The following is a 54079-nucleotide window of genomic DNA, read 5'->3' as shown; positions in this document are numbered from 1 at the left end:
CCGTCCTGCTGCGCCAGCACCCGCTTGGTGGCGGCGACGTCGTCGGCGAGGGAGGTCAGCGGGTTCTGCACCGCGGTGACGTGATAGCCCTTGGCCTGCAGGGCGGCGACCACGCCGGCCCAGCCGGAGCCGTCGGCAAAGGCGCCGTGCACCAGGACGATGTTCTTGACGCCGGCAGGCGCCGCCTCGGCGGCCTGGGCCATGCCGAGCGACAGGGCGGCGACGGCCGCCAGGGCCAGGGCCTTCGCGGAAACGCTCATGGGGGAAACTCCGGGCGCTTGGGGTGGGGCCGGCCGCATCGCCGGCCCTGTCGCGGGATCAGGCGATGGTGAGGCGGACATTCAGGGTGCCGCTCGTGGCGTGCGAATAGGGGCAGACGACATGGGCGCGGGCGACCAGGTCCTCGGCAACGGCGCGCTCCAACCCCGGCAGGGCGATGGTCAGGCCGACATCCAGGCCGAAGCCCTGGCCGTCGTCGCGCGGGCCGACGCCGACATCGGCGGTCACGGTGCTCTCCGGCGCGATCTTCACCTTGGCCTGGCCGGCGACGAATTTCAGCGCGCTCAGGAAGCAGGCGGAATAGCCGGCGGCGAACAGCTGCTCGGGGTTGGTGGCGTCGCCGCCCTGGCCGCCCAGCTCCTTCGGCGTGGTCAGGGCGACGGACAGCTTGCCGTCCTCGCTGGTGGCGCGGCCGTCGCGGCCGCCGGTCGCAGTGGCCTTGGTGCGATAGAGAATGCTCATGATCGGTCTCGCCTTTTTTGGGAGCGGCGCGGCGCCGCTTGCGAGAAATTAGATAGCGCACAATTAAATTGCTCGCTATGCAAATGACACGAGAGCGGCAATGCAAAATTGAATGGTGCACAATTCAATTGTCTGGGGTATCGAGTCGGATTGCCCACCATCCCCAGCCGGGGAGATCCCGCGATGCCCGACGCCCTGGAAGCCCCGTACCGCCTGTCCGACCAACTGTGCTTCGCCGTCTATTCCACGGCGCACGCCTTCAACCGCGTGTACAAGCCGCTGCTGGACCGGATAGGCCTGACCTATCCGCAGTATCTGGCGATGCTGGTGCTGTGGGAGCGGGACGGCCTCGCCGTGAAGTCGATCGGCGACCAGCTGTTCCTCGATTCCGGCACGCTGACGCCGCTCCTGAAGCGGCTCGAATCGGCAGGGCTGGTCGAGCGCCGCCGCAGCCGCGACGACGAGCGGGTGGTGCATATCCACCTGACCCCGGCCGGCCGGGCGATGCAGGCTGAGGTGGCGACGGTGTTCGAAGGCATTGGCTGCGCCTCCGGCCTGACGCCGGAGTCGGCAGGCGCGCTGCAGCGGGCGCTGCAGGCGGTGCGCGACCAGCTGCAGGCCAGCGCCGCCGCCTGACGGCGGCGGGCCCGCCCGTCAGCTCAATCCTTGCTGTGGTCGGTCGACGGGTCCAGCAGCCGGTGCAGATGCACCACGAAATAGCGCTTCTGGGCGTCGTCCACCGTGGCCGCGGCCTTGGCCCGCCAGGCGGCATAGGCTTCGGCGTAGTTCGGGAACACGCCGACGATGTCGACCTTCGACAGGTCGGAGAATTCGACGCTCCGCGGGTCCTTGAGGTCGCCGCCGAGGACGAGGTGTAGAAGCTGCTTGGGCTGGTCGGTCATGGGGTTCACTTCGTGCCGAACATGCGGTCCCCGGCATCGCCGAGGCCCGGGAGGATATAGGCGTTGCCGTCGAGGCCGCGGTCCAGCGCTGCGGTGTAGATGCGCACGTCGGGGTGCCTGGCGTGCAGGGTGCGCACGCCCTCCGGCACCGCCACCAGCGCCATGAAGCGGATCAGCTCGTCCGGCACGCCGTGGCGGTTCAGCACGTCGACGGCGTGGACCGCGGAATTGCCGGTGGCCAGCATCGGGTCGACCGCGATGAAGATGCGGCCCTGCGGCTCCGGCAGCTTCACCAGGTATTCGACCGGCATCTTGGTGTCGTGGTCGCGATACAGGCCGATATGGCCCTGGCGGGCGGAGGGGATCAGCTCGATCAGCCCTTCGGTCATGCCCAGCCCGGCGCGCAGGATCGACACCAGCGCCACCTTCTTGCCCAGCAGCACCGGGGCGTCCATGGCCTCCAGCGGCGTCTCGATCCGCTCGGTCGTCATCGGCAGGTCGCGGGTGATCTCATAGCCCATCAGCAGCGAGATCTCGCGCAGCAGGCGGCGGAATCCGTTGGTCGACCGCCCCTTGTCGCGCATGTGCGACAGCTTGTGCTGGATCAGCGGGTGGTCGAGGATGAAGAGGTTGGGGAATTCGGGCAGCGTCTTCATCGGGCCTCGGGCGCGGCGGTCTCGGCCCCGACCATACAGGGCGGGGCCGACGGTTCCAAGGCCGGGTTGCTTATGACCGCTCCAGCGTGAAGCCTTCGTCCAGCCAGCCGGTCAGGCCGCCGATCATGATCTTCACCGGCCGGCCCAGCTCGGCCAGCCGGATCGCGGCGCGGTCGGCGCCGTTGCAATGCGGTCCGGCGCAATAGACCACGAACATCGTGTCCATCGGCCATTCGGCCATGCGCTCGGCGGTGATCGTCCGGTGCGGCAGGTTGATCGCGCCGGGGACGTGGCCGGCGGCATAGGCCTTCGGCCCGCGCGCCTCGGCCAGCACGAAGCCGGGGGCGCCGGAGGCCAGAGCCTCATGCACGTCGGAGCAGTCGGTCTCGAAGGCCAGCCGGGCGCGGAAATGGGCCAGCGTCTCGGCGGCGGGGGCAGCGGGTATGGCGGTGACGGCGTTGCTCATGATCGGTCTCCGTGGGACGCAGGCGGCACTGTGCCTGGGTCGGGCGGGCCAAGCCATTGGCACGGATGACAGGGATCGGGCAGATCTTGCCAAACCGCCGCGCGTCAGGGCCGGAAGAAGCGGTGGCCGCCGATGGTCAGCAGATAGGCCTCGGGCGTGGCCCAGGCCGGGGCGCCGACGCGGGCGGGCGCATAGAAATGGGTGGCGCCGCGAGTGGGGTCGGTGAAGATGCCGGCCATCATGTGCAGCGCCACCGACCAGGCGATGCGGAACCGGGCCGCGTCGCGGATGGTCAGGTCGCCGGTGGTCCAGGGGAACTGGCCGCGGTCGGCGATGACGCTGCAGATGGTCTTGGGATAGGCCGGGACGCGCAACCGGTTCAGCACCACCTGCGCCACCGCCAGCTGGCCCAGCCGGGTCTCGCCCTGGGCCTCGAAATACACCGCATAGGCTAGGCAGCGGGCCTGGCGCAGCACCTGCGGCCGCTGTCGCGCATCCGTCAGCCGCAGCCGGCTGACGATCAGGCGGCGGATCTGTGCCGGGCTGGTGCGGGCCTGGGCCGAGGGCTGAACGGTGGGTGTCGGCCCGGCCGCGGCCGGGGCGTCCGGGCGGCTCGGGATCAGGCTGCCGACCGGGTCGCCGGGCGGCATGAGCCAGCCCTCACCCAGCTCCTGGGCGCGCAACCCCGGCGCCAGGCACAGCACCAGCAGCGCCGCCAGCAGCGGCGTGAGCAGGGCCGGCCGGCGCATCAGGGCGGCGGGGGCGGGAACAGCGGCAGCTCGACCGAGCCGTCGGGGCCGGTCAGGGTCACCGATCCGGGCGCGATCCGGTCGACATGCCAGCCGGACAGGTCGTCGCCCGGCCGGGCGGTCATGATCTCGCCGGTGTCGTCGCGGCGCAGCAGCGCCACGCTCTGATCGCCGGCCAGGATCACGCCCTGCACCGTCACCGCCGGGGGTGGCTCGGCCATCGGCGGCGGTGGCGGCGGCGCCTCGGCTTCCGGCGGCGGGGGCTGCGGGCCGCGGCGGCTGGGGTTGAACAGCGGCCGCTCCACGGTCTCGGTCAGGGCCGACAGCTCCGGCGCCAGCAGGGGCGGCGGCTCGGCAGCCGGCGTCGCGGGCGGCAGCGCCGCCTGGGCGTTGCCGGAGCGCACGACGGCCGGCACCGCGGCCGGGTCGTCCGGCTCCAGCAGGTAGGACACGCCGATCGCCAGGGGGCCCAGCACGAGCAGCAGGCGGGTCAGGGGATGCCAGGCCATGTCAGCTGCCCTCCGGCCGGCGCATCACGCCATAGACATCGACCGAGACCGTCAGCTCCGGGTCTTCCTCGCCCTCGGTCGATTCGGTGCGGATGGTGAAGGCGGGGATGAAAAGCGGCGGCGCCCCGGCCTCGAAGGCCTGCAGGATGTTGCGCAACGCCTCGATCCGGGCGCCGAAGCTGGCGCGCAGCCCGACCCGGCTGTAGCCGCCGGGATCCTCCACCGCCGGCAGCACGGTCATGCTGTCGACCCGGCCGCCCTGGGCCACGACGACGCCCGAGACCAGCTGCTGCAGCGAGGCGCTGGCGATCGCCGGGCTGGCGCCCTGCAGCGCCGGCGTCTCCCCGCCCGCGGCCGCGACCAGGGCGGCCTTGCGCTCCTCCAGACGGTCGCGGGTCAGCGCCAGCCGGGCCAGCAGCGCCAGCTCCTGGCGCAGCCCGGCGGCGGTGTCGTCGGCGTCGCGGATGGCGACCGCCCCGGCGGCAAAGCCGGCGCCGATCCCGACCAACAGCAGCAGCAGCAGGCCGATGGCGATCAGGCGGTGGGCCGTGGGGCTCAGGTCGATATTCATGGTCGCTGCGCTCCCGGCACCAGCGCCGCACTGACGGCGAAGCGGTCCTGGCTGCGCTGCGGGTCGCGCACGCTCGGCGCTGCGAAGGCGACGGATTGCAGCTGCGGCAGCGCCGACAGCACCGAGATCAGCCCGGCGGAATCATCGGCGAAGCCGCCCAGCCGCAGGGTGCCCTGGTCCAGCGACAGCTCGGTCAGCCAGGCGCCGTCGGGCAGGGCGCGGCTGACGGTCTCGATCAGGGTCGAGACATAGGGCGTGGCGCGGCGCTGGGCGCCGAGATAGGAGCCGGCCTCCTCCAGCGCCCGGATCTCGGCCTGCAGGGCGCTGGCCGGCGCCGTCGCCGCACGGGCCGTGGCCACCTGGTCGCGCAGACCCGACACCACCGACCAATGCGCTGCGACGGTCCAGACCAGCCACGCGGCCGCGACCGCGGCCGGGGCGCCGAGGCCGAGCCCGCCGAGCCAGGCCAGTCGGCGCAGCGCCCGGCGGCGCTCGGCATCGATGTCGTGGCGCAGGTCGGGTCCCGGCGGCGCCAGCGGATCCTCGCCGGCCAGGTCGACCACATCCGGGGTCCAGCCGGCGGCGCGGGCCGCCTGCACCGCGGCATCGATCTGCTCGCGCGGCATCGCCGTCAGCTCGATGGCGATGGTGGCGGCGTCGCCGGTCGGGGGCAGCCGGCGGGCGGCGAAGGCGGCGGTGCCGGGCGGCCAGGGGGTCAGCCGGTCGATCTCAAAGCGCAGCACCCGGCCCAAAGCCGCCTCGGCCTCGCGCGGCAGCGCGATGCGGCGGCGCAGCCCGACCTCGGCCGGGAAGCGCAGCACCACCTCGGCGCCGCGCCGCTGCTGGCCGCCGGCCGGAGCATGGCCCAGCGGCACCTCGCGCAGCACGCGACGGCCGCGGCTCTCGATCAGCCGGGCGCCGTCCTCCCGCCAGAGCAGGATCAGCCGGCGCCGGCGCAGGATCGGTCGGAACAGCCAGCGGTCGGGCACCAGCCCGGCCAGCTCGCGCCCCCACCATCGCAGAAACACCGCCGTTCGACGGACCATGCCGGCGATCATGCCGGGCCCTCCCCCACATGCCGGCCGAAGCCGGCCTCCCGCCAGTCCAGGATACGATAGAAGCTCTGGCCGTCGGCGGCGACCCAGATCACCGCTTCGACCCGTCCGCGCGCACCGCGGGCGGTCGCGGCCTCGACGCTGACGCTGTAGACCGGGCCGGCCCCGGCGCGCAGTTTTTCGCCGAGATCCTGCGGCAGCAGCGTGGCCAGCCGCTCCAGCGTCGGCGCCGGGCGCTGCTGCCGGGCCCGGACCACCGCCTCGGCCTGGGCGCGGGTGACGCCGGGCAGGGCCTGCAGCACCAGCGGGTCGGCGGAGAACGGATCAATCCCGGCGGCCGGCGACAGGACTGTGACCAGCGGCATCAGCGCATCGGCCAGGGATCGATTGATGCCGGGGACCGTGCGCAGCTCCTCGGCCGACTGGAACGGGCGGGCCAGCGTGGCCGGGTCGTCCGGGTCCGGCGCCGTGGCGGGCCGGGTGGGCTCGGGCTGGCGTGTGGGCTGGCCGGGCTGGTCCGCACCGGGCGGGTGCCGCCCCTGGTCGCCGCCGCGCCGGCGCAGGATCGCCTTGGCCAGCCGCGGCGCTTGCTCCGACGTGCCCAGCACCACCGCGATCAGCCGCTGCAGCATCTCCTCGTCGGCCCGGTTCAGGTCGACCCGGCCGGCCTCGTCGCGGATGCGCACGACGATGCGGTCGTCGCCGAGCTCGGCGGGGTAGGGGGTGCCGTCGGCACGCCAGCCGCGGTCGTCATCGGCGGTGCCCAGCCCCAGCACCGCCAGCTCGACGCCGCCGCGCAGCAGCGCCCGCAGACGGATCTCCTCGGCGCCGTTGGCGGCGACGCGGGCCTCGGTCCGGCTGCTCAGGCTGAAGCCGATGGTCAGCATCGCCAGCATCACCAGCGTCCACAGCACCACCACCAGAGCGATGCCGCGCTCGCCATGGCGCGGGGCGCGGGGCGCGGCGGGGCGGGGGTCAGCCGGCCTTGGCATCGCGCTGCACCGACAGGCTGCAGAAATCGTCCGCGCCCGTGGCGGGCGGGGCGGCGGTGGCGTCGCCGGGGGACTCGGCCGCGGCCTGCGTGCCCTCCTGCGGCTGCGGCGGGGGCTGCTGCCGTCGCGGCGGCTGGCCAGCCTGCGGCCCCGACGGCGCGTTCTGTCCCGCTGGCTGCTGCGAGTCCGGACCGTTCGTCGCCGTGATGGTGCGGACGCAGGCGGCCTCGAGAGCGACCGGCAGCGGCACCACGATGTCGGGCCACACCGCCAGCCCCTCGGCGTCGCGGCTGCGCAGCCGGATCAGCTGCGGCGGCGCCTCGAGGTCCGGCCAGGGCGAGACCCAGCGCGGCCGCTGCTCGCCGGACACCGTGCCGAAATAGTCGAAGCGGTACGCGACGCGGCCGCGCGACAGGATCAGGTCGTCGGTCGCCTTGGCATCGGCAAAGCCGTCGAGCCGCGGGTCGAAGCGGGCGCGGGAATAGCGCAGGGTCGACTCGCCGGGCTGCACATCGACGTAGAAGAACGCGATGGCCAGGCCGGGTTCGCTCGGGAAGCCCGGATCGGCCACCACCAGCCCGACCCGGTCGGGATCGCCCCAGAAGGTGGCTGCGGGCTTGGCGCCGGGCTGGGCCTGCCAGGTCAGGCGCCGGGCCGCCGCCGCCTCGCGCCGCAGCGTCGACTGCACCAGGGCGATGGTCTCGGACGCCTCGGCCGCCCGGGCGCCGCGGTCCCAGCCGGCGGTGACGAAGCGCAGGCCGCCGGTCAGCAGCACCATCACCAGCGCCAGCACCACCATGGCGATGATGGTCTCGAGCAGGGTGAAGCCTCGCTGGTCTGGGGCGCTCATTGCACGGCCACCAGCGCCAGGGTGGTCATCTCGAACCGCGGGCCCGAGGCGGTGGGCTCGACGGCGATGCGCAGCCGGGCCAGCCGGGCCTGGCGGGCGCCCACAGTCACGGTCTGGCGCGGCGCCTGGTCCCAGCCGTCGGCGACGATCCGCCAGCGATAGCCGTCTTCGGTCTCGCCGGACACCGTGGCGCCCATGCGCAGCGGCGTCGGCAGCGTGTCCAGCTGTGCCGCCAGCCCCTCGGCGACGATGGCGGCGCGCTGCAGCCCGTCGGCGCGGGCCAGGCCGGTCAGCCCCGTGCCGAAGATCCGGAAGATCACGGTCAGGATCAGCCCCAGGATGGTCAGGGCGACCACCACCTCGATCAGGGTGAAGCCGCGCTCACGCCCCCGTGATTCAGCTTTCATCGCCGGCCTCCACGATCCGCACCCGGCCGGTCAGCCAGTTGACCTCGACCCGGTAGGCGCGGCCCTGGCCGGCCAGGCGGATGGTGCCGCCGGTCGACCTTCCGTCCGGCAGGAAGCGGATGCCCGGCCGGCCGTCGCGGTCGGCGGCGATCCCGGCGCTGGTGACGTCGATCGCGATGCCGTCGGCGATGCGGTGGCGCAGCGGCGCCGCGACCGGGCCGAAGCTGCGGCCGACGGGGTCGATCACCACGCCCTGCGGCCCGTCGCGCAGGATGGCGTCGCTGCGTGCCTGCCGCAGCTCCGACGCCAGGGTCGCCACGGTGCGCTTCAGCTGGGCCTGGCCGGAGCCGCGCGCCAGCATCGGCGGCACCAGCGCTGCCACGACGCCGAGGATGACCAGGACCACCAGCAGCTCCAGCAGGGTGAAGCCGCGGTCGGTCCGGGGCCCGGCCCGATCACCAGCTGGTGATGTCGGCGTCATCGCCGCTGCCGCCCTCCCGCTTGTCGGCGCCCAGGGAATACAGGTCGAAGGCGCCGTGCTGCCCTGGCGCCCGGTAGTTGTAGGCGGTGCCCCAGGGGTCATCCGGCAGCGCGTTGCTGCGCAGATACGGCCCGTTCCAGCCGCGCACCCCGCCGGGGTTGGCCATCAGCGCCTTCAGCCCCTGGGCGGTGGTCGGATAGCCGCCGACATCGATGGCGTAGAGGTCGAGGGCGGATTTGAAGTTCTCGATCTGCAGCCGCGCCGAATCCGCCCGGGCGCCGCCGAGATAGGACAGGATCCGCGGCCCCACCAGCCCGGCCAGCAGGCCGAGGATGACAAGCACGACCAAGAGCTCGATCAGGGTGAAGCCGGCCTGGCGGCGGCGACGGATGGCGGCGGGCGTGTGGTTCGGAATCTCGGGCATGGTCTCTCAGAAGGCGAGGTCGTTGATGCTGATGACGGCCAGCAGGATGGACATGACGATGCCGCCCACCGCCAGGCCGAGGACGATGATCAGGGCCGGCTCGACCAGCGTGACCAGCCGCTTGATCGCGGCCTCCAGCTTGCGCTCATAGGCCTCGGCGATGTGCGCCGAGGTCATGTCGATCCGGCCGGTCTCCTCGCCGACGCGCAGCATCTGCACCGCGAGTGGCGGAAACAGGCCGATCTCGGCCAGCGGGTCGGCCAGGCCCCGGCCTTGTCGCACGCCGGTGATGACGGTCTCCATCGCGGCGCTGACGGCGGTGTTCGAGACCACGTCGCGCGACAGGGCGATGGCCGAGGGCAGGTCGACGCCGTTGCCGACCAGGGTCGACAGGGTGCGGCAGAACCGGGCGGTCGCCAGGATGCGGATCAGGGGGCCGATCAGCGGCAGGCGCAGGGCCGCGCGGTCCCAGGTCAGGCGCGGGCCGGGCTGGGCCAGGATGCGCCGCGTCACGATCACCGCGGCGACGATGCCGAGGCCGACCATCCAGCCATAGTCCTGGCAGAAGCGGCCGATGGCGATGACGATCGCGGTCGGCGTCGGCAGCGCCGCCCCGGCATCCTTGAAGATGGTCTCGAACTGCGGCACCACGAAGGTCAGCAGCAGGAACACCGACGACAGCGAGACCACGATCAGGATGGCCGGGTACAGCATGGCCGAGACCACCATCTCCCGGGTCTTCTCGCCGCGCTCGCGCAGCTCGGCCAGCCGCTCCAGCACCACGTCGAGCGTGCCGGAGCTCTCGCCGGCCCGGATCATGTTGACGTAGAGCCGCGGAAACACCGGGCCCTGCTCCTCCAGCGCGGCGCTCAGGCTGGTTCCGGCGCGCACCCGCGCCAGCACCTGGGCGGACAAAGCGGGGACCGGGCCGACGCCCTGGGACAGCGTCACCAGCGCCTGCTCCAGCGGCTGGCCGGCGGACACCAGGATCGCCAGCTCGCGCGTCATCTGGGTGATCTCGCCGGGCTTCGGCCCCCGGCGCCGGTGGAGTCCGCTGCCGACAGCCGCGCCGCCGCTGCGGCCGGCCTGAGCCCGCACCGGCGCCATGCTCAGCGGCAGGATACCGGTCGCCTCCAGCCTCGCCGTCAGGCTGGCCTCGTCCGCCGCCTCCGCCCGGCCCTCGACCACCGCGCCGCTGCCGTCGATCGCCTTGTACGCGAAGACCGGCATGTCACCACTCCTCGGTGACGCGGTGGACCTCGTCCAGCGTGGTCAGCCCGGCCAGGCATTTGTGCAGCCCGTCCTCATACATCGTGACCATGCCGGCCCGGCGCGCCGCCTGGGTCAGGGCGGCGGTGGAGATGCGGTCGCGCAGCAGGTCGCGGATCTCGTCGTCCGGGACGAAATACTCGAAGATGCCCATCCGGCTGGTGTAGCCGAGGTCGTCGCAGGCCGGGCAGCCGACAGCCTCGTATAGCTGCGGCGTTCCGGTTGTCAGCGGCCGGGCGGCGGCGGCGCGCTCGACCAGCCCGGCCGGGGTGTCGACCGGGCGGCGGCATTCCGGGCACAGCCGGCGCACCAGGCGCTGGCCGATCACCCCGGCGATGGTCGAGGTCAGGAGATAGCCGTCGACATGCATGTCGAGCAGCCGGTTGATCGACCCGGTGGCGCTGTTGGTGTGCAGCGTCGACAGCACCAGATGGCCGGTCAGGGCGGCGTGCACCGCGATGTTCGCGGTCTCGCCGTCGCGGATCTCCCCGACCATGATCACGTCCGGGTCGTGCCGCATGCAGGACCGCAGCACCCGGGCGAAATCAAGCCCGATCTGGGGGCGGACGTTGATCTGGTTGACACCCTTGATCTGGTATTCGACCGGATCCTCGACGGTCAGGATCTTCCGGCTCGGCTGATTGAGGATCCGCAGCGCGCCGTACAGGGTGGTGGTCTTGCCGCTGCCGGTCGGGCCGGTGACCAGCAGGATGCCGTGCGGCCGGGCCAGCTGCTTCAGCAGCGTCGCCTCGACCTCCGGCGCGAAGCCGATCGCCGACAGCTCGATGTCCATGCCGGCGGTGTCGAGCAGGCGGATGACGACGTTCTCGCCATGCAGGGTCGGCACGGTGGCGACGCGCATGTCCATGCTGCGGCCGCCGACTGTGAAGCGGGCGCGCCCGTCCTGCGGCAGCCGGCGCTCGGCGATGTCCAGCTTGGACAGGATCTTGATCCGGCTGATCAGGGCCGGGGCCAGCCGCACCGGCGGCGCCTTCATCTCGCGCAACAGGCCATGGATGCGGTAGCGGACCTTCACCTCGTCGCGGTAGCACTCGACATGGATGTCCGAGGCGTGCATCCGGATCGCGTCGCTGAAGATCTGGTTGACCAGGCGGATGACCGGCGCCTCCTGCGCCAGGTCGCGCAAATGCTGCACGTCCGGGTCGCCCGCCGTCTCCTCGGTCTCGCCGCCGATGTCGTCGACGATCCGCTCGACCGCCGACCGGCCGCTGTCGAAATAGCGAGCGAAGGCGTCGTCCAGGTCCTCGGTGGCGGCGACGCAGGGGCGGACCGGCCGGCGCATCGCCAGTTCCACCGCCTGGCGGGCATAGGCATCGCCCGGATCGGCCATGGCCAGGACCACGCCATCCTCGGCCTCGGCCAGCGGCAGCACCCTGCTCTCGCGCAGGAAGCGCGACGACAGCCGGCCGTCGAACAACGGCGAAGGCGGGAAGGCGTCGGGGCCGACCAGCGGCACGCCATGCTGCAGCGACAGGGCCAGCGCCTGGTCGCGGCCGGACACCAGCCCCAGCTTGGACAGCAGCGCCGGCACGCCGTCGCCCGAATTCTCCTGCAAGCGCGACACACGCGCCCGGTCCTCGGGGCCCAGCTTTCCGAGCTCGACGAGAATATCCAGGAGCGGTTTCACATTGCCCTTCCGGTGCCGGTCCCCCAACGCGACCCGCCGCGCATCCCATCATCGCCGGGCGGCGGACGGCCGGCAATCTCGGCCGTCATGAAACTGCGGTCAAACAAAATGTTTTTGTTTTATCAATGGGTTGATTATCTGGTTTCAATAAAACTTAACACGAATGCAACAAATTTGCTTCGAATCGAGCCCAATTGCTCTTCGCTCTTGTCGAGCCGGGGCCGGTCGGTTATGGCTCGGCGTCGCAGCCGGGGGATGGCTTTAGTGGGTTTCAGGGCGTTTTCCTTCAGAATCCTTGGGATTCCGCTGCTGCTCGCGCTGGTGTCGTGCGGCCAGCAGAAGCCGGACCAGGCCCCCTCGATGTTCGACGACCTGGCCAATCGGTCCCTGGCCGCGCCCGGCGACACTCGTTCCCGTTCCAACGTCGTCTCCTCGACCGGCCGGACCCAGGCGGTGCGCCAGGCCCAGGTCTATCCCGGCATCGACGCGGTGCCGGGCGAGCCGGCGGCGATGGGCGCGCCGATCCAGGCGCAGCCCGGCGGCTACCAGGTCAACTTCAACAATGCCGACCTGGCCCAGGTGGTGCAGGCGGTGCTGGGCGACCTGCTGCACCAGCCCTACACCATCGATCCGCGGGTCACCGGCACGGTGACGCTGTCGACCCAGGGGCCGATCAAGCCGGACGACCTGGTCGCGATGCTGGAGACAGTGCTGCGCGCCACCGGCGCGGCGCTGGTGCAGGACGGCCGGGCCGGCTACCGCATCGTGCCGCTGGGCGAGGCGGTGTCCGGCCGCACCGTGCTGCAGCTCGGCTCCGACCCGAAGCCGTTGCCGGCCGGTTACGGCATCACCATCATCCCGCTGCGCAACGTCTCTGCCGAGACCATCGGCCCGCTGATCGCGCCGGCGACCAATCCGGAGCTGGTGCGGGTCGACCCGACCCGCAACCTGGTGCTGATCTCCGGCACCAGCGCCGACCGGGCGGCGCTGGGCGCCACCGTCCAGTCCTTCGACGTCGACTGGCTGCGCGGCATGTCGTCAGGGATCTTCCCGCTGCAGCAGGCGCAGCCCGAGGCGGTGATCAAGGAGCTCAGCGCCGTGTTCGGCGGCGCGCCGGACCGCGGCCCGCTCAAGGGCCTGATCAATTTCATGCCGGTCGAGCGGCTGAACGCGGTGCTGGTGGTGTCATCCCGCGTCGACAAGCTCAATGAGGCCGGGCGCTGGATCCGGCGGCTGGACCAGGGCGATTCCGATGACGAGCGGGTCTACGTCTACATGGTGCAGAACGGCACCGCGGCGAACATGGCGCGGGTGCTGGGCCAGGCCTTCGGCAAGGTCGACGAGGCCGGCGCCTCGCCCTTCGACGACGAGCTCGGCTCGGATGTCGCCCGCGGCCTCGGCCAGTCCAGCAGCAGCAGCAATGGCGGCACCGACCAGGCCAACGCCGCCGGCACGCAGGGCAGCACCAATCAGCCCGCATCGGGGCAGCCGGGCACGGGCACCAATTCGCAATTCGCGCCGATCGACTTCAACGCCCAGCAGAAGGAAGGCGACGCCTCGATCCTCGGCCTCGCCGGCGCCCAGGCCGGCAAGGCCGCAGTGTTCAAGCTCGACAAGCTGGGCGAGGTGCGGGTAGTGCCCGACCGGGACAAGAACGCGTTGCTGATCCGCGCCCGTCCGGCGGCGTTCCGGCTGATCGAATCGGCGCTGCGCGCGATCGACGCCAGCCCGCTGCAGGTGGTGATCGAGGCGACGATCGCCGAGGTGACGCTGAACGACCAGCTGCAATACGGCGTCCAGTACTATCTCGAAACCGGCTTCGGCTCCGCCGGCTTCACCACCCGGGCTGCCGGCAGCTCGCCGGCCGGATCACTTGCCACCCCAGTGCCGCAGGCCGGCTCCGGCCTCAATCTGGTGGTCTCCACCGGCGGTGCCCGGGTCGTCCTGAACGCGCTGTCCTCGATCACCAATGTCCGGGTGGTCTCGGCCCCGACCCTGTCGGTGCTGAACAACCAGACCGCGCGGCTGCAGGTCGGCAACCAGGTGCCGGTGCGGACGCAGCAGAGCCAGTCGACCGACAACACCGATTCGCCGGTGATCAGCAACATCGAATACAAGGATACCGGCGTGATCCTGAAGGTGACGCCGCGGATCAACTCCAACAACGACGTCAGCATGGACGTGCAGCAGGAGGTGTCGAGCATCGTCAACGACGCCGCCTCCACCCAGGCCGACGCGCTGGCGCCGACGATCTCGACCCGCCGCATCGGGTCAATCGTCTCGGTCGCCAACGGCCAGACCGTGGTGCTGGGCGGGCTGATCCAGGAGAACCAGCAGAACGGGCGCGGCGGCGTGCCGGTGCTGCAGGACATCCCGCTGCTCGGCAACCTGTTCTCCTCCACCAGCAGTAGCCGCGACCGGACCGAGCTGGTCGTGTTCATCACCCCGCGGGTGATCCGCAACGCCGCCGACGCCCAGGCGATCGCAGAGGAGCTGCGCTCGCGCATGGAGGCGCTGCGGCCGCGCACGGCGGGCGGCCGGCCGCGTCCGCTGTGATCGCCGCGGCGTGACCCCGGTCCAGATCGGGCTGGTCGCCGTCTCGCCGATCATCGGCAGCTTCCTGGCCGCCGCGGCGCATCGCCTGCCGGACGACGTCCGCGGCCTGCTGGTCGGCCGCTCCCGCTGCGACCATTGCCTCCAGCCGCTGGCGCTGCGCGACCTGGTGCCGGTGCTCAGCTGGGTCGCCCTGCGCGGCCGCTGCCGCAGCTGCGGCGGCACCATCGATCCGGCGCATCTGGTGATCGAGCTGGCGGCGATCGGCATCGCGCTCGCAGCGCTGGCCGGTGATGCGGTGCTGATGCCCGGCACCTGCCTGCTCGGCTGGGCGCTGCTGCTGCTCGGCGCCATCGACCGCCGCATCGGGCTGCTGCCGGACATGCTGACCCTGCCGCTGGTCGTGGCCGGGCTCCTGGCAGGGCTGTTCGAGCCGGGCGCCCCGCTGGCGGACCGGGCGATCGGCGCCGCCGTCGGCTATCTCCTGTTCGCCGGCCTCGCTTTCGCCTATCGCCGGCTGCGCGGCCGCGACGGGCTCGGTCTCGGCGACGCCAAGCTGCTGGCGGCCGGCGGCGCCTGGCTCGGCTGGCAGGCCTTGCCCTGGGTGATCCTGGTCGGCGCCGGCGCGGCGCTGGTGGTCACCCTGATCGCCGCCCGCGGAGAGGTCTCGCGCCACACCGCCATCGCCTTCGGCCCCTGGCTCGCTTTCGGCATCTGGCTGATGCGGCTGATCGGGCCCCTCTAGGGGCGGATGTCGATCGCGTCCTCCAGCTTGGCGATCTCGAAATCGGAGATCAGCACGTCGATCCGCGCGGTCCAGCGGCCGGACACCGGGATGATCAGCCCGTCGACCCGCCAGCTGCCGTCGCCGGCCTTGGCAGCCTTGCGCCGGATCGGCTCGATCCCGGCACCGGGGTTGGACAGCACCAGCGTCACCTCCTTGGCGTCCAGCGGCCCGAAATCGCCGGTCATCACCACGATCGAGGCCGCGACCGGGCCGGCCCGGCCGGGGGTCACGGTCAGGTCGGCCATCGCCGGCGCGGTGTGGATATGGATCGCAGCCGGTCGGGCCTCGGCCTCCGCCAGAGCGCGCGGTGGCGGGGTGAAGCGCCAGGTCGCGGCCGCGGCGAAGATCGCCAGCACCAGCGCCGTCTCGACCGCGACCGAGCGGGTCAGGCGCCGGACGGCCCGGCCGTCGCCGGCTTCGGCCGGGGCGGTCAGGCGCCAGCGGTTCAGCGCGGCCAGGGCGAACAGCACCAGCAGCAGCGCCAGCTTGACCAGGAAGACGCAGCCATAGGCGGTGGTCCACAAGGCCGAGACATGATCGAGCTGGACCACGGCCAGCAGGATGCCGGCCGCCGCCAGCGGCAGGATCGCGATGGGGATCAGGGCGGAGAAGCGGCGCAGCGCCGCTGTCGCATCCGGCCCGCCGGCGCGCAGATGCAGCCCCAGCGGCAGCAGCGCCCCGGCCCAGAGGGCGATGCCGACGGCGTGCAGGAAAACGGCCGGCCGGGTCACGAGCTGCGGCGCGGCGGCGCTGGCATGGCCGCTGGCGGCCAGCGCCGTCCCGGTCGCGGCCAGGGCCAGCAGTGCTGTCGCCGCCGAGGCCGCGCCGCGCCGCTGCGCCAGCGCCGCCAGACCGAGCACGAGCGCAAGCACCGCCAGGGCGGCGGTGGCGCCGTAGCTGGTGCCCCAGCCGGTGGCCCAGGCGACAGGGCGGCCGAGCCCCGCCAGCGGCAGGCCCAGCGCGTCCAGCCCCTGCAGCCCGAGCGACAGCGGCGCTGCCGCCAGCCCCAGCAGCATCAGGGTGGCGGCAATATGGGCGGCGCCGCGTGGCAGGGGCGCGACCCAGGCGCGGAACGCCATGGCGCCAATGCCGAGAAACAGCGCGGCATAGAGGGCGATCCGGGCCAGCCAGATCGCGGCCTGCACCGGCCGGTCCGCCATGTCCGTGGCCTGTTGTGGCGGCCCGGCGCCGGGCGTGCCGATCGAGAACACCACCGAGCCGCCGACCGGATGGCCGTCCTCCGACACCACGCGCCAGCTCAGCACATGGGTGCCGGGGCCAAGGCCGGGCGGCGCCGCGATCACCAGCGTCGCGTCCTCCAACCGGGCATCGCCCAGCGTCACCACGGCGCCGTTCGGCCTGATCAGCCGCAGCACCAGGGGCGACACCGGCTCGCTGAAGCTCAGGCGGAAGCCGTCCGGCGCCGCCGCCAGCACCGCATTCTCCGCCGGCTCGGCCTGCACCAGCGACGCATGCGCCAGCGCCGCCTGCGGGGAGAGGAGGGCGAGCAGCAGAAGCAGGCAGGCGGCGTAGCGCTCCCATTGCCTCCTCCGCGGGGCGGGAGAGGTCGGGCTCGCGTAGCGAGACCGGGTGAGGGCTGGCACAGGTGGTGGGAAAGAGCCCTCACCCGGAGCCGCTGGCGCGGCTCCGGCCTCTCCCGCAAGCGGGAGAGGCAACGCGGTGGTCAGGCGAGCCCCAGTCTCCGCAGACGCAGTACTGGTCACTTCTTCGGCAGCAGCTTGATGCCCGGCGCCGGGGTCTCGTAGTCGTCGGCATCCTTGCCTTCGGCCGGGATCTCGATCCAGCGGTCGGTCCCCGCCTCGCAGTCCTGGACCACCGGGAAGTACAGATGCGCACCCGGCTTCAGCCCGGCGGTCAGGTAGCCGCGGAAGACGAATTCGTCATAGAACTCGTCCGGCAGCCTGCCGCCGCTCCATACGACCTCTGTCACGCCCTCGCTGGTCGGCGTGCCGTAGTAGTCGTAGGACGCGGCGTATTTGCCCTTCACCGTCTCCAGCGTCCAGCCGGGCTTCGGCATCGGCTTGACCGCGATCACCCCCTCGGGGATCTGGACGCGGATCTTCACGGTGGGCGAGCCCTCGCAGCCGTGCGGCACGCGCAGCACCGCCTTGTAGGTGCCGCCGACCGCCGCCTCCTGGGTCTCCAGCGTGACATGGGCGAAGGCCGGACCGGTCGCGGCCAGCAGGGCCACGACGGGCAGGAAAGTTTTCAGCATCACTATCTCCGGGTCGCCGGCTCGGCCGGCAATGGTTGAACGGGAAAAGGATTAGGTGCCGCTGATCAGGCGGCGTAATGCGGCCAGCCGTTCGGGCTCGGGCGTGCCGTAGGCGATGGTATCAGTGAAGCGGCCCTCGCCGTCCATCAGATACACCATGGCCGAATGGTCCATGGTGTAGTCGCCGTCGGCGGTCGGCACCTTGCGCCAATACACCCGGTAGGATTTGGCCACAGCCGCGATCTCGTCCGGGCTGCCGGTCAGCCCGGTGATGCGGCGATCGAAGGACTGCAAATATTCCTGCAGCATCTCCGGCCGGTCGCGCTCCGGGTCGACGGTGACGAACAGCACGCGCAGCCGGTCGGCGTCGGGGCCCAGCGCCGCCAGCGCCTGCGACATCTCCCACAGCGTGGTCGGGCAGACCTCGGGGCAGTGGGTGAAGCCGAAGAACACGGCGAAGGGCCGGCCCCTCAGGTCGGCGTCGCTCAGCGTCGCCCCGGCCTGGTCGGTCAGCCGGAACGGGCCGCCGGGCAGCGTGCCGGACACCACCGGCCGGGTCGACGGGTCCTTGGAATAGACCAGCAGGAAGCCGGCGCCTCCCACCAGGATGGCGGCGACGGCCAGCAGCACTGGCACCAGGATGCGGGCGCGCATCTCAATGCCCCGCCCCGGTCGAGCCGATGGCCTGGACGTCGAAGGTGACGGCGATGGTGCCGGCCTTCTCGAAGGTCATGGTGCCGGCGAAGCTCTCGCCCGCCTTCAGCGGCCGCTTCAGCTCCAGCAGCATCAGGTGATAGCCGTTCGGCGCCAGCGCGGCGGTGCCGTTGGCCGGCACGGGCACGCCGCCCTCGACCGGCCGCATGGTCATGATGCCGTCCTTGACGCCCATCTGGTGGATCTCGACCCGGCCGGCGACCTCGGCGGTGACCGAAACCAGCCGGTCCGGCTCGGACCCGTCATTGCGGATCTCGGCATAGCCGCCGCCGACCTTCGCCGCCGGCGGCGTGGCCCGGGCCCAGGGATGGACCACCTCGATCGGGCCGGATTTGAACTCGTGCGCGGCCGCCGGGCCGAAAGCCGGCAGGGCCAGGGCGGCGGCGACGATGGCGGGACGCAGTCGTGCCATCAGGGACATGGATTTCGCTCCAGGCTGGGCCGGGCGGCGCGTCTCCGGCGCCGGTGTCCGGCCGTGAACCGACAGGGGCCCGCCGACGGCAGGGCCCGGCTGGATCACGCCTGGGCGGGCGGGGCCCTCGGATTGGCCGGCGAGCGCTGCGGCGCCGTCGCCACCGGGGTCAGGGGCAGGAGCGCGGGCTCGGTCGGGCCGGCCAGATGCGGCACCAGCAGCACCGCGACGAAGGCCGGCACCGGGGCGCCGCCGAACATGGCGCAGCCGGTGGTGCAGCAATCGGGCAGATGCGGATGGTCGGCCGCCGGATCCTGCCGGACGGGACCGGCATCATCGGCGCGGCAGAGGGCAGAGAGCGGATCGAGCGTCGCGGCGCTGGCGCCGATGGCGAGGCCGCCGAGGATGGCCTGGACGAACAGCAGATAGGCCGCGCCGAGCGCGACCCATGATGCCCGTCTCCGTGCCGACCTCATGCGCACGTGCCGATCCCCCTTCGTCCCGGCCGGAATATCACGGCCGCGGCCGGGCGCAAACCCGGCCGGTCTGCGACATGGTGCCCGCGATCAGCTCTTGAAGCCACGGGCCAGCGCATCGGCGTTGCGCGCCAGCAGGCCGAGATCGGTGCCGACCGCGACGAAGCGGTAGCCCCACTCGATGTAGCGCCGGGCCTCGGCCTCGACCGAGGTCAGGATCCCGGCCGGCTTGCCGATCGCGGTCAGGCGCCGCACCGCGTCCTGGATCGCGGCCTGCACCTCCGGATGCTGCGAGTTGCCGATATGGCCCAGCGAGGCCGACAGGTCGGACGGGCCGATGAACACGCCGTCGACGCCGTCGACCGACGCGATCTCCTCGATCCGCGCCAGCGCCTCGCCGGTCTCGACCTGCAGCAGCACGCAGATCTCGGCATCGGCCTTCTTCAGATAGTCCGTCACCCGGCCGTAATGGCTGCCGCGGCCGCTGGTGGTGATGCCGCGGATGCCGGCCGGCGGGTAGCGGCAGGCGGCCACGGCGCGCCGCGCCTCCTCGGCATTCTGGACGAAGGGGATCAGCAGCGCCTGGGCGCCGATGTCGAGGATGCGCTTGATCAGCACCGGGTCGTTCCAGGCCGGCCGCACGATGCCCGTGGCCGTGCCGCGCGAAGCGGCCTGCAACTGGCCCAGCAGGTCCGGCAGCTCGTTCGGCGAATGCTCGGTGTCGAACAGGATCCAGTCGAAGCCGCTGTCGCCGATGATCTCGGCGACGATGTTGCTGCACAGGCTGCTCCACAGCCCGATCTGGGTCTGCCCGGCGGCCAGCGCCGCCTTGAACCGGTTGCGGTCGAGTTCCATCCATCGTCCCTTCGCTCAGGCTGCCCGCCGCGCCTCGCAGCGGCGCATCGCCGTGATGTCTCCCCGGAACTCCGCCCGGCCCTGCGCTGCCAGCCGGCGCAGCCGCCAGAAGCAGAAGGCGTCGGTGGCGAAGAAGCCGGTGATGGTGCCCATCGGCCGGCCGATCGCGCGGGCGGCCGGCTGCCAGTCGGGGCCGAGCGCCGCCAGGATCTCCTGGTCGTGCGCGTCGATCGGGTGGGTGGTGATGGTGCCGTCCCGGTGATGGCGCAGGCCGCCGCCGTCGGCGCGCAGCCGCTCCCACTCCGCGGCCAGCCCGGCCCGCCGCTCGGGCGCCACCGGCCGGGCCGTGACGGCGGCGATGGTCTCGGGCGGCAGCATGGCCACCGCCGTCATGTCGCGGCGCGCGGCTTCGGGCAGCAGGGTCGGGCCGACCGCCACCTCCCCGACCGGGGTGGCCGCATCGCGCAGCGCCCACAGCGCCTGGCGCAGCATCAGCTGCTCGGCGGCGCCAGTGCCGTGCCAGATCACCATCCTCTCCGCCGCGTCCGGCAGGCGCCGCAGCGCCGCCGACTCGGCCGCCAGCTGCTCGACGAACGTCCCGCCGGTCTCGATCGCCATACGATCCTCGGCCGGGAACACGGCGTGCCAGAAGGCAGCGCGGGCGTCGGGCCGGCCGCTGTCGACATCGCCCAGCGGCCCGACCGCCAGGTCGTCGCGCAGCACCAGCACCGCCGACCCGGGCAGGCCGGCACGGATCACCCCGGCGGCGCTGTCGCCGCAGCACAGATGCAGCACGGGACCAGTCATCGCGACTCCTTCCGGATCGCGACTATAGCAACCCGATCGCGGCGGCACAGTGCGGCGCTACGACGTGACCGACTCGGCCTCGCCCGAGGGTTGCGCCGCGGGCGGCCGGGGCAGCAGCGTGGCGCCCAGCACCGCCGCCAGCGCTGCGAAGCAGGCCCCGGCCAGGAAGGCCGTCTGGTAGCCGCCGACCAACGCCACCGGCTGGTCCGCGCCGGCGGCCAGCAGCCCGCCGGTGCGCGACGCCGCCAGGCTGGCCAGGATCGCCAGGCCCAGCGCCCCGCCCATCATGAAGGCGGTGTTGACCATGCCGGAGGCGAGGCCGGATTCGGTCGGCCCCACCTCGCTCATCGCCGCCAGCAGCACCGGGTTCAGCGCCATGCCGCAGCCGAGGCCCAGCAGCAGCATTCCCGGCAGCACATGCAGGGTGAAGCGGCCCTCCACCGGGGCCCAGGCGAACAGCGCCAGCCCGGCTGCCGCCAGCAGCAGCCCGACCACGATCGGCAGGCGGATGCCGAAGCGCATCACCAGCTTCGCCGACAGGCCGAGCGAAAAGGCCGCCATGATCAGGTTGGCCGGCAGGAAAGCCAGGCCGACCTCCATCGGGCCATAGCCCAGCACCTGCTGCATGTAGAGGGCGGACAGGAAGAACCAGGCGAACATGGCCGCAGCCCACAGCACCCCGACGACATTGGCGACGGCCAAGCTGCGCAGCCGGAACAGGCCGAGCGGCATCAAGGGCGCCGCCACCCGGGTCTCGATTGCAACAAACGTCGCCAGCAGCACAACGGCGCCGCCGAGCAGGCCGAGCGTGCGGGTTGAGGCCCAGCCGGCCTCGTTGCCGTTGACGATGGCGTAGACGGCCAACATCAGCGCCGCGGTCACGGTGATCGCCCCGGCGACGTCGAGCCGCCGGTCCGCCGCCTCGTTGCGGGTGGCCGGCAGCAGGGGCAGCGACAGGGCGAAGACCGCGATGCCGATCGGCAGGTTGATCAGGAAAATCCAGTGCCAGCTCAGCGCCCCGGTCAGCAGGCCGCCCAGCAGAACCCCGACGCTGCCGCCGCCGGCGGCGACGAAGCCGTAGACGCCCATCGCCTTGGCCCGGTCCGCCGGCTCGGTGAACAGATCCATGATCAGCGACAGGGCCACGGCGGAGACGACGGCGCCGCCCAGCCCCTGGATCGCCCGGGCGGCGACCAGGACGGCCTGGCTGCCGGACAGGCCGCAGGCGAGGGACGCCAGGGTGAAGACGGCGAGGCCGATCAGGAACAACCGGCGGTGGCCGAACAGGTCGCCCAGCCTGCCGCCCAGCAGCAGGAAGCCACCGAAGGTCAGCATGTAGCCGTTCACCACCCAGGCGAGGGTCGAGTCGTTGAAGCCGAGATCGGTCTTGATGGACGGCAGCGCCACGTTCACGACGGTCGAATCCAGCACGATCATCAGCACGCCGAGGCACAGCACGGTCAGCGCCAGCCAGCGCCCGTTCTGGGGCGCGGCCGCACGAGATTCGGCAGGGCGGTCCGTCATGGCGTTCTCCCTTTCGCAGCGTCGGGCGGCCGGCGGATCGACCCGCGGGCGCAGCCCTCGACGCCGGGGCCGCCGGGTCGGCGGCCTCGTTTCTTAACTTAAAAGTTGAGTATCACGCCGCAGCCCGACGGGGCAAGCCAGCCCGGCGTCAGATCAGGCCCTCGTGCTGCAGCGCCAGCTGCACCGCCGGTCTTGCCTCCACCCGGTCGGAATAGGCCGGCAGCGGGTCCGGCCGCGGCAGCTTGAGGTCCCTGGCCCAGCGCAGCATGACGTAGAGATAGGCGTCGGCGACGCTCATCTCCCGGCCGAACAGGTAGTCGCCGTCCAGCCGTTCCGCGAGATAGGCAAGGCGCTGCGCCACGACCTCGTCGACGGCCTGCTTCTCCTGGTCGCCGGTCGGGAAGATCGACCGGATCAGCAGCTTGTGCAGCTCGGCGCCGATGAAGCTCAGCATCTCGACCAGTCGGATCCGGCCCAGCGCGCCGCCCGGCGCCAGACGCGGTGCCCGGTCGGCCACCCAGCTCAGGATTGCGGCGTTCTCGGTCAGCACCGTGCCGTCGTCCAGCACCAGAGCGGGGACGTAGCCCTTCGGGTTGACCTGGGTGAAGTCGTCGCCCGATTCGGTCCGCCGGTCGGGATGTCGACGCGGATGCGCTCGAACTCCAGCCCGGCCTCGTGCAGAGCGATATGGTCGGCCAGGCTGCAGGCGCCGGGGGCAAGGTACAGTTTCATGCGGGCCTCCTCAATGAGCGGCCCGGCGCCGCAGGAAGGCGTCGAGCTTGTCCAGGATCTCGCGCCAGCCGCCCTCGCGGATCTCCGGCTGGTCGCCGCCGTCGAGGAAGGCGGCCTGCTCGGTGAAGATCAGCTTGGTGCCGCCGCCGTCAGGCTGCAGCTCGACCGTGCTCAGCGAGGCCGAGATCCGGGTCTCGCCGCGGTCGATCGTGTAGCTGAACACGATGCGGCGGTCCGGCACGATGTCGGCATAGCGGGTCTCGTTGCGGTAGACCGGGTCGCCGGCCGGGCCGAAGCGGCTGGTCTCGATGCCGCCGATGCGGAAGTCGAATCGCGGCTCGGCCAGTTCCCAACCCTCGCCGGGCGCGCCCCAGATCAGCCGGGCGGCAGGGTTGGCCCAGGCCGCGAACACCCGGGCCGGCGGGGCGTCGTAGCGGCGCCGGATGGTGAAGCTGCCGTGCTCCACGGACCGTTCGCTCATGGCGCTTCCTCCTGGCGCGGCCTTGTTGCTTAAGTGATGGCTTCAGTATCATGGGGATGGGGTCGAGGCAAGGCGACTGCTGGCGGTTTTGACCTCGACCCCAGCGGCGCGGTAGAAGCAGCCCCTTCCGGTTCCTCATCACAACACGTCCGGTCGTTCGATGATCTCAATCAGCCAGCGCATTGCCGACGAGCTCTCCGTGCGCGAGGCCCAGGTCGCGGCCACGGTCGAGCTGCTCGACGGCGGCGCGACCGTTCCCTTCGTCGCCCGCTACCGCAAGGAGGCGACGGGCGGGCTGGACGACGCCCAGCTGCGCACGCTGGACGAGCGGCTGCGCTATCTGCGCGAGTTGGAGGAGCGGCGGAAGACGATCCTCGACAGCATCGCCGAGCAGGGCAAGCTGGACGACGCCCTGCGCGCCCAGATCGAGGCGGCCGAGACCAAGGCCCGGCTCGAGGACATCTACCTGCCCTACAAGCCGAAGCGCCGGACCAAGGCGATGATCGCCCGCGAGGCCGGGCTGGAGCCCTTGGCCGACGCGCTGCTGGCCCAGCCGGAGCGAGCCCCCGAGGAGGCCGCCGCCGCCTTCGTCGACGCCGAGAAGGGCGTGGCCGATGTGGCCGCGGCGCTGGACGGCGCCCGCTCGATCCTGGTCGAGCGCTTCGGCGAGGATGCCGACCTGATCGGCAGCCTGCGCGAGGAGGCATGGACCCGCGGCCGGCTGCTGTCCAAGATGCGTGAGGGCAAGGAGCAGGCGGGCGCCAAGTTCTCCGACTATTTCGACTATGCCGAGAAGCTGACCAAGCTGCCCTCGCACCGCATCCTGGCCCTGTTCCGGGGCGAGAAAGAGGAGGTGCTGTCGCTGACGCTGGAGCCGGAGGAGGCGCCGGCCGACTCGGCGGACCGCAAGGCCCCCGGCCTGTACGAGCAGCGCATCGCCAACCGCTTCGGCATCGTCGCCCAGGGCCGGCCGGGCGATGCCTGGCTGGCCGAGACGGTGCGCTGGGCCTGGCGCACCAAGATCCTGGTGCATCTCGACATCGACCTCCGGCTGCGCCTGTGGCAGGCGGCGGAGGAGGAGGCGGTGAAGGTCTTCGCCGGCAACCTGCGCGACCTGCTGCTGGCGGCGCCGGCCGGCACCCGCGCCACCATGGGCCTCGATCCCGGCTTCCGCACCGGGGTGAAGGTCGCCGTGGTCGACGCCACCGGCAAGGTCGTGGCCACCACCGCGATCTTCCCGCATGAGCCGCAGAAGCGCTGGGACGACTCGATCGCCACCCTGGCCGCCCTGGCCCAGGCGCACGGCGTCGACCTGGTCGCCATCGGCAACGGCACGGCGTCGCGCGAGACCGACAAGCTGGCCGCCGAGCTGATGAAGCAGCACCCCGATCTGAAGCTGACCAAGGCGGTGGTGTCGGAGGCAGGGGCCTCGGTCTACTCCGCCTCGGCCTTCGCCTCGCAGGAGCTGCCGGAGCTTGACGTGTCGCTGCGCGGCGCGGTGTCGATCGCCCGCCGGCTGCAGGACCCGCTGGCTGAGCTGGTGAAGATCGACCCGAAATCGATCGGCGTCGGCCAGTACCAGCATGACCTCAGCGAGAGCAAGCTGTCGCGCTCGCTCGACGCCGTGGTCGAGGATTGCGTGAACGCGGTCGGCGTCGACCTCAACACCGCCTCGGCGCCGCTGCTGGCCCGGGTCTCGGGCGTCGGCGAGGGGCTGGCCCAGAACATCGTGCAGCACCGCGACGCCAACGGCCCGTTCCGGATCCGCGCGGCGCTGAAGGACGTGCCGCGGCTGGGGCCTAAGGCGTTCGAGCAATGCGCCGGCTTTCTGCGCATCCCGAACGGCGACGACCCGCTCGACGCCTCGGGCGTGCACCCCGAGGCCTATCCGGTGGTGCGCCGGATCATCGAGGCCACCGGCGGCGAGATCAAGGCGCTGATCGGCAACAGCTCCACCCTGCGCGGGCTGGAGCCGGAGCGCTTCACCGACGACAGCTTCGGCGTGCCGACGGTGACCGACATCCTGCGCGAGCTGGAGAAGCCGGGCCGCGACCCGCGCCCGGCCTTCAAAACCGCGACCTTCAAGGAAGGCGTGGAGAAGCTGAGCGACCTGCAGCCCGGCATGGTGCTGGAGGGCGTGGTCACCAACGTCGCAGCCTTCGGCGCCTTCGTCGATATCGGCGTGCACCAGGACGGGCTGGTGCATATCTCGGCCATGTCCAAGACCTTCGTGAAGGACCCGCGCACGGTGGCCAAGCCGGGCGACGTGGTGAAGGTCAAGGTGCTGGAGGTCGACCCGCAGCGGAAGCGCATCGGCCTGACCATGCGGCTCGACGATGACGGCCAGGCGCGGCCGCCGCGCCGCGAGGGCGGCGCCCCCCGCGGCCGGCCCGAGGGTCGGCGGGACGAGCGGCCGCGACATCAGCAGCAAGGCCGGCCCGGGCAGCCGGGACAGGGCGGCCAGGGTCGTGGGAGCCAGAGTCACGGGGGGCAGAGTCGCGATGGCCAGGGCCATGGCGGGCAGGGCCAGCCGCGCCATGGCCGTCCCGGCCAGGACTCCGGCTCGCAGCGTCCGGCCCAAGGAAAGCCGCAGCCCGAGCCGCAGAAGACGCGCACGCCGGCGCCGGAGCCGGATGGCGCCATGGCCGAAGCCCTGCGCCGCGCCGGGCTGGTGGGCAGCAAGCGGAGCTAACCGCTGATTGTGTAGGTTGGGTTCGCGGCACGCGAACCCAACATCCTTCCGGCCGTACCATGTTGGGTTCGCCTCGGCGAACCCACGCTACGATGGCTAGCCCTGCCAGCGACGGAACAGAACGCTGGCGTTGACGCCGCCGAAGCCGAAGCCGTTCGACAGGGCGTGCCCGATCTGGCCGCGCCGGGCCTCCAACGCCACCAGGTCGATGCCGGCGGCGTCCGGGTCCGGGTTCTCCAGGTTCAGCGTCGGCGGCATGACCTGGTCGCGCAGCGCCAGCACGGTGAAGATCGCCTCCAGCCCGCCGGCGGCGCCCAGCAGGTGGCCGGTGGCGGATTTGGTGGCGCTCACCGCCACCGTCCCGCCGGTGCCGAACAGCGCCTTGATCGCCGCCATCTCACCCTTGTCGCCGACCGGGGTCGAGGTGGCGTGGGCGTTCAGATGCTGCACCTCGCCGGGCTCGATGTCGCCCTGGGCGAGCGCGATCTCCATCGCCCGGCGGGCGCCGTCGCCATCCTCCGGCCCCGCGGTCATATGATAGGCGTCGGCGGTGGTGCCGTAGCCGATCAGCTCGGCGATCGGCCGGGCGCCGCGGGCCAGCGCATGGTCCAGCGCCTCGATCACCATCAGCCCGGCGCCCTCGCCCATGACGAAGCCGTCGCGGGCCTGGTCGAAGGGGCGGGAGGCGCGCTCCGGCGTGTCGGTGAAGCCGGTCGACAGGGCCCGGGCGGCGGCGAAGCCGCCCAGGCTGACCCGGTCGATGCAGGCCTCGGTGCCGCCGCACAGCGCCACGTCGACCTCGCCGGCGCGGATCATGCGGGCGGCGTCGCCGATGCCCTGCACCCCGGCGGCGCAGGCGGTCACCGGCGCGCCCAGCGGACCCTTGAAGCCATGGCGGATCGAGACCTGGCCGGCGGCGAGGTTGACCAGGAAGGCCGGCACGGTGAAGGGCGACAGCCGCCGCGCGCCCTTCTGGTCGACCGTCCGCACCGTCTCGACGATATAGGGGAAGCCGCCGACGCCCGACGCGATCACGGTGGCGGTGCGCTGCCGCGCCCGGTCGTCGGTGGGCCGCCAGCCGGACTGGGCCACCGCCTCCTCCGCCGCCGCCATGGCGAACTGGATGAAGCGGTCCATCTTCTTCTGGTCCTTCGGCGGCACCGCCGCGTCGGGGTCGAAGCCGGCCTCGGGATCCTCGGCGATGGACGGCACCACGCCGGCGACCTTGGCGGCGAGGTCCGGCACCATCTCCTCGGGCAGGCGGCGCAGGCCGGACCGGCCTTGCAGCAGCCGGCGCCAGCTGGCCTCGACGCCGTTGGCGAGGGGCGACACCGCGCCCATTCCGGTGACGACTATGCGGCGCATCTCAAGGTCTCCTCAGGCGGGGACGTTGCCGTCGCGGCTGTTCCGGCGATCCAGGATCCCGGCAAGCCGGTCCCGATAGGCGGGCCGGGCATCGGGGCCCAGGCGGAACTCCGCCGTCTCCGGCGTGATCGGCGCCCCGCTGCGCCGGTCGATCAGAACCGGGTCCATCGGCTGGCCATCGGCGCGGCCGGCGACCTGCACCAGCACCTTGCCGCCGGTGGCGTGCCGGCCACCCCAGGTGCCCAGCGCCGCCAGCACCGGGAACACGTCGCGGCCGGCCGCGGTCAGCCGGTATTCATGGCGCAGCGGCCGCTGCGAATAGGCCTGACGCTCCAGCAGGCCGGCCTCGGTGAGGCGCTTCAGCCGCCGGGTCAGCATGTTCGGGGCGATGCCCAGGCTCTGCTGGAAATCGTCGAAGCGGGTCAGGCCGATGAAGGCGTCGCGCAGAATCAGCAGGCTCCACCACTCTCCCAGCGCGTCGAGGGAGCGGGCGATCGGGCAATCCATGCCGGCGAAGCTGGTGCGCTGCATGGCCGAAGAGATAGCGAAGTCCCTTGCATCATGCAAGCGATGCCGGGCGAAGCCGGCACTCCGTCAGGGCGCCGGGAAGCGCCCCAGCGCGCCCAGCAGCGCCTTGTTGAACTGGTCCGGCGACTGGATCTGCGGCGCGTGGCCTTCGCCGGGGAAGCGGATCAGGTTGGCGCCGGGGATGCGTTTCGCGGCGGCGCGGCCCAGCTCGGCATAGTTGCCCAGGCGCTGCGCCACCTCGGGCGGGGCCAGGGCCTTGCCGATCGCAGTGGTGTCGCGCTCGCCGATCATCAGCACGGTCGGGGCGCGGATGTGCTCCAGCTCGTAGACCACCGGCTGGTTGAACACCATGTCCGAGGTCAGCGCCTGGTCCCAGGCCACCTGCCGGCCGCCCTCGCCCTGGTACATGCCGGCCAGCATCTGCACCCAGCGATCATATTCCGGCTTCCATTCGCCGGCGTAGTAGGTGGCCTGCTGATAGGCCTTGATGCTGTCGGCATTGGTCTTCAGCTCGCCCTCGAACCACTGGTCGACGGTCTGCTGCGGCACGCCCGCGGCCCTCCAATCCTCCAGCCCGAGCGGATTGACCAGCACCAGGCCGGACAGCTCGCCGGGGTAGGCGAGGGCATAGCGGATCGCCAGCGCGCCGCCCATGGAATGGCCCATGATCACCGGGCCGCTGACGCCCAGCTTGTGGAGCAGCTCCTGGGTGTTGGCCGCCAGCTGGTGCAGCCCGAACTGATAGGCCTGCGGCTTGCTGGATTTGCAGAAGCCGATCAGGTCGGGCGCGACCACACGGTAGCCGGCCTGCAGCAGCGGCCGCATCACCCCTTCCCAGGTGGCGGCGCAGAAGTTCTTGCCGTGCAGCAGCACCACGGTGCGGCCGTTCGGCTTCTCCGGCTGCACGTCCATATAGGCCATGGACAGGTCCTGGCCCTGCGACTTGAAGTCGAAGCGTTGGACCGGGAACGGATAGTCGAAATCCGCCAGCATCGGGTCGGCGAAGGCAGCCGGGGCGGCGGCGAGGGCGGCGAGCAAGGCGGCGGCCAGGGTCAGGCGTCGGATCATCTGTCTCCTCGGGGCGCGGCCGGGTCAGTCGCGTGCCGGCCCGGTATAGAAGGCCGGCCATCGGCGGCGAGCATGGTCGCCATCGGCGGCGAAAACGTGGCAGCTGTCCAGCAGCACCGGCCGCGTCTTCGGGTCGGCCTCCCCGGCGCGCTCGCGCGACAGGATCGGGAACACCGTCTGGAACGCGGTGGTCGCCATCGGGCCTAGCAGCTCGACCAGATGGGTGCAGCCCTTGGCACCGCCCACCCGCTCCTTCACCGCGCGGGTGAAGCCGGGGCCGATGCGCAGGCCGACCAGCGCCTGGAAAGCCGGCGCGATCTCCGGGCACAGGGCGTAGGGGCCGTGCTCGGTCGCCGCCTCGACCGCGACGATGGCCAGGCCGTCGTCGACAGTCAGCCGAAGCCGCATCTGGTGCAGCGGTTCGCCCGGCGCGATGGCGCCGCGGAACTCGTTGCGGAACTCGTAGTGCTTGACGTCAACCAGATGCCCCTCGATGTCCCACAGCCCGTCGGCGCGGCGGAAGCCGTCGCAGGTGACGCGGCGGGTGTGGATCGGCTCGCGCGCGGCGGGGGCGGAGAGGGGCATGCTCAGCCTTCCTCGGGCTCGATCTCGGCCGGCGGTGTCAGGCGCACCGCGGTGATCTGGTTGCGCTGCCGCCGCAGGATCTCGAAGCGGAAGCCGTGGAAGGTGAAGGCCTGGCCGACATCCGGCAGGTGCCGCGCCTCATGCAGCACCAGCCCGGCGATGGTCGAGGCCTCGTCATCCGGCAGCCGCCATTCGAATCGGCGGTTCAGGTCACGGATGGTGACTGTGCCGTCGATCAGGAAGCTGCCATTGGCCTGGGGGCGGACGCCGGCCACCGGCAAATCGTGCTCGTCGACGATGTCGCCGACGATTTCCTCCAGGATGTCCTCCAGCGTCACCACGCCCTTCAGGTCGCCGTACTCGTCGACCACGATGGCGAAATGCTCGCGCCGGGTGCGGAAGGCGTGCAGCTGGTCCAGGAGACTGGTGGTGTCCGGGATGAACCAGGGCCTGGCCGCGATGCGGCGGATGTCCAGCCGGTTCGGGTCGCCGCCGGCGGCCTGCAGCGCCCGCAGCACGTCCTTGGCGTGCAGCACGCCGATGATGTTTTCCAGGCCGCCCTGGCACAGCGGCATGCGGGTGTGCGGGCTGTTCAGCATCGCCGCCACCACCTCGCGTGGGGTCAGCTCGATATCGATCGCCTCGACGCTGCGGCGATGGGTCATGATCTCGGAGACATAGACGTCGCCGAGGTCGAGGATCGAGCGCAGCATCTGCCGCTCCTGCGCCACCTCGGCCTCGCTGCCGCGATGCAGCTCGATGGCGCCGCGCAGCTCGTCGACATAATCGGCCAGCCCGACCCGGCTTGGATCGGCCCCGAACAGCCGCAGCACGCCGCGCACCAGCCAGTTCACCAGCCGCACCACCGGGCTCAGCAGCCGCACCACGGTCCTGACCGCGGGGGCGATGCCCAGCGCTGCGCGGTCGGCATGGTTGATGGCGTAGGTCTTGGGCAGCACCTCGCTGAAGATCAGGATCAGCGCCGTCATCACCACCGTGGCCACAGGCACCGCCGGGGCGCCGAGCACCGAGACCAGGAGGCTGGTCGCCAGCGACGACGCGAGGATGTTGACCAGGGTGTTGCCCAGCAGCAGGGCGCCGATCAGCCGCTCCTTCTGCTCGCGCAGCCGGTTGACGATGCCGGCCCGCTTCAGCCCGTGCGTCTCCAGCTGGTGCATCCGCGCCCGGCTGGCCGCGGTCAGCGCTGTCTCCGAGCCCGAGAAGAAGGCCGAGGCCACGAGCAGGACGACGATCCCGGCGAGGTGAAGCAGCAGGACAAGATCGTCGGACATCGGGGGATCAGGCGGCGATGGCGTCGGCGAGCACCGCGGCGACCGGGTCGGCCGGCACCTCGCTGGTGACGAAGGCCTGGCCGATGCCGCGCACCAGGATGAAGGTCATGCGCCCGTCCCGGACCTTCTTGTCGCGGGTCATGTGGTGCAGCAGGGCGCCGACCGACCAGGCGCGATCGCGGGCCGGGCGGGTCGGCAGGCCGACCGCCTCCAGGTGGCGGGCCAGGCGGTCGCGGTCCGGGGCCGGGCACAGGCCCAGCCGGACCGACAGGTCGAAGGCCATGACCATGCCGATCGCGACAGCCTCGCCATGCAGCAGCGCGTCGCCATAGCCGGTCTCGGCCTCCAGCGCATGGCCGAAGGTGTGGCCGAGGTTGAGCAGGGCGCGCCGCGCCGCCTCGCGCTCGTCCTCGCCGACGATCTCGGCCTTCATCTCACAGCTGCGCCTGACCGCCCGGATCATGGCGTCGCCGTCGCCGGCCAGAAGCTTCGGGCCGTTATCCTCCAGCCAGGCGAAGAAGGCGGCATCGCCGAGCGCGCCGTATTTCGCCACCTCGGCATAGCCGGAGCGCAGCTCCCGCGCCGGCAGGGTGGTCAGCAAAGCGGTGTCGGCCAGCACCAGCAGCGGCTGGTGGAAGGCGCCGATCAGGTTCTTGCCGTGCTTGCTGTTGACGCCGGTCTTGCCGCCGACCGAGCTGTCGACCTGGGCCAGCAGCGTGGTCGGGATCTGCACGAAGTCGAGGCCGCGCAGCGCGGTCGCCGCGGCGAAGCCGGCCAGGTCTCCGACCACGCCGCCGCCCAGCGCCACCAGCAGCGTCCGCCGTTCGATGCCCAGCACCAGGATCCGGTCCAGCAGGTCGGCCAGCACCGTCATCGACTTGGTCGCCTCGCCCGGCGGCACGGTCAAGGTCTCGGCCGCGATCCCGGCTGCGGCCAGAGAGGCCTCCAGCGTCGCGCCGTGCAGCCCGGCCACCCGGGCATCGGCGATCACGATCACCCGCTTGCCGCGGCCCAGCGCGGCGATGCGCTGCCCGGCCTCGGCCAGGACGCCGGGGCCGATGACGATGTCGTAGCTGCGCGGGCCCAGCCCGACGCGGATGGTTTCGCGTGTCATCTCAGGGATTCAATCCGTGTGCCCCGTGGGCGCGTTGCCCAGGGTTGTTTCGGTCGCGGCCGCCTCGGCCGCCAGATGGGCCTCGATCGCGGCCAGCACGCGATCGACCGTCTCCTCGACCGGGCCGTCGCGGCTCTCCACCGTCATGTCGGCCAGGGCGTAGATCGGGTGGCGCCGCTCCATCAGCCCCTCCAGCACCGCCTTCGGGTCGCCCTGCCGCAGCAGCGGCCGGTTGCTGCGCTTGGCGGTGCGCGCCGCCAGCACCGACAGCTCCGCCTTCAGCCATACCGACAGGCCGTGCTCGGCGACGACTTCCCGGGTCTGCGGGTCCATGAAGGCGCCGCCGCCGGTCGACAGCACCTGCACCGGGTCATGCATCAGCCGGGCGATCACCCGCCGCTCCAGGTCGCGAAAGGCGGGCTCTCCGTAGCGCTGGAAGATGTCCGGGATGGTGCAGCCGGCCGCGGCCTCGATCTCGTGGTCGGCGTCGATGAAGCCGAGCCCCAACCGCGCGGCCACGCGCTTGCCCACCGCGGTCTTGCCGGCGCCCATCAGGCCGACCAGAACCAGGGTGCGGGGCAAAGGGCGGTGCAGCGTGGTGATCATCGATCCTCTTCCGGGCCCGGCGCGGGCGTCTTGGCACCGGCTGCGGTTTGCGGCCGCGGTGCCGACGGCCTAAGATAGGGTTGCGCCGGGTCCGCCGCATCTGCTTTCTCCAGCCCTGGCCCGCGCATCGGCCTGAATTCACACCTGTCAGGGGTCCGTCTTGTCCCGTCGTCGTTCGAAGTCGCGCTATTCGCAGGGTTCCGGTGGCGGCGGGGGCGGCGGCCTCGGCCGTGTGCTGGCGATCGCCGTGCTGCTGGTCATCGTCGGCGGCGGCGTCGCGCTCGCGGTGATCGATTTCCGGCCGCCGACCCAGACGGTCGAGAAGGTGATCCCGAACGACAAGTTCAAATAACACCTTGGCCGAGGCCGCTGCCCCGAAGCGCCGGCGCGGCCGTCCGCCTGCCGCGCGGCTGCTGCCGCCACCCTCGGTCGAGGCCTTCCTCGACATGCTGGTGGCCGAGCGCGGTGCTGCCGCCAACACCCGCGAGGCCTATGGCCGTGATCTGCTCGACCTGGGCCGCTTCCTCGAGGGCCGCGGCGGCGCCGTCGACCGGGCGGTGACCGAGGATCTGCGCGCCTATCTCGGCGACTTGGCGCGGCGCGAAGGTGCCAAGGGCGGCCGCACTGCCGCGCGCACCGCGGCCCGCCGCCTGTCGGCGATGCGGCAGTTCTACCGCTTCCTGGTGTCGGAGGGCCGGCGGCAGGACGATCCTTCCGCCGCGCTCGATTCCCCGGCGCTCGGCCGGCCGCTGCCGAAGCTGCTGTCCGAGATCGAGGTCGAGGGCCTGATCGGCGCGGTCTCGGGCCTGTTCGCCGATCCGGAGCGGCTGGCCGAGGGGCTGCGCCTGCTGGCTCTGCTCGAGATCCTCTATGGTGGCGGCCTGCGGGTGTCCGAGCTGGTCGGGTTGCCGCTCTCGGCCCTGGCGCGGGACGGGCGGGCGCTGATCGTCCGCGGCAAGGGCGACAAGGAGCGGCTCGTGCCGCTGTCGGAGCCCGCGCGGGACGCCATCGCCGCCTACCTGCCGCATCGCGGCGTGTTCTTCGTCAAGGGCCGCGACCGCGGCTTCCTGTTCCCCTCGCGCATCGCGCGCGGCGGGTGCCTGACCCGGCAGCGATTCGGCCAGCTGCTGAAGGACCTCGCGGTCGAGGCCGGGATCGAGCCCAGCCGGGTCAGCCCGCATGTGCTGCGCCATGCCTTCGCCACCCATCTGCTGTCGCATGGCGCCGACCTGCGCTCGGTGCAGACCATGCTCGGCCACGCCGACATCGCCACGACCCAGATCTACACCCATGTGCTGGGCGACCGGCTGCAGAGCCTGGTGGCCTCGGCCCACCCCTTGGCGAAGATGAAACGGCCGTAGGGTTGGGTCCGCGACGCGAACCCGACGATTCACGTCTCAGCGAAGGTCCACAGCCGATTCGCCAGGAAGCCCCAGACCAGCACGACCAGCGTGGTCACGGCCTGGGCCGGCAGATAGGGGGCGCCGAGCCGGCCGACCAGCAGCGCCATCAGCAGGCCGGTCCAGGCGAAGCCGCCGGCGGCGACCAGGGCGAATCGCCAGCCCGCCTCGCGATGCGGCCGGCCACCTGTGAAGGTCAGCCGCCGGTTGAGCGCGTAGGAGACGAGGCCGCCGGCGACGTAGCCGGCCAGCGTCGCCGTCAGCGGCGCCGCGCCGCCCGATTCGACCAAGCCGACCAGAACGGCATAGTGCATGGCGGTCGCCACCAGCCCAGCCGCCGCATAGAGGGCGAACTGGCGATGCATCGCGGGAAACGGCAGGGCCTGCATGCGGCCTGTTTGACAGGACGGCCACCCGGCGTCACATGTCATCGCCGTAAACATGAGCAGAGGATCTTAAGCATTTGCATTGACAGCAAGGCCCGGTTGCGGTTTCGCTGTCACCGCTGATTTCATCTGGAACGGAACGACGTGATTCTCCTGCCCCCGACGCTGCGACGACGACGCCTGCAGCCCGCCCTTCGCGGCGCGGCGGCCTGAGGCGTTCCGGGGTGCCTGCGACACCATGATGCGGGCAGGACGGAAGCCGGTCGGCGCGCGAACCGACGCTCTCCGTTCCAAGGATCCTTCTCCAGTGTATCTCCTGAAGACCGAACGGCCGCGGGATGCGGCCGAAGTCGACGCCCTGCTCGACCTCGCCTTCGGCCCGAACCGGCAGACCAAGGTCTCCTACCGCTATCGCCAGGGCATCGCGCCGGTGCGCGGCCTGTGCTTCGTGGTGCGCGAGGACGGCCGGCCCAGCGGCACGATCCTCGGCTCGATCCGCTACTGGCCGATGCTGGTCGAGCCGGACCTGCCGACGCTGCTGCTCGGGCCGCTGGCAGTGCGGCCGGAGCTGCGCGGCGCCGGCGTCGGGGCGGCGCTGATGCGCGGCAGCATGAAGCGGGCGGCCGATATGGGGCACCGGCTGGTGCTGCTGGTCGGCGACCTCGCCTATTACGCCCGCTTCGGCTTCCAGCCGGCGGCCCCGCTGGGCTTCGCCATGCCGGACGAGCAGCCGCACCGGCTGCTGGCGGCGGAGCTGCGGCTCGGCGCTTTGGAGGATTGCCCCGGCGGCACCCTGCTGCGGGCGGATTCCGTGGCCAGCCCTGCGCAGATTTCGGTCTCAATGCGCGCGGCCCTGTGTTAGACAGCCCCCCGATCCCGAGGGCCAGTCTCAACGCGGTATGAAGACCTTTCTCGAATTCGAAAAGCCGATCGCCGAGATCGAAGGCAAGATCGAGGAGCTTCGGCACATCACCGACGCCGGCGAGCTCAACATCGCCGACGAGGTCTCCCGGCTTCAGACCAAGGTCGACAAGCTGCTGCGGGACACCTATCGCGGGCTGACGCCGGCGCAGAAGGTGCAGGTCGCGCGGCATCCGAATCGGCCGCACGCGCTCGACTACATCCAGGCCCTGATCTCCGAGTTCCAGCCTTTGGCCGGCGACCGCGCCTTTGCCGAGGACCGCGCCATCATCGGCGGCCTCGGCCGGTTCCAGGACCGGTCGGTGGTGGTGATCGGGCAGGAGAAGGGCAACGACACCGAAAGCCGCATCCGGCACAATTTCGGCATGGCCAAGCCCGAGGGCTACCGCAAGGCGCAGCGCCTGCTCGACCTGGCCGACCGCTTCCACCTGCCGGTGATCACCTTCGTCGACACCGCCGGCGCCTATCCCGGCGTGGCGTCGGAGGAGCGCGGCGTGGCCGAGGCGATCGCCAAGTCGATCGAATCCTGTCTCAGGGTGCGGGTGCCGCTGGTCTCGGTGGTGATCGGCGAGGGCGGCTCGGGCGGCGCCATCGGCATCGCCGTGGCCGACCGCGTGCTGATGCTCGAGCACTCGATCTATTCGGTGATCTCGCCGGAAGGCTGCGCCTCGATCCTGTGGCGCAGCAGCGCGCAGAGCCAGGAGGCCGCGGCGGCCTTGAAGCTGACGGCGCAGGATCTGAAGCAGCTCGGTGTCATCGACGGCGTGGTCGAGGAGCCGGTCGGCGGCGCCCACCGCTTCCCGCAGCAGGCCTTCGACTCCGTCGGCGATGCGATCGGGACGGCGCTGGCCGGGCTGGTCGACCTTGATGGCAAGACCCTGCGCAGCAAGCGGCGCGAGAAGTTTTTGGCGATCGGCCAGAACCTGGGCTGAGCGAGCCCCTTCAAGCACATAACCGTCATGGCGAGCCCCGAAGGGGCGTGGCCATCCCAGCGGCTCGATCTCTGGATGGCCACGGCGCTGCGCGCCTCGCCATGACGGTTTCAGGTAAAAGGTAGGTCAAGCCTACCAGATCGACCCCGCGGCCCGGGCCGGGGCCTGCTCCTCGCCGGCCTCGATCCGTTCCAGGAAATGGCCGAGCAGCCGCTCGTACAGCGCGTCGCCCAGGCAGGCATCCTCCAGCCCGACATCGATGTTCGGGTTGTCGTTGACCTCGATCACCACCGGGCCCTGCGCCGTCTCCTTCAGGTCGACGCCGTAGAGGCCGGTGCCGATCAGGGCGGCGGCGGCCAGCGCGGCCGACAGCACCACGGGCGGAACGGCGTCGAGCGGCACCGGCTCGGTCGCACCCTCCTCGCTGCCTCCGTCCTGGCCGTGGCGGAAGATCTGCCAGTGGCCGCGCACCATGCGGTAGCGGCAGGCGAAAAGCGGCTGGCCCGCCAGCACGCCGATCCGCCAGTCGAAGTCGGTGTAGAGATATTCCTGCGCCAGGATCAGGCGCGAGCGGCGCAGCAGCCGGCGCCCCGCCACCGGCAGCTCGGCCGGGCTGTCGACCCGCACCACGCCGCGCGAGCAGGCGCCGTCCGGCACCTTCAGCACCAAGGGGAAGCCCAGCGCCTCGCCGGCGGCCGCCAGCGTGTCGGCCCGCACCGCCAGGGTGCGCGGCTGCGCCACGCCTTCGGCCTTCAGCCGTTCGTGCAGGAACACCTTGTTGCAGCAGCGCAGGATCGACACCGGGTCGTCGATCACCGGCAGGCCCAGCCGGGCCGCGGTCTCGGCGAAGATGTAGCTGGGCGCCTGCAGCGCCGTGGTCTCGCGGATGAACAGCGCGTCGAACCCGCCCAGCCGCGGCAGGTCGCGATGGCCGAGGCACTCGGTCTCGATGCCCATCGACGACGCCACGTCGCGCAGCCGCACGATGGTGCCGGGCTTGGACGGCGGCAGCGGGTCGTCCGGATTCACCAGCACCGCCAGTCGGTGGGCGCGGCGAAATGGGCGCGGCGTCGGCGGGGGGGCGGCCAGCCGCTCCAGCGCGGCGCGTAGCAGGCGCTGCTGGCGCGGGTCCAGCCCGGCCAGCGGCTCCGCCACCGCCTGCAGCAGCTGCAGCCGGACCGTATCGATCTGCAGGGTCATCAGCGGCAGGCCGAACGCCTCATAGGCTGCCTCGGCGACCTCCTGCAGATGCGGCTTGTTGCAGCGGCCCAGCGCCACGAACAGGCGCCGCGGCAGGACCAGGCGCCCGCTGTGGCGGCGCAGCGCGGCCAGGGCGCGGTCCACCGGCGCGTGCCGGTTGCGCACCAGCCTTTCGTCGGCCTGGTCGGCGAGGTCCGCCGCGGTCGGGATTGCGGCGTAGCCGCGCGCCTCGGCGATCAGCGAGACGTAATAGCCGAAGGAGAGGGGGCGCTGGTCGCGGCACAGATTGACCACGATGGTGCCGGGGTCGGCATCGGGTTCCGGCAGGTGCCGCCCGTCCAGCAGGTCGTCGGGGGCGACGACGCGGCATTGGCGAGGCAGGTCGTCGGCCAGCCCGCCGGGCTCGTCGGCGACGATCAATGTGATGGCCATGGGTCCATGCGTGATGTGGCAATGGCCCTCAGCGTCCCGCCGATCCGGATAAAGGTGCCATTCGGATTTGGCGGCGCGTCACCCCGCCGCGAACACCCGCTGCGTGAACCTCTCGGCGAGGCGGCCGAGTTCGGGGCCTAGCACGCGGTCCTCCGCGACCGGCGGCACCACGTCCCGAACCTCTTCAACCAGGGCGCGCAGCGCCGGCGGGGCCGCACGGCTGGTGACGTGCAGCGCCTGGGACGCGATCACCGCCAGCATCGCCAGCGCCGCGTCCAGGCAGCGGCCGGCGTGCTCGTCCTTGGCCCAGGCCAGGAAGGCCGGGGCGGCGACGTCGTCCTGGCCGGCGCCCGCCGCCTCGGTGCCCGGCAGGAAGGTGCGCTGCGCCGCCGCCTTGGCCTGCTCGAGATATCCGGTCACCGCCATCGGCACATAGCCCAGGCTGCCATGGCCGTCGCTGTCGCTGGGGTCGCGGCCGACCATCAACAGGTCGGGCAGATGCGACACCCGACCGGCCAGGAGCTTCGAGCTGTGGCGGTCGCACAACAGGCAGAGATCGGCCCAGATCGCCGCCAGGTCGTCCAGCGCCGGCGCCGCCATGGCGTTGTGGTAGCCGCCGGTGCTGATGCAGCGGCCGTCGGGATGGCCCGGGCCGGCCTCGTCCGGCGGGATGTAGACCGGGTTGTCCGACGCCGCGGCCAGCGACACCGTGGCCCCGCGTTCCGCCGCCGCCAAAGCGCGGTACGCCTGGCCCAGCAGCCGCGGCACGATGCGGTAGCTGACCGGCGCCTGATAGCCGCGCCGACCGTCGCCGGCGCCGTCCAGCAGCGCGCGCAGGCCGCGCAGCGCCGCGGCGTCGTGTTCGTCGCCCCACAGCGTGTCCAGCGCCGGATCGTAATGCTCCAGCGGTGCCCGGAAGGCCTCGATCGACAAAGCGAAGACGGATTCGGCCAGCCGGATCCGGTTGCGCGCCGCCAGGGCCGAATCGGCCAGCAGCGCCGCGGCGCAGGGCGACCCGTTGATCAGCGAGCCCCGCTCCTTGACCTCCAGATCGAAGCGGGCGCTGAGCGCGGCGAACAGCGGGTACAGCGCCAGGATCTCCCCGGCCCCACCCTGGCCGGCGGCCGGCACCGAAGGCAGCGGCCCGCCGTCCAGCATGGCGGCGACGGCCAGAGCGATCCGCGGCGTGGTGGCGGCGTGGCCCTCCAGGAAATTCGCCAGCCGCGCCAGGACGATGCCGCGCACCATCCGCTCCGGCAGCGGGTCGCCGAAGGCGGTGGCGGCGGCGAAGGCCTTGATCCGGGCATGGCGGTCGCGCTCCTCGGGCCGCAGGCGTCGGTCGGCCAGCTCGCCCATAGCCGTGGTCACGCCGTAGATGACCAGGTCCGGGTCGGTGTCGATCAGCCGCAGAAAGGCGGCGCGGCATTCGGCGATCCGGGCCAGTGCGGCCTCGGTGATGCGCACGCCCTCGCCCTGCCAAGCGACGCGATGCACCGCGTCGAGGGTGATGTCGGCTCTCCTGGTCAGGGCCACTGTCATCGGCATCCGCTCCCGCTCCGGGGCGTGTGACGCCCTCGGCGGCAGCTTGGCAAAAGCAAAGGCCGGCGGCGATGGGATTCGCCGCCGGCCTTGGCCGAACCGATCCGCTGTGCTGCGGGGCCTACACCACCGAGCCGTGGCAGTGCTTGAACTTCTTGCCCGAACCGCAGGGGCAGGGGGCGTTGCGCGGGGTGTGGACCCAGTCGGGGTTCAGCGCCAGGGCCGCGCTGGCCGCCGCCACCGCGCCGGCGGCGGTCGCAAACTCCGGCTCCGGCGGCGCGCCCAGCGCCGGGTCGAAGCGGCTTTCGTGCATCTCGCGCTGCATCGCCGCGCGCTGCTGCGCCTCGACATCCTCCGGCCGGTTGACGCGCAGCTCGACCTGGGCCAGCACCTGGGTGACGGTCTCGCGCAGCCCCGCCAGCATCTGCTCGAACAGGTTGAACGCCTCGGCCTGGTACTCGCGCAGCGGGTCGCGCTGGGCATAGGCCCGCAGGTTGATGCCCTGGCGCAGATGGTCGAGCGTCAGCAGGTGGTCCTTCCAGCTCTGGTCCAGGATCTGCAGCAGCAGGCTCTTCTCGGCCATCTGCATGATCTCGGGGCCGTAGGCCTCGACCTTCGCCGCCATCTTGGCATCGGCCGCCTGCTGGATCCGCTCCTCGATCTCGCGGTCGGCGATGCCCTCTTCCTTGCCCCACTCCTTGACCGGCAGATCCAGCTGGAAGATGCGCAGCACCTCCTCGTGCAGCCCGTCGATGTTCCACTTCTCGGCGTAGCTGTTCTCGGGGATGGCGCGGGCGACGATGCCGGCGACCACCTCCTGCCGCATGTCGGCGACCATGGCGCCGACCTCCTCGGCCTGCATGATCTCGCGCCGCTGCTCGTAGATCACCTTGCGCTGGTCGTTCATCACGTTGTCGAAGCGCAGGAGGTTCTTGCGGATGTCGAAGTTGCGCGCCTCGACCTTCTCCTGCGCCTTCTCCAGCGCCCGGTTGATCCAGGGGTGGATGATCGCCTCGCCCTCCTTCAGGCCGAAGCGGCGCAGGATGCCGTCCAGGCGCTCGGAGGCGAAGATGCGCATCAGGTCGTCTTCCAGCGACAGGAAGAACTTCGACCCGCCGGGGTCGCCCTGGCGGCCGGAGCGGCCGCGCAGCTGGTTGTCGATGCGCCGGCTCTCGTGCCGCTCGGTGCCGACGACGTAGAGGCCGCCAGCGGCCAGCACGATCTCCTTGTTCTTCGCCACCTCGGCTCGGATCTCGGCCTCGCGCTGTTCGCGCGCCGCCGGGTCGTCGATGCCGGCCAGCTCGAGCTCGACCCGCATCTCGACATTGCCGCCAAGCTGGATGTCGGTGCCGCGGCCGGCCATGTTGGTGGCGATGGTCACGGCGCCGGGCCGGCCGGCCTGGGCGACGATATAGGCTTCCTGCTCGTGGAAGCGGGCGTTCAGCACGTTGTGCGGGATCTTTTCGCGCTGCAGCAGCGCCGCCAGCGTCTCCGACTTCTCGATCGACACGGTGCCGACCAGCACCGGCTGCTGCCGTGCGTTGCACTCGCGGATCAGGGTGACGATGGCGTCGTATTTCTCGCGGACGGTGCGGTAGACCTCGTCGTCCTCGTCCTTGCGGATGACCGGGACGTTGGTCGGGATCTCGACCACCTCGAGGCTGTAGATCTCGCCGAACTCGGCGGCCTCGGTCTGTGCCGTGCCGGTCATGCCGGCCAGTTTCGGATAGAGGCGGAAATAGTTCTGGAAGGTGATCGAGGCGAGGGTCTGGTTCTCGCGCTGGATCTCGACCCGCTCCTTGGCCTCGATTGCTTGATGCAGGCCCTCGGAGTAGCGCCGGCCCTCCATCATGCGGCCGGTGAATTCATCGATGATGACAACTTTGTCATCCTTGACGATGTAATCCCGGTCCAGCTGGAACATCACGTGGGCGCGTAATGCTTGGTTGACGTGGTGGACCTGGTTGACGTTCTGGATGTCGTAGAGGTTGTCGCCCTGCAGCAGGCCGGCCTCGATCAGGAGGCGCTCGATCTTCTCCTGGCCGGCCTCGGTCAGGGCGACGGTCTTCTGCTTCTCGTCGTGCTCGTAGTCCTCGACCGCGACCAGGCTGGGGATCAGCCGGTCGACCCGCATGTACATCTCCGACGAATCCTGCGCCGGGCCGGAGATGATCAAGGGCGTCCGCGCCTCGTCGATCAGGATCGAATCGACCTCGTCGACGATGGCGAAGTTGAACGGCCGCTGGACCATGTCCTCCAGCCGGAACTTCATGTTGTCGCGCAGATAGTCGAAGCCGAACTCGTTGTTGGTGCCGTAGGTGATGTCGGCGCCATAGGCCTGGCGGCGCTCGTCGTCGGTCAGGCCGTGGACGATGCAGCCGACGGTGAGGCCGAGGAAGCCGTAGATCCGCCCCATCCAGCCGCTGTCGCGCTGGGCCAGATAGTCGTTGACGGTGACGACATGCACGCCCTTGCCGCCGAGGGCGTTGAGATAGACCGCCAGGGTGGCGACCAGGGTCTTGCCTTCGCCGGTCTTCATCTCGGCGATCTTGCCCTGGTGCAGCACCAGGCCGCCGACCAGCTGGACGTCGTAATGGCGCTGGCCGAGCACCCGCCTGGCGGCCTCGCGCACCGTGGCGAAGGCCTCCGGCAGCAGGGCGTCCAGCGACTCGCCCTTGTCCAGCCGGGCGCGGAACTCCTGGGTCTTGGCCTGAAGCTGGTCGTCGCTGAGCGCCTGGAACTGGGGCTCCAGGGAGTTGGTCGTGACCACCGGGCCGGTGATCAGCGTCTTGACGAAGCGGTCGTTGGACGAACCGAACAGCTTTCGGGCGAGCGCACCGAACATCGAAACCTCGACTTGGGCAGGGAGAGCACGCGGACGCACTCCCCCAGGAATTTGGGGCCGCGCCACGCCGCTTTCAACGCGCAGCCGCAGCGGAGTTCCAGCGCCGCGGTCGAAAGCGCCCGGGCCTACGGGCGCGGCACCATAGCCGAAGGTCCCCGCCCTGCCAATGGCCCGCCAAACGACGAAGGGGACGGGACGGCAAGGGTGTTGTCGACAACGACCGGGCTAGGCATCGGCAAGCCTTTCGATGGTGTCCCAGACGGCCTCGGCGACGGGCCGCTGGGCCTCCAGCCGCTCCCAGAGAGCCTCGCGGCGCGGTCTCGACAGCTCCTTCCAATCCGGTGGTCCGAGAAGGACCGCCTGAATCGCCCCCAGCTTCTGGGCGGGCGTGGCGAACGGCGCCAGATGGCGGATGAGCGGCGCCAGGCTCGCGGAGAACCGCACGAAGGCGGACAGGAGCAGCGCCTTCAGGACGAACAGGTCGCGATCGGGACGCCTCGCGTCGAGCGGCGCGAACCCCGCCGCCGTCAGCTTATCGAGGCCCGGCTCGAGCCACTTCTGGCTCCGCGCGAGCACGAGCTCCTGGATGTGCGGCCAGACGACCGCGTCGCGGAACCTGTCGGCGAGTGCTCGCCTGAAAGATTTGTCGATGTCCTTGAACGCGGACTTGCCGGGCACGCCGGATTGCAGATAGCCGATGTTGCGGTCGTCGTCCTTGGAGCGGCCGATCAGCCGAACCTGGCTTGCCCCGCTGCCGACGGTCAGCACGGCATCGCCGCCGTCCTCGCCGGTGGTCCAGTCCAGTGCGGAGAAACAGGTGCCGAACAGCGCGGGGTCGATCGACTCGAAGCGGCGAAGAACGTCGAACACCGCGCCGCCCTGCGCATTGAACTGGATCGGGCCGAGGCTGATGCCGGCGCCCAGGTCATAGGCATTGATGCTCTCGAGCCAGCCCTCGCGCCCGCTGATGACACGCAGATAGCAGTCCGGTTCGACGATCGGATAGCGGAACACCGGCAGCGTCGCGCCATGCGTTTGCGCCCCGCGGAACTTCTTGCCGGGCTGGTCGACCCCGGTCGCGGGGATGGCCAATTCGCCGAGCCAGGCAAGCAGCAGCCTGAGGGCCGGGGCGGACAGGTCCTTGAGCCGGTCGAAGCTCGGCGCCAGCGTTGCCGGCCAGTCCGCCTTCTTCGTCGATTTCAGCTTGCCGATCCAGGTCTTCCGCTGGCTGGTCCGGTCGACTTCCGCCAAGGCATAGAACTCGGCAAGGCGCGGGATCTCGACCCAGCGCGCGCCGGCAACCGGTTCGGCGGCCGCATAGACATGCCGCCCCGCCGCGTCGGCAAGAACGAGCACGGCGGGCCCCAATCCATTGTCCGGGCGAAAGTCGATGACGGAGCCCAGAACGGCGCCGATGGCTTCCCGGATGGCGGAGCCGCGCGCCGGGCCGGCGCCGAGGACATCGCAGCGCATAACGGTCGACGTGCCCGCGGCGATCGCTGCGGCAAGGGCGGCATCGAGGTCGGGAAATTCGGTGGTCGCGTCATCCGCGGTCAATCGTAGCGGCGGCGCCAACTGCAACTCGCCTATCGTCCAGTCAGCCATAAGGCGTCTCCGGCTCTGAAATACTGAGTCAATAGTCCCGCGCCGGTGAAAACCGCTCAGCGCCGACACGATACTTGGTGATTCCAACGCCTATAGGCGCGAGTGACCTGAATATCTTGTTAAAGCGAGCATCAAATTCGACGACATTAAAGCATATCTCGGCAAACGAGTCAGCAGGGGGGCGGAGATTTTTTCTTCGATCCTGCCGGACGTGCCATGCCGGCCGCGCCCGCGAACGCCCCGGCTATGGTGCGACCGGCACTTGGTGCACGCAGAACGAGCCTTGTCTCTCCCGCCGGGCGGGAGAGACAAGGCGAAGCATCCGAAATCCTGCCGCCCCTGCCGATCGTGCCGGAGCGGTCCGGCGTCAGGCCATCGCGCCTAGCTTGCCGGATCGGCGGCGATCCCGCTGCCCTTCAGCACGACCGGGCGGGTGGTCTCGCCGGTGATGCCGAAATCGCTGTCGTTGATCATCATGAGCGACCCGTCGCCGGTCAGGGCCAGCCCCTCGATCTTGACCGGCACCTCCGGGTGGTCGGCGCTGTCGAAGCGCAGAATCTTGGTTACCGGCACGATCTTCGCCGCCGCCAGGTCCTTGCTCTGCTCCAGGCTGGGCGCGGTCTTCAGCTCGTCCCAGGCGGTGCCGTGGACGTCGGTGGCGCCGGCCAGCGACACCTCATACAGCTTGGTGGTGCCGTCGGTCCGCTCCAGCACCAGGAAGCGGTCGGGGCCGAGGCCCATCATCTCGCTGATGCGCGGGCTGTTCTGCTTGTCCGACGGGTCCAGCCGGAAGCTCTGCGGATCGTCGAGCGTGTAGACATATTCGCCGGTGACCGCGAGCGTCGCCGGGTCGAGGGTCCAGAGCCGGGCGTTCTTCGAGGCCTTGTAGGCGTCGGCGTCCGGGTTGGCGAGCGGGTTCTGGATGATGGTGGCCAGGCGCTTGTTGTCCGGGGTGATGGCCAGCGATTCCAGGCCGCGGTTGAGGAAGCGCTTGGCCAGCACCGCCGGCAGGCCGCCATCGACCGGATAATGCGCGGCCTTGAAGTCGCCCTCGGTGCCCTGCGGCACGATCCGGCGCAGGATCTTGCCGTCGGCCGCGACATGCAGCAGCGACGGGCCGTTCTCCTCCGACACCCAGAAGCTGCCATCGGCCATCGGCACCACCGACTCGGCGTCGACCGCATCCGGGTTCTGCTCGAGCTTTTTGCCCGCGAGGTCGATCGGCTGCTCGGTCGAGGCGTGGGTCAGCGGGTTCAACAGGCCGTTGACCGGCTTGCCGTCGCCGTCGCGCAGCGGCAGCACGGTGTCGACGGTGAAGCTGCCGCCATCCTGCAGCGTGATCCGGTAGATCGAGGGCGAGTAGTCCGGCTGCGGGTAGATGCGGGCGTTCTTGAGGTCGCCGCAGATGGTCTTGCCGTCGACCCCGAACACGTCTTTCACGTCGCCGCAGGTGAAGTTGGCGCCGCGGTCGGAGATGGTCCAGAAGGTCATCGCCGGGTCGGTCGCACGGCGGCCGGCGCCGCTGCCGATGCCGACATTCAGCTCCCGGGTCTTGCCGCCGGGCACCGAGATGCTGCCGAGCGTCAGCTTCGGGTCGGTGCTGGTGTAGCTGGTGATGGTCTCGGCGGCCTGCGCGGCGGCCGGGATCATCGCGACCGAGAGCAGCAGAGCTGCGGGAACGGGACGGAACGGCATGAACCCCTCCTTGGGGACCGTCTGTAAACGCTACTGGCGTGGCCGCCTGACGGCGGTTTCTGCGCTTCCGGTGCTCACGGACTCAAACGTCCGCTGCGCGCCGGTTCTCGAAACCACCGCCATTCGACTCACGCCAGCGCATTTCCAAACGGTCCCTTAATTCTTTGTCACCTCGAACCGGCGGGGTCGGGATGACGGCGCCGGGAAGCCGCCCGTCTTCTAGGATTTGCCGCGTTTCGGCCCGGTGACGGCGGCGTGAAGCTTTGATGACAGCGACTCCCGGTCCGCTTGTGCCCCGTTTCCGCCTGTGCTTTACCTGTCCGCCACGTCGCGCAGATGGCGCCGCCGCGATCCCATGACCGGATGCCGGCCCTTATCCGGCCGAGGCGCCACTCGTCCCACAGGATCTGAAAGGACGCGTTTGATGTCTTCCCTCGCCCTCCGCCTGCTTGCCGGCGCGGCAGCCCTGACGCTCCTGGCCGGTCCGGTCCTGGCCCAGGATGCGGCCAAGCCTGCCGAGGCGCCGGCCACCGCCGCTCCCGCTCCGGCCGCCGACCAGGCCGGCAAGCCCGACGATCCGGTCGCGGCCACGGTCAACGGCCAGCCGATCCTGCGCTCCGAGGTGCTGGAGGCGATCAACAGCCTGCCGCAGCAGTACCGCCAGATGCCGGTCGAGATGCTGGTGCCGCTGATGGCCGAGCAGGTGGCGACCGCCCGCCTGGTGGCGCAGAAGGGCGTCGATGCCGGGCTGCAGAACGACCCCGAGGTCAAGGCGCGGCTGGAGACGGCCCAGCGCCGCATCATCCAGGACGTCTGGCTGCAGCGCCAGATCAAGGCCAAGGTCACCGACCAGGCGATCCAGGACGCCTATAAGAAGTACCTGGCCGACAACCCGGCGCAGGACCAGGTCAAGGCCCGCCACATCCTGGTGGACAGCGAGGACAAGGCCAAGGACCTGATCAAGAAGCTGGAGGGCGGCGCCAAGTTCGAGGAGCTGGCCAACACCAACACCACCGACCCGTCGGGCAAGGATTCGGGCGGCGACCTGGGCTGGTTCTCGAAGGACCAGATGGTGCCGGAATTCGCCGACGCCGCCTTCAAGCTGGAGAGGGGCAAGTACACGACCACGCCGGTGAAGAGCCAGTTCGGCTGGCACGTCATCCTGGTCGAGGACAAGCGCACCCTGCCGCAGCCGACGCTGGACGAGGTCAAGCCGCAGCTCGAGGAGCAGCTGTCGCAGGCGCTGGTGCCGCAGATCATCGCCGAGGTGAAGCAGGGCGCCCAGATCGTGGTGATGGGCCAGGACGGCAAGCCGCTGCCCCCGCCCAGCACCGACGCTCCGGCCGCCGACCCGGCCGCGCCGGCCGCGCCGGCGAAGTAACCGGCGCGAGCCGAGACGGGGGGAGGGGACCATGGCCGGAGCATTGCCGCGTTCGCCGCTCGCGCCAGAGCGGCTGCCGGATCTGGCGCCGATCGCCGGCGTGCGGCTGGCCGCCGCCGCCTGCGGGCTGAAGAAGACGGGGGCGCCGGACGTGCTGTTCGTCGCCCTCGACCCCGGCACCAGTGCGGCGGGCGTCTACACCCGCTCGCGCTGCCCCTCCGCCCCGGTGGATTGGTGCCGCCGGGCCTTGCCGAAGGGCTCGGCCCGGGCGGTGGTGGTGAATGCCGGCAACGCCAACGCCTTCACCGGCCAGGCCGGCGTCGCCACGGTGGCGGCCACGGTGGTGGCGGCGGCGAAGCAGGTCGGCTGCGACTGGGAGGAGGTGTTCGTCGCCTCCACCGGCGTGATCGGCCAGCCGCTGCCGGAGGACCGTATCGCCCGCCACCTGCCGGACCTGGCCCAGGCGCTGGGCGAGGATTGGGCCGCGGCGGCGGAGGCGATCCGCACCACCGACACCTTCGCCAAGGGCGCCACCCGCACCGCGACGATCGGCGGCACCGCGGTCACCCTCACCGGCATCGCCAAGGGCTCGGGCATGATCGCGCCGGACATGGCGACGATGCTGTCCTTCGTGTTCACCGATGCCACGATCCCGGCGCCGCTGCTGCAGAAGGCCCTGGCCGCGGCGGTCGAGCAGTCGTTCAACGCCATCACGGTGGACGGCGACACCTCGACCAGCGATACGCTGATGCTGTTCGCCACCGGCCAGGCCGGCAACCCGGTGCCGGGCGGCAACGGCGACCTGGCCGATTTCCAGCGGGCGCTGAACGACCTGACCGCCGACCTGGCGCGCCAGGTGGCGTGCGACGGCGAGGGCGCGCAGAAGCTGATCACCATCGCCGTGAAGGGCGCGATCTCCGACCGCTCGGCCCGGCGCATCGGCCTGGCCATCGCCAATTCGCCGCTGTTGAAGACCGCGGTGGCGGGCGAGGACGCGAATTGGGGCCGCATCGTCATGGCGGTCGGCAAGTCGGGCGAGCCGGCGGACCGCGACAAGCTCGGCATCGCCATCGGCGGCGTCCAGGTGGCGCGCGACGGCATGGTGGTGGCCGGCTATGACGAGGCGCCGGTGGCGGCGCATATGAAGACCCGGTCGATCGGGATCGAGGTCGACATCGGCATCGGCCGCGGCCACGCCACGGTCTGGACCTGCGACCTCACGCACGGCTATATCTCGATCAATGCGGACTACAGAAGCTAGCCCTGGGTGAATTGGGGCTGGCGCGGACAAACCGAGGTCGGCCAGTGCATCGGGGCAGGATGTCGAGCGTTTTCACTTTGCCTCTCCCGTTTACGGGAGAGGTCGGGCTCGCGCAGCGAGACCGGGTGAGGGCGGGCTTGGGCCGTGACGCACTCCCCACATTCCTTCATCGTCATTCCCGCGAAAGCGGGAATCTCTTTCCGGCCAAGGCGCTACGAGATCCCCGCTTCCGCGGGGATGACGGGTTGGGGAATTGTGGCAAGGTCTCGCGATCCTCGGGTCAAGCCCGGGGAAGGAAGGCCGCACCGTCCCGCAGCCGCGAGCCCGCGGCGTCATGACCGACCTGCCGGAGGCGCTGGAGACCGAGCGGCTGCGGCTGCGCCGTCACCGCCCCTCCGATGCCGGGGAGATCACCCATCTGCTGGACGATTGGGAGGTGGTGCGCTGGCTGTCGGACGTGCCGTTCCCCTATGGCTTCGCCGATGCCGAGGACTGGATCCGGACCGCGGAGAAGCGCTGGATCGCCGGGCGGGACTACCAGTTCGTGGTGGCGCTGGCCGACAGCGGCGCCGTGATCGGCCATATGGGGCTGTCGATCGCGACCAACGGCCGGGTCGGCAGCTTCGGCTACTGGTTCGGCCGGCGCTACTGGGGCCAGGGCTATGCCACCGAGGCGGCGCAGGCGATGATCGCCTTCGGCTTCCTCGACCTGCGGCTGGAGCGGATCCAGGCGGCCTACCACCCCGACAACGCGCCGTCGGGCCATGTCCTGGTCAAGGCCGGGCTGATGACCGACGGCATCAAGACCATCGAGTTCAAGGCGCTGGGGCAGGCGGTGCCCTGCCCGCTCTTCGCCCTCAGCCGCCAGGATTATCTGAAGATCTATGCCGCCTGAACTCTCCGCTGTCCCCGCCCTGCCGATGGTGCTGGTGGTCGCCGTCGCCCTGGTCGATGCCGATGGCCGCGTGCTGATCGCGCAGCGGCCCGAGGGCAAGTCGATGGCCGGCCTCTGGGAGTTCCCGGGCGGCAAGGTCGACCCGGGCGAGACGCCGGAGGCGGCGCTGATCCGCGAGCTGCGCGAGGAGCTGGCGATCGACACGGAGGAGAGCTGCCTGGCCCCCTTCACCTTCGCCAGCCACCGCTACGAGCGCTTCCACCTGCTGATGCCGCTGTACCTCTGCCGCCGTTGGCAGGGCACGCCGCGGCCGCTGGAGGGCCAGGCGCTGGCCTGGGTGGCGCCGAACCGGTTGCGGGATTATCCGATGCCGCCGGCGGACAAGCCGCTGGTGGCGATGTTAAGGGATGTGCTTTAGCCTATCCTTTGCGCCGCATCCAATTCGTGCATCGCCACCGCAATTACAGCGGGAGGATCTACATGAGACCAGATCAAATTGAGGCAATAACCCTCAAGCTTGGGCGGAGCGCCCATCATATATCTGCGTTGCAGAAACTGATACTGGAGTATAAAGACAGGAAGCCGATGGTTGTTGAGTATGTTGAATGGAATGGTCATTATGGCGTGAAGTTCGTAATGCGCCCACCAATTCCGTATGATTTTGTCCTCACAGCCGCCGACGCTCTAGGAAATCTTCGGGCGGTATTGGACTATTCGTCTCATCTGATTTTTGATCCAAATGGCAATTACTCCGAAGATATGGCCTTTCCAATTTCAAAATCCAAAACAAAATTTGAAGAAACTTTAAAAACGAAAAAGTATTTCCGCGATGCCCAGAGGAACGCGCTTGATATACTGACGAATGACGTTAGGCCATACCCGGGCGGGAATGACATTCTATGCTGGCTAAACCAAGTTAATAATATGGAAAAGCACAGATTTCCGTCACCAATGATCCAATCATCTCTCTTAAAAATAGGGGCCATAACGAATTTCCGGATAAGCAAAACGGTTCGCAATATCGGAATCACTGCAGGCACGAAGATAGATATAGAGATTGGTCCCGGAGCAAGGCTCGTTGATTACGAATTAGATTTCGACATAGCCTTCGGGGTGGAATCGCCAAGGCCATATGATGCCACACCGATGGTCTATGCGCTAAACGAAATACTGGCGGAGACACAATCGACCATCAAAAAATTTGGCTTGATTATTTGAATTTCTCGTGCCGGAATTGCGGTGACAGCGCACTTTTAGCGAGCTTCCGTCCCCGTCGGGCAGGAGCGAGAGGCCGGCCGCTCTCGCGTTCGAGCCGGTCCAGGAAGTCGCGGCCGCCGAGCGGCCGGCCGATCTGCTCGGCCCGGCGCAATCGCGTCGACGCCGCGTCGTCCTCGCCGGCGGCGAGGATCGCGGCGAAATCGGGATAGCGCGACAGCACCGGCTCGCGGCCGGCAGGCCGTCCGCAGGGATCCGGCCCAGATTGACCGGCGCGCTGGACCAAGGCCAATCCGCCACCCGCCGGACCAGCTGGACCCGCGCGGGGTTGAGCGCGACGTGGCGCAGCGCCTCGAGGCACGCTCGCCCGCCGGCCGCCGCTCAGCCCCGTCAATTGGCCCGCTGCGATACCGGGTCAAGGAAGCAGCGCGCTCCAGCTGAGCCCCGTGGCTTCGGCGATCGTCGAGCCGGGCAGTCCTGCCACGAAGACAATGAACAGGCCGGCGATCACCGCGAACCAGAGCAGCCGGCGACGGGAGAGAACGAGTCCGACCGTAAAGACGGCGCTGATCGCGGCCACAGCCGTGCCGGAGATGATGTAGTTGAGAGGAGATCTGTAAGGCCAGCCGCCGCCTTCCCAACCCCACGGATAGCCCTCCATATGCCCAGATGCGACTTGGAGGACATCGGCGAACAGGACCGCTGTCACCAGCGCAGACAGGGCGACGACGGCCCAGGCCATCAATACGCCGATCTTCGCCAGGATCGCTTTAGCCGTAGATGACATCGACCGTCACGCTCTGGCCGTACGCCCGAAGGCGTCCGGCGAAGTCATCCATGTTGCCGGTCAGGTCGATGCAGCCCGCCGACCCCGGATACCAGCCACCGTGAATGGTAAACCCGTCCCGTCCGAATGTGTTGACGTTGCGGAGAGGCCTGAGCCACAGCCGATAGTTGCCCCAACTCATCTCATTCCCCCGCCATTGGCCCCGCCCGAGGTTCCCTGCGACCCAATCCACGGTGCTCTGGCCAAGACGACGGTCCTGGAATTCCGAAAAGTCGCCGAGATAGGTTCCGGCCGGGATCGGCCCGGTGTCCGCCACGTTCTGCTCTCTTGGGGACTGGTGGCCTTCCCGACCAGATACCGCGGCCCACTCCCGCTCGATCGAGCCGCCGTTGATCCACTTCAGCGATTTTCCGTCGAACCGCAGCCAAACACGGCGCCGCATCCGCACGCGAAGTTCGCTGCCCCAGAGATCGAAATGGCTGTTCGCCGGCGTTTGACCGCCGCCGACTGCCGGAAGGGCCAGGCCGGACACGGCCGCGGCATCGAAGCCCGGGGCGAGGACGCGGATGCTGTAGCGGGCGCAGACGTTCGGCCGGAGCCGGAAACGAGGCAACCCTGCCTCGGAGAAGCCTGTGATCGGAAGTGCGGAGCGAGCCGAATGATCCAACAGCATGGATGGTGCCCGCAGCGGACGACCCGGCCACCCCGACCATTCGCCCACAGTGCTCTCGACCTCAGCCAGTACCGAGACGCGGATCGGACCGATAGACGGTCGCGCCTCCATGCTGGGAGCGATCCTGATTTCGTCTTCGACCATGTCGGACTTGCCCCTCCGCGTAGTGCCTTGTTTCCCGCCGGACCTCCCCGGTCAGGACTGTATTCCACCTGTACAATACGGTGACACTGCAATTTTAGCGGGCTTTCGCCCTCGTTTGGCCGGCGCGAGGGTGCGGCTGCTCTGGCGTTTGAGCCGGTCCGGGAAGTCGCAGCCGCCGAGCGGCCGGCCGATCTGCTCGGCCCGGCGAAGCCGCGTCGACGTCGCTTCGTCCTCGCCGGCGGCGAGGATCGCGGCGAATCGGGAGTCCGTGACAGCGCGTGCTCCAAGGCGGTCAGGCCGTCTGCCCCGCATGAAGCCGTGGGCTGGTCTCCGAGCGTCAGCTTGACTTGTCATGCGATTGAAGTACATTTCTGGTCACACAGGAGGATCGACATGGCGGCAAGTGCGCTGATCCAGACCCGCATCGACCCCGCCTTGAGGGACAAGGCGTCGCTGGTGCTCGCGCAGATGGGGCTGACCGTGTCCGATGCGGTGCGGATGCTGCTCACCCGGGTCGCGAATGAGGGGGCCCTGCCGGCCGGGCTGGCCGTCGACCCGGCGACCCATGACGCGTGGGTCCGCGCAAAGGTGCAGGAGGCGCTCGACGATCCGCGGCCGGACGTCCCGCACGAGGAGGTCGAAGCCAGGTTCGCTGCGCGGCGGGCTCAGACCCGGCGCAAGCTGGCCGCCGGCAAGTCTTGAGACTGTCCTGGCGCCCGGCCGCCGAGGCGGATCGTCTCGCCATCTACGACCACATCGAAGCCGACAATCCGCAAGCAGCCGAACTCGTCGACGAGCGGATACTGGCTCGCGTCCTGACGCTGCTCCAATTGCCACAGAGCGGACGGCCGGGGCGCGTCGAGGGCACCCGTGAGTTGACCATCAGGCGCACGCCCTATTTCGTGATCTACCGGATCGAGGACGACACGGTGAGGATCCTGCGTATCCTGCACAGTGCGCGGGAGTGGTCGGCGGACGTGGTCGACGAGCGCTAGTGTTTGACGGCCGATTCTACGAACGCTTGATCCCATCGGCCTCGACAGGGGCCGGAGACGCTGGATGGCCACGCCCCTGCGGGGCTCGCCATGACGGGCCGGGATCTGGAAACCACGGCCGCGATTCTGCGCCGGAACGAGGACGAGACATGCTGATCAACGCCGCCCTGATGGGGCTCGGCAGCGTCAACCGGAACCTGCTCACGATCCTGGCCGGGAAGGCGGGCGCGCTGCAGCGCGATCACGGGATTGGCTTTCGCATCGTCCTGGTCGCCGACAGCCGGGGCGTGGCGGTCGACCCCGCCGGGTTCGATCCGGCGGAGATCGCCGCCCGCAAGGCGGCCGGGGGCTCGACCGCGGATCTGGCCGGCTATCGCGGGGCGGTTGCGGTGGAGAGCCTGCTGGCCGGCGTCGACCTGGTGTTCGAGGCGTCGCCGGTCGACCTGCGCACCGGCGGGCCGGGGCTGGCGCTGACGCGGGCGGCGCTGGGGCAGGGCATCTCCGTCGTGCTGGCGAACAAGGGCCCGGTGGTGCTGGCCTTCCGCGAGCTGCACGAGACCGCCGGGCGGACCGGGGCGGGGCTGAAATACAGCGCCACGGTCTGCGGCGGGCTGCCGGTCCTCAACATCGGGCGACGCGACATGATCGCGGGCGAGATCCTGCGGCTGCGCGGCGTCTTCAACGCCACCACCAACTTCATCCTGGACGAGATGGCCGGCGGCACGGCCTATGGCGATGCGCTGGCCGAGGCCCAGCGCCGCGGCATCGCCGAGGCCGACCCCTCGCTCGACGTCGACGGCTGGGACACGGCCAACAAGCTGCTGATCATCGCCAACAGCCTGCTCGGCGCCGACATCGCGCTCGCCGACATCGCGGTGACCGGCATCGCCGGGGTGACGGCGGAGCGGATCGCGGCGGAGGCGGCGCAGGGGAAGGTGATCCGGCTGGTCGCCAGCGCCGAGGCCGGGCGCTACGCCGTGGCGCCGGTCGCCCTGCCCGGCGCCGACTTCCTGGCCCAGTGCAAAGGCTGGGAGATGGCGGTCGAGATGCACACCGACATCTACGGCATCAGCTCCCACAAGCTGTGGGAGCGCGAGCCCACGCCCACGGCGGCATCGATGCTGCGCGATGCGGTGCATATCTTCGCGGCCCCGGGGAGGGTCTGAGCGGCGCCGGCGGCCGATTTGCGGTGACAAGATTGGACTGCACCCCTTGGGTGAGACGCC

Annotated in this window: 58 protein-coding genes (1 of these 58 cut by a window edge); 16 read left to right on the top strand and 42 right to left on the bottom strand. The window is 70.7% G+C overall.

Annotated elements, in window-relative coordinates:
• Both FFK22_RS15385 and FFK22_RS15380 read right to left on the bottom strand, forming a co-directional pair.
• Positions 1–260, bottom strand: partial view of an alpha/beta fold hydrolase gene (locus tag FFK22_RS15385; RefSeq protein ID WP_138885652.1) — the start only. Its footprint begins 511 nt before the window's first position; 260 of the gene's 771 nt are visible here — the first part of the coding sequence; the start codon lies at positions 258–260; its stop codon lies beyond the left edge, outside the window.
• Positions 261–318: 58 nt separating this feature from the next.
• On the bottom strand, positions 319–741 hold the full coding sequence (locus FFK22_RS15380; protein ID WP_138885651.1) for an organic hydroperoxide resistance protein: 423 nt from the start codon (positions 739–741) through the stop codon (positions 319–321).
• A 183-nt stretch (positions 742–924) separates the two neighbouring features.
• Between FFK22_RS15380 and FFK22_RS15375 the strand changes: the two genes are divergently transcribed.
• Complete coding sequence (locus tag FFK22_RS15375) at positions 925–1377, top strand: MarR family winged helix-turn-helix transcriptional regulator (protein ID WP_138885650.1); 453 nt, start codon at positions 925–927, stop codon at positions 1375–1377.
• Between the two features lie 23 nt (positions 1378–1400).
• Here the strand turns inward: FFK22_RS15375 and FFK22_RS15370 are convergent, their stop codons facing one another.
• The 14 genes from FFK22_RS15370 to FFK22_RS15305 form a co-directional block, all read right to left on the bottom strand.
• A complete protein-coding gene (locus FFK22_RS15370) occupies positions 1401–1643 on the bottom strand; it encodes a DUF4170 domain-containing protein (protein ID WP_138885649.1) in 243 nt (80 codons plus the stop codon).
• A gap of 5 nt (positions 1644–1648) precedes the next feature.
• A complete protein-coding gene (upp, locus tag FFK22_RS15365; RefSeq protein ID WP_138885648.1) occupies positions 1649–2299 on the bottom strand; it encodes a uracil phosphoribosyltransferase in 651 nt (216 codons plus the stop codon).
• Positions 2300–2369: 70 nt separating this feature from the next.
• Complete coding sequence (locus FFK22_RS15360; RefSeq protein WP_138885647.1) at positions 2370–2765, bottom strand: rhodanese-like domain-containing protein; 396 nt, start codon at positions 2763–2765, stop codon at positions 2370–2372.
• A gap of 104 nt (positions 2766–2869) precedes the next feature.
• On the bottom strand, positions 2870–3514 hold the full coding sequence (locus tag FFK22_RS15355) for a cell wall hydrolase (protein WP_138885646.1): 645 nt from the start codon (positions 3512–3514) through the stop codon (positions 2870–2872).
• Positions 3514–4023: a hypothetical protein gene (locus FFK22_RS42960; RefSeq protein ID WP_186002478.1), complete on the bottom strand. Its 510-nt coding sequence runs from the start codon at positions 4021–4023 to the stop codon at positions 3514–3516. The genes FFK22_RS15355 and FFK22_RS42960 overlap by 1 nt, the downstream gene beginning before the upstream one ends.
• Position 4024: 1 nt before the next feature.
• A complete protein-coding gene (gene gspM, locus FFK22_RS15345) occupies positions 4025–4594 on the bottom strand; it encodes a type II secretion system protein GspM (RefSeq protein WP_138885645.1) in 570 nt (189 codons plus the stop codon).
• On the bottom strand, positions 4591–5652 hold the full coding sequence (locus FFK22_RS15340; RefSeq protein WP_138885644.1) for a PilN domain-containing protein: 1062 nt from the start codon (positions 5650–5652) through the stop codon (positions 4591–4593). The genes gspM and FFK22_RS15340 overlap by 4 nt, the downstream gene beginning before the upstream one ends.
• On the bottom strand, positions 5649–6641 hold the full coding sequence (locus FFK22_RS15335; RefSeq protein ID WP_138885643.1) for a general secretion pathway protein GspK: 993 nt from the start codon (positions 6639–6641) through the stop codon (positions 5649–5651). Before FFK22_RS15335 ends, FFK22_RS15340 begins: the two co-directional genes overlap by 4 nt.
• Positions 6625–7491 carry a prepilin-type N-terminal cleavage/methylation domain-containing protein gene (locus FFK22_RS15330; RefSeq protein WP_138885642.1) on the bottom strand — a complete coding sequence of 289 codons (867 nt, stop codon included), beginning with the start codon at positions 7489–7491 and terminating at the stop codon, positions 6625–6627. The genes FFK22_RS15335 and FFK22_RS15330 overlap by 17 nt, the downstream gene beginning before the upstream one ends.
• A complete protein-coding gene (locus tag FFK22_RS15325; protein WP_138885641.1) occupies positions 7488–7898 on the bottom strand; it encodes a prepilin-type N-terminal cleavage/methylation domain-containing protein in 411 nt (136 codons plus the stop codon). The genes FFK22_RS15330 and FFK22_RS15325 overlap by 4 nt, the downstream gene beginning before the upstream one ends.
• Positions 7888–8379 (bottom strand): GspH/FimT family pseudopilin, encoded by a 492-nt coding sequence (locus tag FFK22_RS15320; protein WP_138885640.1) that lies wholly within the window; start codon positions 8377–8379, stop codon positions 7888–7890. Before FFK22_RS15320 ends, FFK22_RS15325 begins: the two co-directional genes overlap by 11 nt.
• A complete protein-coding gene (gspG, locus tag FFK22_RS15315; RefSeq protein WP_138885639.1) occupies positions 8354–8803 on the bottom strand; it encodes a type II secretion system major pseudopilin GspG in 450 nt (149 codons plus the stop codon). Before gspG ends, FFK22_RS15320 begins: the two co-directional genes overlap by 26 nt.
• A 6-nt stretch (positions 8804–8809) precedes the next feature.
• Positions 8810–10033 (bottom strand): type II secretion system F family protein, encoded by a 1224-nt coding sequence (locus FFK22_RS15310; RefSeq protein ID WP_138885638.1) that lies wholly within the window; start codon positions 10031–10033, stop codon positions 8810–8812.
• A gap of 1 nt (position 10034) precedes the next feature.
• Positions 10035–11720 (bottom strand): GspE/PulE family protein, encoded by a 1686-nt coding sequence (locus FFK22_RS15305; protein WP_221938616.1) that lies wholly within the window; start codon positions 11718–11720, stop codon positions 10035–10037.
• Between the two features lie 264 nt (positions 11721–11984).
• On the opposite strand from FFK22_RS15305, the gene gspD reads away from it, so the two are divergent.
• Complete coding sequence (gspD, locus tag FFK22_RS15300; RefSeq protein ID WP_186002477.1) at positions 11985–14276, top strand: type II secretion system secretin GspD; 2292 nt, start codon at positions 11985–11987, stop codon at positions 14274–14276.
• A gap of 10 nt (positions 14277–14286) precedes the next feature.
• Positions 14287–15018 (top strand): A24 family peptidase, encoded by a 732-nt coding sequence (locus FFK22_RS15295; RefSeq protein WP_138885635.1) that lies wholly within the window; start codon positions 14287–14289, stop codon positions 15016–15018.
• On the opposite strand, the gene FFK22_RS15290 is transcribed toward FFK22_RS15295, so the two are convergent.
• From FFK22_RS15290 to FFK22_RS15245, 10 genes are all read right to left on the bottom strand, one after another.
• Positions 15015–16664 (bottom strand): copper resistance CopC/CopD family protein, encoded by a 1650-nt coding sequence (locus FFK22_RS15290; protein ID WP_138885634.1) that lies wholly within the window; start codon positions 16662–16664, stop codon positions 15015–15017. The two genes, FFK22_RS15295 and FFK22_RS15290, sit on opposite strands and share 4 nt — an antisense overlap.
• A gap of 116 nt (positions 16665–16780) precedes the next feature.
• Complete coding sequence (locus FFK22_RS15285) at positions 16781–17296, bottom strand: YcnI family protein (protein WP_138885633.1); 516 nt, start codon at positions 17294–17296, stop codon at positions 16781–16783.
• A gap of 51 nt (positions 17297–17347) precedes the next feature.
• Positions 17348–17950 (bottom strand): SCO family protein, encoded by a 603-nt coding sequence (locus tag FFK22_RS15280; protein WP_138885632.1) that lies wholly within the window; start codon positions 17948–17950, stop codon positions 17348–17350.
• A gap of 1 nt (position 17951) precedes the next feature.
• Positions 17952–18431, bottom strand: a complete 480-nt coding sequence (locus FFK22_RS15275) for a copper chaperone PCu(A)C (protein ID WP_138885631.1) — start codon at positions 18429–18431, stop codon at positions 17952–17954.
• 95 nt (positions 18432–18526) lie between these two features.
• Positions 18527–18904, bottom strand: coding sequence for a hypothetical protein (locus tag FFK22_RS15270; RefSeq protein WP_138885630.1), 378 nt, complete (start codon positions 18902–18904; stop codon positions 18527–18529).
• 84 nt (positions 18905–18988) lie between these two features.
• Positions 18989–19753, bottom strand: a complete 765-nt coding sequence (locus FFK22_RS15265) for an HpcH/HpaI aldolase/citrate lyase family protein (protein ID WP_138885629.1) — start codon at positions 19751–19753, stop codon at positions 18989–18991.
• 15 nt (positions 19754–19768) lie between these two features.
• A complete protein-coding gene (locus FFK22_RS15260) occupies positions 19769–20560 on the bottom strand; it encodes a DUF1835 domain-containing protein (RefSeq protein WP_138885628.1) in 792 nt (263 codons plus the stop codon).
• A 57-nt stretch (positions 20561–20617) separates the two neighbouring features.
• The gene (locus FFK22_RS15255) at positions 20618–22084 is read right to left on the bottom strand and encodes a DHA2 family efflux MFS transporter permease subunit (protein WP_138885627.1); all 1467 of its coding nucleotides are present in this window, start codon (positions 22082–22084) and stop codon (positions 20618–20620) included.
• A 148-nt stretch (positions 22085–22232) separates the two neighbouring features.
• Complete coding sequence (locus FFK22_RS15250; protein WP_306770115.1) at positions 22233–22790, bottom strand: glutathione binding-like protein; 558 nt, start codon at positions 22788–22790, stop codon at positions 22233–22235.
• Between the two features lie 36 nt (positions 22791–22826).
• Positions 22827–23297: an SRPBCC family protein gene (locus FFK22_RS15245; protein WP_138885626.1), complete on the bottom strand. Its 471-nt coding sequence runs from the start codon at positions 23295–23297 to the stop codon at positions 22827–22829.
• Positions 23298–23457: 160 nt separating this feature from the next.
• On the opposite strand from FFK22_RS15245, the gene FFK22_RS15240 reads away from it, so the two are divergent.
• Entirely contained in the window at positions 23458–25989 is a 2532-nt protein-coding gene (locus FFK22_RS15240) for a Tex family protein (protein ID WP_138885625.1), read from the top strand.
• Between the two features lie 96 nt (positions 25990–26085).
• On the opposite strand, the gene fabF is transcribed toward FFK22_RS15240, so the two are convergent.
• The 7 genes from fabF to FFK22_RS15205 all read right to left on the bottom strand — a co-directional run bounded on the left by fabF (position 26086) and on the right by FFK22_RS15205 (position 32547).
• Positions 26086–27354, bottom strand: coding sequence for a beta-ketoacyl-ACP synthase II (fabF, locus tag FFK22_RS15235; protein WP_138885624.1), 1269 nt, complete (start codon positions 27352–27354; stop codon positions 26086–26088).
• Positions 27355–27366: 12 nt separating this feature from the next.
• On the bottom strand, positions 27367–27885 hold the full coding sequence (locus tag FFK22_RS15230; RefSeq protein ID WP_138885623.1) for a helix-turn-helix domain-containing protein: 519 nt from the start codon (positions 27883–27885) through the stop codon (positions 27367–27369).
• A gap of 63 nt (positions 27886–27948) precedes the next feature.
• Positions 27949–28950 (bottom strand): alpha/beta fold hydrolase, encoded by a 1002-nt coding sequence (locus FFK22_RS15225; RefSeq protein ID WP_186002476.1) that lies wholly within the window; start codon positions 28948–28950, stop codon positions 27949–27951.
• A gap of 24 nt (positions 28951–28974) precedes the next feature.
• Complete coding sequence (locus FFK22_RS15220) at positions 28975–29535, bottom strand: DUF2889 domain-containing protein (protein ID WP_138885622.1); 561 nt, start codon at positions 29533–29535, stop codon at positions 28975–28977.
• 2 nt (positions 29536–29537) lie between these two features.
• Positions 29538–30827 carry an HlyC/CorC family transporter gene (locus tag FFK22_RS15215; RefSeq protein ID WP_138885621.1) on the bottom strand — a complete coding sequence of 430 codons (1290 nt, stop codon included), beginning with the start codon at positions 30825–30827 and terminating at the stop codon, positions 29538–29540.
• A 7-nt stretch (positions 30828–30834) separates the two neighbouring features.
• Positions 30835–31941, bottom strand: coding sequence for a 3-dehydroquinate synthase (aroB, locus tag FFK22_RS15210; RefSeq protein WP_138885620.1), 1107 nt, complete (start codon positions 31939–31941; stop codon positions 30835–30837).
• 9 nt (positions 31942–31950) lie between these two features.
• Positions 31951–32547: a shikimate kinase gene (locus tag FFK22_RS15205; RefSeq protein ID WP_138885619.1), complete on the bottom strand. Its 597-nt coding sequence runs from the start codon at positions 32545–32547 to the stop codon at positions 31951–31953.
• Between the two features lie 160 nt (positions 32548–32707).
• Here FFK22_RS15205 and FFK22_RS15200 point away from each other — a divergent pair, with 160 nt between their 5' ends.
• On the top strand, positions 32708–32899 hold the full coding sequence (locus FFK22_RS15200) for a hypothetical protein (RefSeq protein ID WP_138885618.1): 192 nt from the start codon (positions 32708–32710) through the stop codon (positions 32897–32899).
• A gap of 4 nt (positions 32900–32903) precedes the next feature.
• The gene (locus tag FFK22_RS15195; RefSeq protein WP_221938614.1) at positions 32904–33908 is read left to right on the top strand and encodes a site-specific tyrosine recombinase XerD; all 1005 of its coding nucleotides are present in this window, start codon (positions 32904–32906) and stop codon (positions 33906–33908) included.
• Between the two features lie 29 nt (positions 33909–33937).
• Here the strand turns inward: FFK22_RS15195 and FFK22_RS15190 are convergent, their stop codons facing one another.
• On the bottom strand, positions 33938–34336 hold the full coding sequence (locus tag FFK22_RS15190; RefSeq protein ID WP_221938613.1) for a GtrA family protein: 399 nt from the start codon (positions 34334–34336) through the stop codon (positions 33938–33940).
• 304 nt (positions 34337–34640) lie between these two features.
• Between FFK22_RS15190 and FFK22_RS15185 the strand changes: the two genes are divergently transcribed.
• Positions 34641–35195 carry a GNAT family N-acetyltransferase gene (locus tag FFK22_RS15185; protein WP_186002475.1) on the top strand — a complete coding sequence of 185 codons (555 nt, stop codon included), beginning with the start codon at positions 34641–34643 and terminating at the stop codon, positions 35193–35195.
• Between the two features lie 37 nt (positions 35196–35232).
• Positions 35233–36186 carry an acetyl-CoA carboxylase carboxyltransferase subunit alpha gene (locus FFK22_RS15180; protein ID WP_138885616.1) on the top strand — a complete coding sequence of 318 codons (954 nt, stop codon included), beginning with the start codon at positions 35233–35235 and terminating at the stop codon, positions 36184–36186.
• A gap of 132 nt (positions 36187–36318) precedes the next feature.
• Here FFK22_RS15180 and FFK22_RS15175 read toward each other — a convergent pair whose 3' ends face one another.
• The 5 genes from FFK22_RS15175 to FFK22_RS15155 form a co-directional block, all read right to left on the bottom strand.
• Positions 36319–37818 carry a RimK-like ATPgrasp N-terminal domain-containing protein gene (locus FFK22_RS15175; protein WP_138885615.1) on the bottom strand — a complete coding sequence of 500 codons (1500 nt, stop codon included), beginning with the start codon at positions 37816–37818 and terminating at the stop codon, positions 36319–36321.
• Positions 37819–37896: 78 nt separating this feature from the next.
• Positions 37897–39363 carry an aromatic amino acid lyase gene (locus tag FFK22_RS15170; protein WP_221938612.1) on the bottom strand — a complete coding sequence of 489 codons (1467 nt, stop codon included), beginning with the start codon at positions 39361–39363 and terminating at the stop codon, positions 37897–37899.
• A 115-nt stretch (positions 39364–39478) separates the two neighbouring features.
• Positions 39479–42202: a preprotein translocase subunit SecA gene (gene secA / locus FFK22_RS15165; protein ID WP_138885614.1), complete on the bottom strand. Its 2724-nt coding sequence runs from the start codon at positions 42200–42202 to the stop codon at positions 39479–39481.
• Positions 42203–42427: 225 nt separating this feature from the next.
• A complete protein-coding gene (locus FFK22_RS15160) occupies positions 42428–43807 on the bottom strand; it encodes a hypothetical protein (RefSeq protein WP_138885613.1) in 1380 nt (459 codons plus the stop codon).
• A 381-nt stretch (positions 43808–44188) separates the two neighbouring features.
• Complete coding sequence (locus FFK22_RS15155) at positions 44189–45502, bottom strand: esterase-like activity of phytase family protein (RefSeq protein WP_221938611.1); 1314 nt, start codon at positions 45500–45502, stop codon at positions 44189–44191.
• A gap of 424 nt (positions 45503–45926) precedes the next feature.
• On the opposite strand from FFK22_RS15155, the gene FFK22_RS15150 reads away from it, so the two are divergent.
• From FFK22_RS15150 to FFK22_RS15130, 5 genes are all read left to right on the top strand, one after another.
• Positions 45927–46883, top strand: coding sequence for a peptidylprolyl isomerase (locus FFK22_RS15150; protein WP_138885612.1), 957 nt, complete (start codon positions 45927–45929; stop codon positions 46881–46883).
• Positions 46884–46914: 31 nt separating this feature from the next.
• Positions 46915–48144 (top strand): bifunctional glutamate N-acetyltransferase/amino-acid acetyltransferase ArgJ, encoded by a 1230-nt coding sequence (argJ, locus tag FFK22_RS15145; protein WP_138885611.1) that lies wholly within the window; start codon positions 46915–46917, stop codon positions 48142–48144.
• A 334-nt stretch (positions 48145–48478) separates the two neighbouring features.
• Positions 48479–49039, top strand: coding sequence for a GNAT family N-acetyltransferase (locus FFK22_RS15140; protein WP_138885610.1), 561 nt, complete (start codon positions 48479–48481; stop codon positions 49037–49039).
• Positions 49029–49457: an 8-oxo-dGTP diphosphatase MutT gene (gene mutT, locus FFK22_RS15135; RefSeq protein ID WP_221938610.1), complete on the top strand. Its 429-nt coding sequence runs from the start codon at positions 49029–49031 to the stop codon at positions 49455–49457. The genes FFK22_RS15140 and mutT overlap by 11 nt, the downstream gene beginning before the upstream one ends.
• 62 nt (positions 49458–49519) lie before the next feature.
• Positions 49520–50257 (top strand): hypothetical protein, encoded by a 738-nt coding sequence (locus FFK22_RS15130; protein ID WP_138885609.1) that lies wholly within the window; start codon positions 49520–49522, stop codon positions 50255–50257.
• Here the strand turns inward: FFK22_RS15130 and FFK22_RS15125 are convergent.
• The 3 genes from FFK22_RS15125 to FFK22_RS15115 form a co-directional block, all read right to left on the bottom strand.
• On the bottom strand, positions 50250–50540 hold the full coding sequence (locus FFK22_RS15125) for a hypothetical protein (protein WP_143956821.1): 291 nt from the start codon (positions 50538–50540) through the stop codon (positions 50250–50252). The genes FFK22_RS15130 and FFK22_RS15125 overlap by 8 nt on opposite strands.
• 129 nt (positions 50541–50669) lie before the next feature.
• Entirely contained in the window at positions 50670–51041 is a 372-nt protein-coding gene (locus FFK22_RS15120; protein WP_138885607.1) for a hypothetical protein, read from the bottom strand.
• Positions 51025–51858 carry a DUF2778 domain-containing protein gene (locus FFK22_RS15115; protein WP_138885606.1) on the bottom strand — a complete coding sequence of 278 codons (834 nt, stop codon included), beginning with the start codon at positions 51856–51858 and terminating at the stop codon, positions 51025–51027. Before FFK22_RS15115 ends, FFK22_RS15120 begins: the two co-directional genes overlap by 17 nt.
• A gap of 393 nt (positions 51859–52251) precedes the next feature.
• Here FFK22_RS15115 and FFK22_RS15110 point away from each other — a divergent pair, with 393 nt between their 5' ends.
• The 3 genes from FFK22_RS15110 to FFK22_RS15100 all read left to right on the top strand — a co-directional run bounded on the left by FFK22_RS15110 (position 52252) and on the right by FFK22_RS15100 (position 54019).
• On the top strand, positions 52252–52560 hold the full coding sequence (locus tag FFK22_RS15110; protein WP_138885605.1) for a type II toxin-antitoxin system RelB/DinJ family antitoxin: 309 nt from the start codon (positions 52252–52254) through the stop codon (positions 52558–52560).
• The gene (locus FFK22_RS15105) at positions 52557–52853 is read left to right on the top strand and encodes a type II toxin-antitoxin system RelE/ParE family toxin (RefSeq protein ID WP_138885604.1); all 297 of its coding nucleotides are present in this window, start codon (positions 52557–52559) and stop codon (positions 52851–52853) included. The genes FFK22_RS15110 and FFK22_RS15105 overlap by 4 nt, the downstream gene beginning before the upstream one ends.
• 149 nt (positions 52854–53002) lie before the next feature.
• Positions 53003–54019 carry a homoserine dehydrogenase gene (locus FFK22_RS15100; protein ID WP_138885603.1) on the top strand — a complete coding sequence of 339 codons (1017 nt, stop codon included), beginning with the start codon at positions 53003–53005 and terminating at the stop codon, positions 54017–54019.
• Positions 54020–54079: the final 60 nt, after the last annotated feature.

The organism is Mycobacterium sp. KBS0706, assembly GCF_005938675.2.
Lineage (GTDB): Bacteria > Pseudomonadota > Alphaproteobacteria > DSM-16000 > Inquilinaceae > Inquilinus.
Note: the sequence above shows the minus strand (reverse complement) of the source record. Positions and strands in the feature narration are given on the sequence as shown.

Excerpts from the sequence above, each read along its gene's own strand:
- upp (WP_138885648.1), bottom strand. The coding sequence starts at position 2,299 with ATGAAGACGCTGCCCGAATTCCCCAACCTCTTCATCCTCGACCACCCG.
- FFK22_RS15160 (WP_138885613.1), bottom strand. The coding sequence starts at position 43,807 with ATGGCTGACTGGACGATAGGCGAGTTGCAGTTGGCGCCGCCGCTACGA.
- FFK22_RS15275 (WP_138885631.1), bottom strand. The coding sequence starts at position 18,431 with ATGTCCCTGATGGCACGACTGCGTCCCGCCATCGTCGCCGCCGCCCTG.
- FFK22_RS15100 (WP_138885603.1), top strand. The coding sequence starts at position 53,003 with ATGCTGATCAACGCCGCCCTGATGGGGCTCGGCAGCGTCAACCGGAAC.
- FFK22_RS15140 (WP_138885610.1), top strand. The coding sequence starts at position 48,479 with ATGACCGACCTGCCGGAGGCGCTGGAGACCGAGCGGCTGCGGCTGCGC.
- FFK22_RS15340 (WP_138885644.1), bottom strand. The coding sequence starts at position 5,652 with ATGATCGCCGGCATGGTCCGTCGAACGGCGGTGTTTCTGCGATGGTGG.
- FFK22_RS15155 (WP_221938611.1), bottom strand. The coding sequence starts at position 45,502 with ATGCCGTTCCGTCCCGTTCCCGCAGCTCTGCTGCTCTCGGTCGCGATG.
- FFK22_RS15130 (WP_138885609.1), top strand. The coding sequence starts at position 49,520 with ATGAGACCAGATCAAATTGAGGCAATAACCCTCAAGCTTGGGCGGAGC.
- FFK22_RS15150 (WP_138885612.1), top strand. The coding sequence starts at position 45,927 with ATGTCTTCCCTCGCCCTCCGCCTGCTTGCCGGCGCGGCAGCCCTGACG.
- FFK22_RS15260 (WP_138885628.1), bottom strand. The coding sequence starts at position 20,560 with ATGACTGGTCCCGTGCTGCATCTGTGCTGCGGCGACAGCGCCGCCGGG.
- FFK22_RS42960 (WP_186002478.1), bottom strand. The coding sequence starts at position 4,023 with ATGGCCTGGCATCCCCTGACCCGCCTGCTGCTCGTGCTGGGCCCCCTG.
- FFK22_RS15310 (WP_138885638.1), bottom strand. The coding sequence starts at position 10,033 with ATGCCGGTCTTCGCGTACAAGGCGATCGACGGCAGCGGCGCGGTGGTC.
- FFK22_RS15360 (WP_138885647.1), bottom strand. The coding sequence starts at position 2,765 with ATGAGCAACGCCGTCACCGCCATACCCGCTGCCCCCGCCGCCGAGACG.
- FFK22_RS15355 (WP_138885646.1), bottom strand. The coding sequence starts at position 3,514 with ATGCGCCGGCCGGCCCTGCTCACGCCGCTGCTGGCGGCGCTGCTGGTG.
- FFK22_RS15215 (WP_138885621.1), bottom strand. The coding sequence starts at position 30,827 with ATGTCCGACGATCTTGTCCTGCTGCTTCACCTCGCCGGGATCGTCGTC.
- FFK22_RS15180 (WP_138885616.1), top strand. The coding sequence starts at position 35,233 with ATGAAGACCTTTCTCGAATTCGAAAAGCCGATCGCCGAGATCGAAGGC.
- FFK22_RS15175 (WP_138885615.1), bottom strand. The coding sequence starts at position 37,818 with ATGGCCATCACATTGATCGTCGCCGACGAGCCCGGCGGGCTGGCCGAC.
- argJ (WP_138885611.1), top strand. The coding sequence starts at position 46,915 with ATGGCCGGAGCATTGCCGCGTTCGCCGCTCGCGCCAGAGCGGCTGCCG.
- FFK22_RS15120 (WP_138885607.1), bottom strand. The coding sequence starts at position 51,041 with ATGTCATCTACGGCTAAAGCGATCCTGGCGAAGATCGGCGTATTGATG.
- FFK22_RS15240 (WP_138885625.1), top strand. The coding sequence starts at position 23,458 with ATGATCTCAATCAGCCAGCGCATTGCCGACGAGCTCTCCGTGCGCGAG.
- FFK22_RS15320 (WP_138885640.1), bottom strand. The coding sequence starts at position 8,379 with ATGACGCCGACATCACCAGCTGGTGATCGGGCCGGGCCCCGGACCGAC.
- FFK22_RS15265 (WP_138885629.1), bottom strand. The coding sequence starts at position 19,753 with ATGGAACTCGACCGCAACCGGTTCAAGGCGGCGCTGGCCGCCGGGCAG.
- FFK22_RS15325 (WP_138885641.1), bottom strand. The coding sequence starts at position 7,898 with ATGAAAGCTGAATCACGGGGGCGTGAGCGCGGCTTCACCCTGATCGAG.
- gspG (WP_138885639.1), bottom strand. The coding sequence starts at position 8,803 with ATGCCCGAGATTCCGAACCACACGCCCGCCGCCATCCGTCGCCGCCGC.
- FFK22_RS15170 (WP_221938612.1), bottom strand. The coding sequence starts at position 39,363 with ATGCCGATGACAGTGGCCCTGACCAGGAGAGCCGACATCACCCTCGAC.
- FFK22_RS15190 (WP_221938613.1), bottom strand. The coding sequence starts at position 34,336 with ATGCAGGCCCTGCCGTTTCCCGCGATGCATCGCCAGTTCGCCCTCTAT.
- FFK22_RS15380 (WP_138885651.1), bottom strand. The coding sequence starts at position 741 with ATGAGCATTCTCTATCGCACCAAGGCCACTGCGACCGGCGGCCGCGAC.
- FFK22_RS15230 (WP_138885623.1), bottom strand. The coding sequence starts at position 27,885 with ATGCAGCGCACCAGCTTCGCCGGCATGGATTGCCCGATCGCCCGCTCC.
- secA (WP_138885614.1), bottom strand. The coding sequence starts at position 42,202 with ATGTTCGGTGCGCTCGCCCGAAAGCTGTTCGGTTCGTCCAACGACCGC.
- FFK22_RS15375 (WP_138885650.1), top strand. The coding sequence starts at position 925 with ATGCCCGACGCCCTGGAAGCCCCGTACCGCCTGTCCGACCAACTGTGC.
- FFK22_RS15330 (WP_138885642.1), bottom strand. The coding sequence starts at position 7,491 with ATGAGCGCCCCAGACCAGCGAGGCTTCACCCTGCTCGAGACCATCATC.
- FFK22_RS15285 (WP_138885633.1), bottom strand. The coding sequence starts at position 17,296 with ATGCTGAAAACTTTCCTGCCCGTCGTGGCCCTGCTGGCCGCGACCGGT.
- FFK22_RS15110 (WP_138885605.1), top strand. The coding sequence starts at position 52,252 with ATGGCGGCAAGTGCGCTGATCCAGACCCGCATCGACCCCGCCTTGAGG.
- FFK22_RS15370 (WP_138885649.1), bottom strand. The coding sequence starts at position 1,643 with ATGACCGACCAGCCCAAGCAGCTTCTACACCTCGTCCTCGGCGGCGAC.
- FFK22_RS15115 (WP_138885606.1), bottom strand. The coding sequence starts at position 51,858 with ATGGTCGAAGACGAAATCAGGATCGCTCCCAGCATGGAGGCGCGACCG.
- FFK22_RS15225 (WP_186002476.1), bottom strand. The coding sequence starts at position 28,950 with ATGATCCGACGCCTGACCCTGGCCGCCGCCTTGCTCGCCGCCCTCGCC.
- FFK22_RS15255 (WP_138885627.1), bottom strand. The coding sequence starts at position 22,084 with ATGACGGACCGCCCTGCCGAATCTCGTGCGGCCGCGCCCCAGAACGGG.
- fabF (WP_138885624.1), bottom strand. The coding sequence starts at position 27,354 with ATGCGCCGCATAGTCGTCACCGGAATGGGCGCGGTGTCGCCCCTCGCC.
- FFK22_RS15245 (WP_138885626.1), bottom strand. The coding sequence starts at position 23,297 with ATGAGCGAACGGTCCGTGGAGCACGGCAGCTTCACCATCCGGCGCCGC.
- FFK22_RS15205 (WP_138885619.1), bottom strand. The coding sequence starts at position 32,547 with ATGATCACCACGCTGCACCGCCCTTTGCCCCGCACCCTGGTTCTGGTC.
- mutT (WP_221938610.1), top strand. The coding sequence starts at position 49,029 with ATGCCGCCTGAACTCTCCGCTGTCCCCGCCCTGCCGATGGTGCTGGTG.
- gspM (WP_138885645.1), bottom strand. The coding sequence starts at position 4,594 with ATGAATATCGACCTGAGCCCCACGGCCCACCGCCTGATCGCCATCGGC.
- FFK22_RS15220 (WP_138885622.1), bottom strand. The coding sequence starts at position 29,535 with ATGCCCCTCTCCGCCCCCGCCGCGCGCGAGCCGATCCACACCCGCCGC.
- FFK22_RS15280 (WP_138885632.1), bottom strand. The coding sequence starts at position 17,950 with ATGCGCGCCCGCATCCTGGTGCCAGTGCTGCTGGCCGTCGCCGCCATC.
- aroB (WP_138885620.1), bottom strand. The coding sequence starts at position 31,941 with ATGACACGCGAAACCATCCGCGTCGGGCTGGGCCCGCGCAGCTACGAC.
- FFK22_RS15335 (WP_138885643.1), bottom strand. The coding sequence starts at position 6,641 with ATGCCAAGGCCGGCTGACCCCCGCCCCGCCGCGCCCCGCGCCCCGCGC.